46 protein-coding genes (1 of these 46 running past the window's edge) are annotated in these 43594 nt (G+C 30.1%); 21 read left to right on the forward strand and 25 right to left on the reverse strand.

What is annotated here, in order from left to right; translation table 11 throughout:
* The 3 genes from H518_RS0106930 to H518_RS0106940 form a co-directional block, all read left to right on the forward strand.
* On the forward strand, window positions 1-836 hold the 3' portion of the coding sequence (locus H518_RS0106930) for a TolC family protein (RefSeq protein ID WP_051263705.1). 514 nt of this gene lie to the left of the window's left edge; the window shows 836 of its 1350 coding nt (coding positions 515-1350); the start codon falls outside the window, past its left edge; it ends in the stop codon at window positions 834-836.
* Between the two features lie 13 nt (window positions 837-849).
* On the forward strand, window positions 850-2067 hold the full coding sequence (locus H518_RS0106935) for an efflux RND transporter periplasmic adaptor subunit (RefSeq protein WP_028888378.1): 1218 nt from the start codon (window positions 850-852) through the stop codon (window positions 2065-2067).
* Between the two features lie 86 nt (window positions 2068-2153).
* A complete protein-coding gene (locus H518_RS0106940; RefSeq protein ID WP_028888379.1) occupies window positions 2154-5624 on the forward strand; it encodes an efflux RND transporter permease subunit in 3471 nt (1156 codons plus the stop codon).
* Between the two features lie 138 nt (window positions 5625-5762).
* On the opposite strand, the gene H518_RS0106945 is transcribed toward H518_RS0106940, so the two are convergent.
* Entirely contained in the window at window positions 5763-8090 is a 2328-nt protein-coding gene (locus tag H518_RS0106945; RefSeq protein ID WP_028888380.1) for a TonB-dependent receptor domain-containing protein, read from the reverse strand.
* A gap of 209 nt (window positions 8091-8299) precedes the next feature.
* Here H518_RS0106945 and H518_RS0106950 point away from each other — a divergent pair, with 209 nt between their 5' ends.
* From H518_RS0106950 to H518_RS0106960, 3 genes are read left to right on the forward strand one after another with little or no spacing between them, the layout of a single operon-like run.
* Complete coding sequence (locus H518_RS0106950) at window positions 8300-9373, forward strand: sensor histidine kinase (RefSeq protein ID WP_240472500.1); 1074 nt, start codon at window positions 8300-8302, stop codon at window positions 9371-9373.
* Window positions 9373-10092, forward strand: a complete 720-nt coding sequence (locus H518_RS0106955; protein ID WP_240472501.1) for a LytR/AlgR family response regulator transcription factor — start codon at window positions 9373-9375, stop codon at window positions 10090-10092. Before H518_RS0106950 ends, H518_RS0106955 begins: the two co-directional genes overlap by 1 nt.
* Before the next feature lie 18 nt (window positions 10093-10110).
* Window positions 10111-10581, forward strand: a complete 471-nt coding sequence (locus H518_RS0106960; RefSeq protein WP_028888383.1) for a regulatory protein RecX — start codon at window positions 10111-10113, stop codon at window positions 10579-10581.
* On the opposite strand, the gene H518_RS20455 is transcribed toward H518_RS0106960, so the two are convergent.
* Entirely contained in the window at window positions 10568-11092 is a 525-nt protein-coding gene (locus tag H518_RS20455) for a hypothetical protein (protein ID WP_028888384.1), read from the reverse strand. The genes H518_RS0106960 and H518_RS20455 overlap by 14 nt on opposite strands.
* Before the next feature lie 180 nt (window positions 11093-11272).
* On the opposite strand from H518_RS20455, the gene H518_RS0106970 reads away from it, so the two are divergent.
* The 3 genes from H518_RS0106970 to H518_RS0106980 all read left to right on the forward strand — a co-directional run bounded on the left by H518_RS0106970 (window position 11273) and on the right by H518_RS0106980 (window position 13521).
* Complete coding sequence (locus H518_RS0106970) at window positions 11273-12214, forward strand: NAD-dependent epimerase/dehydratase family protein (protein WP_028888385.1); 942 nt, start codon at window positions 11273-11275, stop codon at window positions 12212-12214.
* Between the two features lie 125 nt (window positions 12215-12339).
* Window positions 12340-12930, forward strand: a complete 591-nt coding sequence (locus H518_RS0106975) for a thioredoxin family protein (protein ID WP_028888386.1) — start codon at window positions 12340-12342, stop codon at window positions 12928-12930.
* 90 nt (window positions 12931-13020) lie between these two features.
* Window positions 13021-13521 carry a hypothetical protein gene (locus H518_RS0106980; RefSeq protein WP_028888387.1) on the forward strand — a complete coding sequence of 167 codons (501 nt, stop codon included), beginning with the start codon at window positions 13021-13023 and terminating at the stop codon, window positions 13519-13521.
* Here H518_RS0106980 and H518_RS19470 read toward each other — a convergent pair.
* The 9 genes from H518_RS19470 to H518_RS0107025 form a co-directional block, all read right to left on the reverse strand.
* Entirely contained in the window at window positions 13495-14028 is a 534-nt protein-coding gene (locus H518_RS19470; protein WP_051263706.1) for a hypothetical protein, read from the reverse strand. The genes H518_RS0106980 and H518_RS19470 overlap by 27 nt on opposite strands.
* A 31-nt stretch (window positions 14029-14059) precedes the next feature.
* Entirely contained in the window at window positions 14060-14755 is a 696-nt protein-coding gene (gene truB, locus H518_RS0106990; protein ID WP_028888388.1) for a tRNA pseudouridine(55) synthase TruB, read from the reverse strand.
* Window position 14756: 1 nt separating this feature from the next.
* Window positions 14757-15551 carry an undecaprenyl-diphosphate phosphatase gene (locus tag H518_RS0106995; protein ID WP_028888389.1) on the reverse strand — a complete coding sequence of 265 codons (795 nt, stop codon included), beginning with the start codon at window positions 15549-15551 and terminating at the stop codon, window positions 14757-14759.
* A 2-nt stretch (window positions 15552-15553) separates the two neighbouring features.
* A complete protein-coding gene (locus H518_RS0107000; protein WP_028888390.1) occupies window positions 15554-15796 on the reverse strand; it encodes a DUF3098 domain-containing protein in 243 nt (80 codons plus the stop codon).
* A gap of 7 nt (window positions 15797-15803) precedes the next feature.
* The gene (locus H518_RS0107005) at window positions 15804-16682 is read right to left on the reverse strand and encodes a cell division protein FtsX (RefSeq protein WP_028888391.1); all 879 of its coding nucleotides are present in this window, start codon (window positions 16680-16682) and stop codon (window positions 15804-15806) included.
* A 63-nt stretch (window positions 16683-16745) separates the two neighbouring features.
* Window positions 16746-17147 (reverse strand): methylmalonyl-CoA epimerase, encoded by a 402-nt coding sequence (mce, locus tag H518_RS0107010; RefSeq protein WP_028888392.1) that lies wholly within the window; start codon window positions 17145-17147, stop codon window positions 16746-16748.
* Window positions 17148-17176: 29 nt separating this feature from the next.
* Entirely contained in the window at window positions 17177-17722 is a 546-nt protein-coding gene (locus tag H518_RS0107015) for a hypothetical protein (protein WP_028888393.1), read from the reverse strand.
* 2 nt (window positions 17723-17724) lie between these two features.
* A complete protein-coding gene (locus tag H518_RS0107020; RefSeq protein ID WP_028888394.1) occupies window positions 17725-18462 on the reverse strand; it encodes a hypothetical protein in 738 nt (245 codons plus the stop codon).
* Window positions 18463-18561: 99 nt separating this feature from the next.
* Window positions 18562-19182: a DUF2589 domain-containing protein gene (locus H518_RS0107025; protein WP_028888395.1), complete on the reverse strand. Its 621-nt coding sequence runs from the start codon at window positions 19180-19182 to the stop codon at window positions 18562-18564.
* A gap of 435 nt (window positions 19183-19617) precedes the next feature.
* On the opposite strand from H518_RS0107025, the gene H518_RS0107035 reads away from it, so the two are divergent.
* The 5 genes from H518_RS0107035 to H518_RS0107060 all read left to right on the forward strand — a co-directional run bounded on the left by H518_RS0107035 (window position 19618) and on the right by H518_RS0107060 (window position 23998).
* Entirely contained in the window at window positions 19618-20295 is a 678-nt protein-coding gene (locus H518_RS0107035; RefSeq protein WP_028888396.1) for a hypothetical protein, read from the forward strand.
* Between the two features lie 612 nt (window positions 20296-20907).
* Window positions 20908-21657, forward strand: coding sequence for a sensor histidine kinase (locus H518_RS0107045; protein ID WP_028888398.1), 750 nt, complete (start codon window positions 20908-20910; stop codon window positions 21655-21657).
* Window positions 21658-21693: 36 nt separating this feature from the next.
* Window positions 21694-22338 (forward strand): response regulator transcription factor, encoded by a 645-nt coding sequence (locus tag H518_RS0107050; protein WP_028888399.1) that lies wholly within the window; start codon window positions 21694-21696, stop codon window positions 22336-22338.
* Window positions 22339-22358: 20 nt separating this feature from the next.
* Window positions 22359-22754 carry a 30S ribosome-binding factor RbfA gene (gene rbfA, locus H518_RS0107055; protein WP_028888400.1) on the forward strand — a complete coding sequence of 132 codons (396 nt, stop codon included), beginning with the start codon at window positions 22359-22361 and terminating at the stop codon, window positions 22752-22754.
* Window positions 22755-22795: 41 nt separating this feature from the next.
* Window positions 22796-23998 (forward strand): ABC transporter permease, encoded by a 1203-nt coding sequence (locus H518_RS0107060; RefSeq protein WP_028888401.1) that lies wholly within the window; start codon window positions 22796-22798, stop codon window positions 23996-23998.
* 2 nt (window positions 23999-24000) lie between these two features.
* On the opposite strand, the gene dusB is transcribed toward H518_RS0107060, so the two are convergent.
* Complete coding sequence (gene dusB / locus H518_RS0107065; RefSeq protein ID WP_028888402.1) at window positions 24001-25002, reverse strand: tRNA dihydrouridine synthase DusB; 1002 nt, start codon at window positions 25000-25002, stop codon at window positions 24001-24003.
* A gap of 102 nt (window positions 25003-25104) precedes the next feature.
* Here dusB and lepA point away from each other — a divergent pair, with 102 nt between their 5' ends.
* Window positions 25105-26901 (forward strand): translation elongation factor 4, encoded by a 1797-nt coding sequence (lepA, locus tag H518_RS0107070; protein ID WP_028888403.1) that lies wholly within the window; start codon window positions 25105-25107, stop codon window positions 26899-26901.
* A 77-nt stretch (window positions 26902-26978) separates the two neighbouring features.
* Here lepA and H518_RS0107075 read toward each other — a convergent pair whose 3' ends face one another.
* Both H518_RS0107075 and H518_RS0107080 read right to left on the reverse strand, forming a co-directional pair.
* Complete coding sequence (locus tag H518_RS0107075; protein ID WP_028888404.1) at window positions 26979-27257, reverse strand: hypothetical protein; 279 nt, start codon at window positions 27255-27257, stop codon at window positions 26979-26981.
* Window positions 27258-27595: 338 nt separating this feature from the next.
* Complete coding sequence (locus tag H518_RS0107080) at window positions 27596-28294, reverse strand: zinc metallopeptidase (protein ID WP_028888405.1); 699 nt, start codon at window positions 28292-28294, stop codon at window positions 27596-27598.
* 96 nt (window positions 28295-28390) lie between these two features.
* Here H518_RS0107080 and H518_RS0107085 point away from each other — a divergent pair, with 96 nt between their 5' ends.
* The 6 genes from H518_RS0107085 (at window position 28391) to H518_RS0107110 (ending at window position 32713) form a co-directional block, all read left to right on the forward strand.
* Entirely contained in the window at window positions 28391-29422 is a 1032-nt protein-coding gene (locus tag H518_RS0107085; protein WP_028888406.1) for an asparaginase, read from the forward strand.
* A gap of 241 nt (window positions 29423-29663) precedes the next feature.
* On the forward strand, window positions 29664-30383 hold the full coding sequence (locus tag H518_RS0107090) for a MotA/TolQ/ExbB proton channel family protein (protein ID WP_028888407.1): 720 nt from the start codon (window positions 29664-29666) through the stop codon (window positions 30381-30383).
* An 8-nt stretch (window positions 30384-30391) separates the two neighbouring features.
* Window positions 30392-30829, forward strand: a complete 438-nt coding sequence (locus H518_RS0107095; RefSeq protein ID WP_043706673.1) for a hypothetical protein — start codon at window positions 30392-30394, stop codon at window positions 30827-30829.
* Between the two features lie 6 nt (window positions 30830-30835).
* A complete protein-coding gene (locus H518_RS0107100) occupies window positions 30836-31462 on the forward strand; it encodes an ExbD/TolR family protein (RefSeq protein ID WP_028888409.1) in 627 nt (208 codons plus the stop codon).
* An 18-nt stretch (window positions 31463-31480) separates the two neighbouring features.
* A complete protein-coding gene (locus H518_RS0107105) occupies window positions 31481-31951 on the forward strand; it encodes an ExbD/TolR family protein (protein WP_028888410.1) in 471 nt (156 codons plus the stop codon).
* 93 nt (window positions 31952-32044) lie between these two features.
* On the forward strand, window positions 32045-32713 hold the full coding sequence (locus H518_RS0107110) for a porin family protein (protein WP_028888411.1): 669 nt from the start codon (window positions 32045-32047) through the stop codon (window positions 32711-32713).
* Here H518_RS0107110 and H518_RS0107115 read toward each other — a convergent pair.
* The 11 genes from H518_RS0107115 to H518_RS0107165 all read right to left on the reverse strand — a co-directional run.
* A complete protein-coding gene (locus tag H518_RS0107115; protein ID WP_028888412.1) occupies window positions 32708-33307 on the reverse strand; it encodes a hypothetical protein in 600 nt (199 codons plus the stop codon). The two genes, H518_RS0107110 and H518_RS0107115, sit on opposite strands and share 6 nt — an antisense overlap.
* Entirely contained in the window at window positions 33307-34767 is a 1461-nt protein-coding gene (gene rpoN, locus H518_RS0107120) for an RNA polymerase factor sigma-54 (RefSeq protein ID WP_028888413.1), read from the reverse strand. The genes H518_RS0107115 and rpoN overlap by 1 nt, the downstream gene beginning before the upstream one ends.
* 84 nt (window positions 34768-34851) lie before the next feature.
* Window positions 34852-36285, reverse strand: coding sequence for an asparagine--tRNA ligase (gene asnS / locus H518_RS0107125; RefSeq protein WP_028888414.1), 1434 nt, complete (start codon window positions 36283-36285; stop codon window positions 34852-34854).
* 77 nt (window positions 36286-36362) lie between these two features.
* Window positions 36363-38726, reverse strand: coding sequence for an efflux RND transporter permease subunit (locus tag H518_RS0107130; RefSeq protein WP_028888415.1), 2364 nt, complete (start codon window positions 38724-38726; stop codon window positions 36363-36365).
* A 98-nt stretch (window positions 38727-38824) separates the two neighbouring features.
* Window positions 38825-39379: a ribosome recycling factor gene (gene frr / locus H518_RS0107135; RefSeq protein WP_028888416.1), complete on the reverse strand. Its 555-nt coding sequence runs from the start codon at window positions 39377-39379 to the stop codon at window positions 38825-38827.
* A 47-nt stretch (window positions 39380-39426) separates the two neighbouring features.
* On the reverse strand, window positions 39427-40137 hold the full coding sequence (gene pyrH / locus H518_RS0107140; RefSeq protein ID WP_028888417.1) for a UMP kinase: 711 nt from the start codon (window positions 40135-40137) through the stop codon (window positions 39427-39429).
* 110 nt (window positions 40138-40247) lie between these two features.
* Window positions 40248-41216, reverse strand: coding sequence for a translation elongation factor Ts (tsf, locus tag H518_RS0107145; RefSeq protein ID WP_043706675.1), 969 nt, complete (start codon window positions 41214-41216; stop codon window positions 40248-40250).
* 77 nt (window positions 41217-41293) lie between these two features.
* The gene (gene rpsB / locus H518_RS0107150) at window positions 41294-42052 is read right to left on the reverse strand and encodes a 30S ribosomal protein S2 (protein ID WP_028888419.1); all 759 of its coding nucleotides are present in this window, start codon (window positions 42050-42052) and stop codon (window positions 41294-41296) included.
* A gap of 154 nt (window positions 42053-42206) precedes the next feature.
* Window positions 42207-42593 carry a 30S ribosomal protein S9 gene (gene rpsI / locus H518_RS0107155; protein ID WP_028888420.1) on the reverse strand — a complete coding sequence of 129 codons (387 nt, stop codon included), beginning with the start codon at window positions 42591-42593 and terminating at the stop codon, window positions 42207-42209.
* Entirely contained in the window at window positions 42593-43048 is a 456-nt protein-coding gene (gene rplM / locus H518_RS0107160) for a 50S ribosomal protein L13 (RefSeq protein WP_028888421.1), read from the reverse strand. Before rplM ends, rpsI begins: the two co-directional genes overlap by 1 nt.
* A gap of 233 nt (window positions 43049-43281) precedes the next feature.
* A partial coding sequence (locus tag H518_RS0107165; RefSeq protein WP_028888422.1) for an IS3 family transposase occupies window positions 43282-43594 on the reverse strand: 313 nt, incomplete at its 5' end.

Raw genomic sequence — 43594 nt, forward strand, 5'->3', positions numbered from 1 at the left:
GAAATAAAAAAGTAAATGATGGTCTTTTAAGAGAAACAAAACTTTCTTTTGATAATGGTTTGGCAGAAGAGGAACAAGTTGAGCAGTTTGAGATAACTAAAGGAAATATTGATAATAATATTAGATCTGCGAATCGATTAAAAGTTATTGCTTATAAAATGTTAAACATTACGCTAGGTAATGATATAAGTACAAAATTAACTTTAACTGACGATTTAGATAGTTTAGTACTTTCTAACACTGATTTAAGTTTAGTTTCTCACGATTTCAATTTAAAAAGTCATATAGATTTTAAGATTGCTCAAAACGATAGAGAAAGTAAGCGTTTATTAATGCGATTGGAACAAAGTAAAGCTTTACCAAGTTTAAGCGCTTTTGTAAACTATGGTCAGGTAGCAAATTCAAATACATTTACTTTTTTAGATAGTGAGCAACAGTGGTTTGATTCTTCACTTTTAGGAGTGAGTTTAAATATTCCGATTTTTAGTAGTTTTAAAAGAAGGTCTAAAACCAAACAGGCTAAAATAGCTTTAGAAACGGCAGATATTCGTTTAGAAGAAATAAAATTAAAGCTAAAATTACAGGCTGAGAATGCTAAAAGTGATTATCAATTAAGTATTGATACGTATCAAACAGCAAAAAGAAATCTTAATTTATCTGAAAGAATTGAAAAGAAACAGCAAATAAAATTTAACGAAGGAATTACTACAAGTTTTGATTTGTTGCAAGCACAAAATCAATTGTATACACAACAAAATAATTACATACAATCGATGCTAAATATTATTGCAAGCAAAGCAACATTAGAAAACGCATTAAACATACCAATTAAATAAAAATCAACTAGAAATGAAAAAAATATATACATTATTAACCGTAAGTTTAATTCTTCTTTCCTGCGGAAAAAAAGAAGCTGTTTCTGTAGAAGAATTAGTTTCAGAAGGAACTATTAAAGAATTAAGAACAAGAAAGGCTGAAATTACAACTAATTTAGAAGCTATTAATATTGATTTAAAAGCTGTAAATGATGCAATTTCGAAATTAGATACTGTTAAAAAGTTACCGTTAATAACAACTATAGTTACTAAAGAAGAGGTTTTTAATCATTACTTAGAGCTTCAAGGAAACGTAAAAACAAAACAAAATGTTTTAGTGTATCCAGAAATGCCAGGTATATTAAGAAGAGTATATGTAAAAGAAGGACAGCGTGTTGCTAAAGGACAATTATTGGCTACAATTGATGATGGCGGATTAAGTCAGCAAATAGCACAATTAAAAATACAAGAACAATTATCTAAAACAACATACGAACGTCAAAAACGATTATGGGACCAAAAAATAGGTTCTGAAATTCAATTTTTACAAGCAAAAGCATCGTATGAAGCACAAACAAATGCGGTTAAACAATTAAGACGTCAACAGGGTAAATCGGTAGTTAGAGCACCGTTTTCAGGAGTTATTGATGATGTTATGAAAGAACCAGGTACGGTTTTAGCGCCAGGTCAAGGTTCTGAAATATTTAGAGTTGTAAACCTAAACAACATGTATATTGAAGCAGAGGTTCCAGAAAGTTATATTAAAAATGTAACAAAAGGAAAAAAGGTAGAGGTATTCTTTCCTGTACTAGGAAAAATGGTTGAAGCAAAAATTCGTCAAGTAGGAAATTTTATAAATCCTAGCAATAGAGCTTTTAAAGTTGAAATTTATGTGCCAAATAAATCAGGAGATATTAAACCAAATTTAACAGCACGATTAAAAATTAACGACTATACGAGTGAAAAAGCAATTTTAATACCGCAAAGTATTATTTCTGAAAATGCTGAAGGTGAACAATATGTGTATTTAGTAGGAGATAAAAAAGAAAATAAATACGCAACTGCAAACAAAACAATTATCGAAACGGGTAAAACTCAAGGTGATGTTATAGAGGTTTTAAATACAAAGATAATTACTAAAAAGAACGGTGTATCTGAAGTGTTGTTAAAGCCAATGAACGCAGGTTTTGAAGTTATTAGTGAAGGAGCACGTAGTGTGAATGATGGTCAGAAAGTAGAAATTAAAAATTAGAAAACACTGCTATTATTGTAACAAAGAAATTTCACTCAATAAAAAATATCGTTTTCTGTTTTACGAAAATGAAAAAATAAATAAAAATGACTGACAAACAAAAAAAGCAAGTCGATAAAGAATTTGGAATGTCATCGTGGGCAATTAATAATAAAACGACCATTTATGTAATAATGGTAATGATATTCTTTTTAGGTATTTCAGCCTATTTTAGCATGCCTCGAGAAAATTTTCCAGAAATTAAAGAGACGAAGATTTATATTAGCTCGGTATACCCAGGGAACACAGCCGAAGATATAGAGAAGTTAATTACCGATCCGCTAGAGGATAAATTAAAAACGGTAAGTAATTTGGTAAAGATTACATCAACATCTCAAGAAGATTACTCTATGGTAATTATTGAGTTTGATGAAAATATTACTGTAGAACAAGCAAAGCAAAAAGTAAAAGATGAAGTAGATTCTAAAACATCTGGTGAAGATTGGCCAACATTTAATGGGGCGAAAGTAGAACCAAATATTTTTGAATTAAGTATGTCTGAAGAAGTGCCAATTCTTAATATTAATATTTCTGGAGATTATCCTGTTTATAAGCTAAAAGAATTTGGAGAGTATTTACAAGATGAAATTGAAGATTTAAATGAAATTAAGAAAGTAGATATTCGTGGTGCTCAAGATAAAGAAGTTGAGGTTGCTGTAGATATTTATAAGATGATGGCTGCTCAAGTAAGTTTTAACGACATTACACAGGCAATTCAAAATGGAAATATGACGATGTCTGCAGGTAATTTAATATCAAGCGGACAAAGACGTACGATTAGAATAATTGGTGAAATAAATACACCTTCAGAACTAGGTAATTTTGTTGTAAAAGCAGAAAAAGGTAATTCTATTTACTTGAAAGATGTTGCTGAAGTTTCGTTTAAAGACAAAGATAAAACAACTTATGCAAGAGAGTTTGGGCATGAAGTAGTAATGCTTGATGTTAAGAAACGTGCTGGTAAAAATATGGTAGATGCCGCTAATCAGGCAATTGAAATTGTTAAGAAGGCTAAAGCAGATGTTTTTCCATCAGATTTAAAAGTAACGATTGCAAATGATCAATCTTCAAAGACTATTGGGCAAGTAGATGATTTAGTAAATAATATCATTTTTGGAGTTATTTTAGTTGTGGTTGTCTTAATGTTTTTCCTTGGATTTAAGAATGCAGTATTTGTAGGATTTGCAATTCCAATGTCTATGTTTATGTCTTTAATGATTTTAAACCTATTAGGCTATACATTAAATACCATGATTCTTTTTGGTCTTATTATGGGGCTCGGAATGTTGGTTGATAACGGAATTGTAGTTGTTGAAAACGTTTATCGTTTGATGGATGAAGAGGGAATGACTAGGGTTGAAGCTGCTAAAAAAGGAATTGGTGAAATTGCATTTCCTATTATAATTTCTACAGCAACAACAGTTGCTGCATTTATTCCTTTAGGATTGTGGCCAGGAGTTATGGGGCAGTTTATGATTATTTTACCTATAACATTATCAACAGTATTAGGGTCATCACTATTTGTAGCTATTTTCTTTAATTCGGTTTTAGTATCTCAGTACATGAATACTGAAGATAAAAACATGCCAATGAAGCAAATTATTATAATGACAAGTGTTATGGTCGTTTTAGGATTGTTGGTTGTTATTTTTGGTGGAGCTTATAGCGCTTTAGGAACCTTAATGGTTTTTACAGCAATTATGTTGTGGGCATATAGATTGTTTTTAAGAAATTGGGCTAACTCTTTTCAAAATAAAGTATTACCGCGTTTAGAAGCTTGGTACGAAAGAATGTTAAGAAAAGCGTTGTCAGGTAAGAAGCCATATTTCTTAACACTAGGAACTTTTGCTTTGTTGATTGTAGCTTTTATGGCATTTGGTATGTCATTAGGGTCGCAAAGAACAAAAGTTGAATTTTTCCCAGATAATAAGCCAAATCAGATTATTGTATATATCGAGTATCCTCAAGGAACAGATATTGAGAAAACAAATGCAATTACAAAACAGATAGAGCAAAAAGTGTTTACTGTTTTAAATGAAGATACCTACATGGATAGTACTCATAATTTCTTAGTAGAGAGTACGGTTTCTCAAGTAGGAGCTGGAGCTGGGAATCCACAAACAGATGGAGGTTCATCAGCTGAGTTACCACATAAAGGAAAAATAACAGCCTCTATGCGTGAGTATAAATATCGTAAAGGTGAAGACAGTGAAGAATTAAGACAAAAGGTTCAAAAAGCTTTAGTGGGGATTTACCCAGGGGTTTTAATATCTGTAGAGAAAGATGCTAATGGACCACCAGTAGGATCACCAATTAATATTGAAATTCAAGGAGATGACTATAGAGAGTTAATTGCGACTTCTGAGAGAATGCGAGATTTTATTAATACAAGAAGTATTGCTGGTATTGATGAGTTAAAAATTGATGTAAATCGTGATAAGCCAGGAATGCAAGTAGTGGTTGATCGTAAAAAGGCAGGGGAGTTAATGGTAAGTGCTGGACAAGTAGGGCAGCAATTGCGTAACTCAATCTTTGGAGCGAAAGCGGGAGTTTATAAAGAAAATGGTGAAGATTATGATATTTATGTTCGTTTTAATAAAGAGGATAGGTACAATACAAGTGCTATTTTTAATCAGCGAATTACGTTTAAAGATCAGTCAACTGGTAAAACCAAAGAAGTGCCTGTTTCTGCGATAGCAAAACAAACAAATAGCTCAGGGTTTAGTGCTATTAAGCATAAAGCTGTTAAGCGAGTTGTTACTATATATTCTGCATTAGCACCAGGTTATACTGATGCAGGTGCCATTGTGAATCAGATTAGAAATGAAATGAAAAATTTCAAGAATTTACCTAAAGGTATTAATATTGATTATACAGGGCAGATTGAAGAGCAAAATAAACAAATGAAATTTTTAGTAGGTGCTTTCTTTACTGGACTAGGATTGATATTCTTTATTTTAATTTTCCAGTTTAATTCAATTTCAAAACCAGGAATTATTATGTTGGCAATATTCTTAAGTTTTATAGGGGTATTTGGAGGATTGGTAATTTCAGGAGCATCATTTGTAATTATGATGACCATGATGGGAATTATATCTCTCGCAGGTATTGTGGTGAATAACGGAGTTGTATTGTTGGATTATGCAGAATTGTTAATAGATCGGAAAAAGATAACAGAAGGTGTTGCTGAAAATGATTACTTAAGTAAAGAGCATTTATTTGAAAGCATTGTTAAGGCGGGTAGAGCACGTTTACGTCCTGTTTTATTAACAGCAATAACTACTATTTTAGGGTTAATACCACTAGCAATAGGTTTAAATATTAATTTTTTCACATTGTTTAGTGAGTTGAATCCTCATATTTATTTTGGAGGAGATAACGTAGTGTTCTGGGGCCCATTAGCATGGACTGTAATTTACGGATTGTTAATAGCAACATTCCTAACTTTAATAGTAGTGCCAATATTATTTTACTTAATCACAAGGTTTAAAATGTGGTTACGATTAAAAATGGCTTAATATATAGGATACTTTTTTAAAAAAAATATTTTGTTAACTGAAAAGAGGGTTGAAAGTTTTATGCTTTCAACCCTCTTTTATTTAAATTTATTTCGTCATAGCGAAGCACGAAGTAAATTTTTCATTTATTCAAATTAATTAATCAGGTAAACGATCTCTATCTTTTTTAGTTCTGTTAAATCGATATGTAAAAGTTACTGATGTAAATCTACCAATGGGTCTATTATAGCTATTTATAGTGTAATCATTACCAGTAATTAATTGTTTACGAACCCTTGAATCTAAGATGTTATTCATGTTTAAGGTAATGGTTGCTTTATCATTCAAAATATCTTTACTAATACCTAGATTTACTCTGTATTGAGCTTCGGTGAATATTTGACCACTTTGTCTTTCTCCATTATAATTAAAGCTTGATTGAAGCGTTAGTTTAGAAAATTTCATTCTGGAGTTTAAACGAGTAGACCATGTGCTATCATCAATAATATAAATACCTCTTTGGTTAAAAGAATAATAGTTGAATTCACTTGATAAACGCCACCATTTATAAGGGGAATATCGAATAGCTAGTTCAGTACCAAATCTATTTTCAGTTCCTGAATTAATAGGCTTTGATATTAATGCGCCATCTGTGTTTGATGTTACTAATGTTTCGAATACATTTGTTGTCTTCTGGTAATAAACAGATGGGTTAAAGGTGAATTTACTCCAGCGCTTTAAGAAACCTAACTCGAAAGAATTTGTGTACATTGGATTTAAATCAGGGTTACCAACACGAATATTACGTCGGTCAGAAATACCTCCAAAAGGATTTAAATGCCAAAAGCTAGGTCGTCGAATTCTTCTACTGTAGCTTAATTGCATATTTGTAGCATTATTAAAGTTATAGGTAAAATGTGCTGTAGGAAATAAATCAGTATAACTCTTTGCTGTTTTAAATTTATTCTTTTTGTCGTCACTTCCTGTGTTGGCATATTCAGCACGCAGACCTAATAAATATTGTAATTTGTTCTCTCTATTTCCATATTGAACATAAGCTCCGTAAATACGTTCATTATATTTTAATAAGTTATCTAAACTATCTATTAAAACAGTATTATCCCAAACCTTATAATCACTATTAATATTTCTAATTTCACCTTTTATACCCATTTCTATATGCGATTTTTGGGTGATAGGTAATTTAAAGTCAGATTGAAATAAAAAATCTTTACTACTTTCTATATCTCTACTTTTTAACAAGTTTATTGCTGAGGTTGTTGGGAATTGTTCTTGCTCTTCCACAGATTCATTTTCGTCATCATTCCAAAAGTCATACTGAAAATTAGCTGTAAATTTTTGCCCTTTTTTAGTAAATGTTTTCACATAATTCAGTTCAATTTGATTTGCAACTTGTGGTTCTCTGTACGATTCTTTTGAGGTAAGAATATTGTCTGTTTGTTTTAAGTTATCTAAGAAATCAAAAGTGTAATCAACTGTGTTTTTACTTGTGTTGTTTCTAAGGTAGTAACTTAATGTTAGCGTGTTTTTGTCGTTTATATAGTAATCACTTCCAAAATACAAGTTAAAAGTACGATGACTTCTATTCATGTTTGTTGTTCTGTTTGAAAATGAAGTAATCGTATTACTAACGTAGTTCGTTCTATTTAAGTAACCATTTCCATCAAAAGATCTATAGCGATATGAAACATTAGAAAATAAATTAAACTTCTCTTTTTTGTAATTTATATTGTAGTTTATACTATGATTGTCGGGTATTCCTGTTGTTAGTTGTAAAGAGCTTCCAAAACCACCATTTTTATTTCGTTTTAAAATAATATTGATGATTCCTCCAGTACCTTCAGCATCATATTTTGCAGACGGATTAGTAATTACTTCTACCTTTTCTATACTTTCCGAAGGGATTGATTGTAATCCGTTGTTGGCTGTTAAAACAGAAGGCTTACCGTTAATTAATATACGAACATTAGCGTTTCCTCGTAAGCTTACAGCTCCTTCTATGTCTACGTTAACAGACGGTACACTGTTTAAGATGTCATTAACAGAACCTCCTTTTGAAATTAAATCTTTTCCTACGTTAAAAACACGTTTGTCTAATTTGTATTCGGTAGTAGATTTTTCTGCAATAACCTCTATTTCATCTAATGCTTGAGAGTTTTCTTTTAAAAAGATAGTTTGAAGTGAATGGTTTTTTGTTATTGAAATATTATTTATTAAATGATTTTTGAACCCAATAAACTCAATTTTAATATTATAATTCCCTTTTTTAGCGTTAATAGAAAACTCACCTTTATTATTTGTAGTTTCTCCTATAATGAGCTTACCTGTAATTGGGTTTGTTAAAATTATAGTAGCAAACTCTAGAGGTTGTTTTGTGTTTTCTTCAACAACTTTACCTGTAATATTGATTTGGGCGGATAAAAGAATGGTGTTAAAGAATAAAAGAATGAATAATATGTTTTTCATTTTGTTTGTTTTTTGAATTATGAGGCAAATATGAGTTGGATTATAAAGCAATATTTAGGTAGTAGACGAATGTGAGGATAAAATCGACGTTTGAAGTTTTTGGATTAAAAAGCTAGTTTTATGGGGTGAAAAGTTATAAATAAGGGTAAAGAAAGTCGATTTGTCGATTAGTGATCGATTTTAAGAGAGCTATTTATATATTTACAATCATGATTAAAATAACTACCCTTATTGCGTTTTTTCAAAAGAATAGAGCATTGGAGCATATTTTGTTTTGGTGTGTGTTTTTTGCATTAGATTTCCCGAAAGACTCTCTTAGGTATCAAAATGAATTTGCTTTTTTAGAAACTTTTGTAATGTCTTTGTGTCATATAATTCCGCAAATTATTACATCTTATTTTTTAGCCTATTATGTAATACCTGAGTTTTTATTGCAGAAAAAATATATAAAAGCTGTTGGTTTATTTATAGTGGGAACTTATTTATTGGCAGTATTTAATAGAATATTAGTTGTTCATGTTGGTGAAACTTTAGTTAGAAAAGGAGTGTTTACACAAGAGCCAATTTTAGAGATTTTTAGTGATTGGAAAAAAATATTTTTCTATTATATACCTAACCTTTATTCTATGGCGTTAATTTTTTTATCTGTAAAGTATCTTATGGGTTATAAAAAAATGAAAGAGGAGGGTTTGGTTTTGGGAAAAGAAAAGATGGAAAATGAATTAAAAACATTAAAAGCACAGTTAAATCCACATTTCTTATTCAATACATTAAATAATATTTATTCATTATCGGTTGGTAATTCACCTAAAACGTCAGCATCTATTGGTAAGTTGTCTGAGATTTTAGACCATGTATTGTATCGATGTAATAGTAAGTTTGTGCTACTTTCTAGTGAAATAGCATTGCTTAAAAATTACATTGAGTTAGAAAAGTTGCGTTATGATGATAGGTTACAGGTTTCATTTGTAACAACGATTGAAAATGATACTGAAATTCCGCCGTTAGTTTTATTATCGTTGGTAGAAAATGCTTTTAAACATGGAGCTGGTGAAGATAGTGGTTCTCCGAAAATAGACATTCATATAGTAAATAATCAAAAAGAGCTTATATTTAATATTTCAAATACTATCTCTAAAGATTATCAATCAAGTAATCAAGAAAATATTGGACTCACTAATATTAGAAAACAACTTAATTTAATTTATAAAGAACGTTATAGTTTAGATATAAAATGTTCGAAAAGTGCATTTGAAGTAGTGTTAAAAATAAAACAAATTTAATGATGAAGGTAAAATGTTTGTTGGTAGATGATGAGCCTTTGGCTATTAAATTAATTGAAAACCATATCTCTAAAATAGATGCTTTAGAGGTGGTAGCTACCTGTAATAATGCATTAAAAGCATTTGAAATAATTAACACACAACAGATTGATTTGATGTTTTTAGATATAAAAATGCCGAATATTACAGGGATAGATTTTTTAAAAACATTAAAAAATCCACCAAAAACTATTTTTACAACAGCGTATAGAGATTATGCGATAGAAAGTTATGATTTAGAGGTGGTAGATTATTTATTAAAACCAATAACTTTTGAGCGTTTTTTTAAATCTATAGATCGCTTTTTAAGGGAAAAGAAAGAAGCGTCTGCTAATACTTTTAGTACAGAGAAAAAAAATACAGAAGATTTTTTACTTGTTAAATCTGGAAATAAACATCATAAAATTAAGATTGAAGAAATAATATTTATAGAAAGTTTAAAAGATTATATAAAAATACATACTATAAATGATAAGAGGATTGTAGCTAAATATAAGATAGGGGAAATAGAGGAGGAGTTAATAGATAAAAAATTCTTAAGAATTCATCGATCTTATATTGTTAATACTGTTAAAATTTCAGCATTTACAATGAGTGATATTGAGGTGAATTCAGTTGAAATACCAATTGGAGCCAGTTATAAAGAAAAGGTAATTTCTTTTTTAAGCAAATGGAAGTAGTATTTGTATTTTTGCAGAATGGCAAAAAAGATTTTTACTGTAGATGAAATAAAGAGAAAGATAGAGCACTATTGTGCGTATCAAGATCGTTGTCATAAAGAAGTTGAAAATAAAATAAAAGAATATAGTTTAATTCCAGAAGCCCGAGAAATGATTCTTTTAAGTCTTATGAAAGATAATTTTTTAAATGAAGAGCGGTTTTCTAAAAGTTTTGCAAGAGGGAAATTCCGCATAAAAAAATGGGGTAAACAACGAATTGTAAGAGAATTAAAATTTAGAAATATATCAGCGTACAACATAAAAACTGCTTTAAAAGAAATAAACGAACAGGAGTATATTACTACGCTATATGAACTGGTTGCGAAAAAAGATAAATTAGTAAGAGAAGAAAATGTATTTAAGCGAAAAAAGAAAATAGCTGATTACCTTTTGTATAGAGGTTTTGAAAGTAACTTAGTATATGAGGCAATTAACGCTATTCAAATTTAAAAATACTATCTAGTTTTATTGCTTTGTCGAATCCCTTTTTAATGTAAACCGTATTTATTTTATCATTCATGCCTCCATAAAGATCTAATACTTTAGTTACTTGATTATTTATTTCTTTTGAAGTAATTGAGGGAATGTATGTCATATCTGCCAACCTTAAAACTTCGTTCTCAAAAACATTCATACGAGCTTTAAAAGCAGGTGTTTTAAGTGTTTTTATATTTAAACTATCTTTAAGATGCTTGGTTAGTGTTTTTAGTTCTAGTGCATTGTTTAGCGCTTCAGTAGGAGAAGTGTTTTTAAGCTGCTGTATAAAATCCTTTAATATAAAATACTCTTTCCATTTTATTATTTCCTTAGTAGGGGTTTCATCTAAAGGTGTATTTTTAGAATGTTTAATAGCAGTGTTCATTCCTGTTTTTTTTACAGGAGTGTTTTTTTGAACATCTTTATTCTTGCAAGAAAAAGCTATTAAAATGAAAGAAAATAAAACGAATAAATTGTATCTCATTAGTAGAAAATTAAAGTGATAAAAGTACATATTTTACTTGATTTATAGATAAAATGAAAAGATAAGTTTGTAATCAGTTGTTTATGTGTGTGTTTTGTTAATAATTAAAAAATGAGAAATGTTTTTTACGAATTATGAAATTTTATAACTTCGCAATACTATATTTTTGAACTTTTAAGAATGAATGATACTGTATTAATTTTAGGTGCTTGCGGGCAAATAGGAATAGAACTAACTCAAAAACTACGTATTATATATGGAGCTAATAATGTAATAGCTTCCGATATTAGAGAAGGAGGAGAGGAGATGTTAAATTCTGGGCCTTTTGAAATTATTGATGCTACAAGTAAAGAAAGAATTTTAGAGGTTGTAAAAAAATATAAGGTAACTCAGGTGTATTTAATGGCAGCAATGCTATCAGCTACCGCTGAAAAATACCCGTTAAAAGGATGGGATTTGAATATGACATCTTTATTAGCTGTTTTAGAAATAGCGAGAGAAAAACATATTGAAAAAGTGTATTGGCCAAGTTCTATGGCTTCATTTGGACCAACATCTCCAAAAATTAATACGCCTCAGCAAACAGTTATGGAGCCTTCAACAGTTTATGGAATTAGTAAAGTTGCTGGTGAGCATTGGTGTAATTATTATCATGAAAAATATGGGGTAGATGTACGTAGTATTCGTTATCCTGGTATTATTAGTTGGAAAACTTTACCTGGTGGAGGAACTACAGATTATGCTGTAGATATTTATTTTGATGCTCTAAAAAAAGGGATTTTTGAGTGTTTTTTGTCTGAAAACACCCGTTTACCTATGATGTATATGGATGATGCAATTAACGCTACAATTCAAATTATGCAAGCAGATGCAAGCAAGATAAAAACAAGAACTTCTTATAATTTAGCAGCAATTAGCTTTACACCTAAAGAAATTGCTACAGAGATAAAAAAATATATTCCAGATTTTACAATTACCTACAATCCAGATTTCAGACAAGCTATTGCTGATAGCTGGCCTCAAATTATTGATGATTCTCATGCAAGACAAGATTGGGGATGGCAGCATGAATTTGATTTAACATCTATGACAAAAGATATTATTACTAATTTAAAAAAGTAAGTTATAAAGAGTGTTGTAAGTTTTTAAATATTACTGCGTCTATATTAACTCTTTTTAGATATTGTAACTTAGGTTACTTTAAATGTAAAAGATAAAAAATACATTTGTGTAATAAGATTATTAAGATGAAAGAAATTATTGAAAACAGTTTACAGAAAGCAATTTCATATTCAGAATATAGAATTCTTGTAAAAGAGTTGTTAGATGAAGGTAAATCAACAGGTTTAAATCAATCTGAAGACTTATTAAATTATAGTTTGTTAAATGATAAACGAATGAAACGTTTAGATAAAACTATAAAAGTTTCAGAAGAAACGATAGCAAAACTGAAAGATGTAAAAGAACCTCAAACTTGGTTAGTATTAACTGAGGGCTGGTGTGGAGATGCGGCTCAAAACTTACCTGTAATTAACAAAATTGCAGAAGAAAATTCTAATATAAAGTTAAAATTAGTTCTTAGAGATGAGAATTTAGAACTTATGGATGGGTTTTTAACGAACGGAGGAAGATCAATTCCTAAGTTAATTGCATTAGATAAAGACAATAAAGTCATTAATACTTGGGGGCCAAGGCCTGTTGTAGCTACACAAATGGTTGCAGATTATAAGGCAGAGCATGGTAGTTTAGATGCAGAGTTTAAAAAAGATTTACAAGTTTGGTATAATAAAAATAAAGGGGAAAATGTTCAAGAAAATATTCTCTCGTTATTAAAATAATTACTTGCTTTTTATAAAAACAAAAACCCTTTTTTATTCTTAAAAAAGGGTTTTTGTTTTCTGTATATTTGCCACATAGAAAGAATAATTATGTTAGTAGATTTCAATACATTATCAGAAGAAGCTAAGGTTTGGATTTATCCATCTAGTAGAAAATTTTATCCGCAAGAAATTGAAGGTTTAAAAGAGAAGCTGAAAGCTTTTGTTGAGGTATGGAAACAAGATGATGTAGACTTTAAAGCTTCGGTGGAGCTGCGATACAACCGTTTTATTGTTTTTTCTGGTGAAGGAAATACGGCATTGTTAAATGCTGACGTTGATAAGTTGGTTGGTTTTGTTTTGCAATTGCAAGAAACATATAAAGTTGAGTTATTAGATAGAATGAACGTTTGTTTTAAGCAAGGTGAGTATACTCAGTATAAAGAGTTAAAAGATTTTAAAAAATTGATTAAAAACAAAGCGGTAACAGAAAAAACCATTGTTTTTGATAACTTAGTTGAAACGAAATTAGAGTTAGAAAATCATTGGGAAGTGCCAATTTCTGAAAGTTGGTATAGTCGTTTTTTAAAGAAAAGTAAAACCAATCCCTAACGAGATACTGTTTAGGTTTCCACTTTCAAATTGCGCTATTTTCTTTTGATGAAAATCTAAACGTATCATGCCATTCCATCTATTACTGCTTAAAGAAAGAATTCCTACACCTATTTTGTAGTAATTACCGTTAGAAAATTTATTAGATAAACGAAACATTTGTCCATAACTACTTTCTATAAAATATGCACTGCTACTTTTTTTAATAAAGTTGTATCGTAAACTAGCGTATGTTGGTATTGAGTTAATTGAATAGGTAAAATGATGATCGTAACCAACATTAATACTTGAAGCCCAGCGTTTATTGAATTGATACCCAAAACCTGTTCTTAGTAATATTGACTTAGGTGTTATAAAAGGACCATTTCCATCTTCATCTAGTTTGTAGTTTTGGTTAACACCAAAAGTTGTGTTTATAGACCCTGTAAAATAAGGATGGCTATCATTTTGAGCCTTAACAGTTATACTCGCAATAATGAATAAGGTAAAAAGGAATAAATTTTTCAAAGTAGTAATTTTTGAGGTTTTAAATCAAAAACTATTCCACTTCTAAAGAATTTATAAACGCATCTACACTTTGTGTATTATCAACATGAAAATCACCAATTTTAGTTCTTCTTAAAGCTGATAAATGAGCACCTGAATTTAAAGCAACACCAAAATCGTATGCTAAAGAACGAATGTAAGTTCCTTTGCTGCAAACCACTCTAAAATCAACATTGTTTGCATTAATATTTGTGATTTCAAAAATAGGAATGGTAACTTCTCTCGATTTTATTTCGGTAGTTTCACCTTTTCTAGCTAATTCGTACAATCGCTTTCCTTCTTTTTTAATAGCAGAAAAAATAGGTGGTTTTTGTTGAATTACACCTGTAAACTGTTTTGTAGTTTCGTGAATTAATTCTTCAGTAATATGTGTTGTAGAAAAAGTTTCATTTACCTCGGTTTCTAAATCGTAACTAGGTGTTGTTCCACCTAGGGTAATAGTACCTGTGTATTCTTTTATTTGACCTTGATATGTGTCAATAATCTTAGTTTTTTTACCAGTACAAATAATTAATAAGCCAGTTGCTAAAGGGTCTAAAGTACCTGCATGACCTACTTTTATTTTTTTAATATCAAAACGTTTTCTAATGTGCCAACGTAGTTTGTTAACTACCTGGAAAGAGGTCCATTCTAGTGGTTTATCAATCAATAAAACTTGTCCGTTTTTGTAATCTTCTTCAGTTTTCATATTAATTTAATAAAGAGTATGCGATAGCAATTAAACCTACAATTGCACAGTAAATAGAAAAGTATGATAATTTGCTTTTTTTAACCAAAGCAATCATCCAATTACAAGCAACTAAGCCTGCAAGAAAAGCAGCTATAAATCCTGCTGATATAGGAATGATCTCAGAAGATTGAAAGTTAATATCTCCTCCTAAAAAATCTTTTGCTATTTTTCCGAAAATAAGAGGTACTACCATTAAAAAAGAAAAACGTGCAGCTTTACTACGATCAATACCTAGCAAAACAGAGGTAGAGATAGTTGCCCCAGAACGAGAAATACCAGGGAGCATTGCAATAGCTTGCGAAATACCTATAATTAATGAGTTATTAAAAGATACTTCTTTATTTGTGTTTTTAGATTTATCAGCAAGTAATAATAATACAGCGGTAATTAATAGCATAATACCTACGAATAGTATTTTACCTCCAAAAAAAGATTCTAATTGTTCTTCAAACAATAAACCTATAATTACTGCCGGAACCATCGATATGATAATTTTTAGTGAAAATTTCATTTCTTCATTCCATTTAAACTGAAATAACCCTCTAAAAATTTCAGCAACTTCCTTTCTAAAAACAACTAAGGTGCTTAGTGCTGTTGCAAAATGTAAAACTACTGTAAAAGTTAAACTTTCTTCTGGTACAGAAGTGTCTCCTAAAATAGCTTTAGCTAATTCTAAATGACCACTCGATGATACCGGTAAAAATTCGGTAAGGCCTTGAATAATTCCAAGGATAATAGCTTCTAATAAATCCATGCTTACTTTTTAGGGTTCGCAAAAATAGCATAAATTTCAATACCTAAACCAATAATTACTAAGGTTGGTGCTAAACGAATTCTACGCCAGCTATAAATTTCAGGATTAAATACATTTGGGTCTTCGCTTCCGCCACCTGCCATTAAAATAAAGCCTAGAGCGATAACCGCTAAACCTATTAACATAATGATGTAATTTCGTTTACCAAATAAAAATTCCTGTTTAGATGTAGTGTCTTTTTTCATATAAATTTTAGTAATACAAATCGTTAGTTTGTAGGTTTAAAAAACGTTGTGTAGCAAAAAATGTACTTATCCATGTAATAAAAAAAGCAATAAAAAAAACTCCTCCTGTTACATACGCTAAAGAAATATAATCGGTTAATAGCTCTAAAGCAGGAATGTATTGATTAATGTAATAAATTACAAATGCTAACCCGCATAAAGCAATGGCAGCACCTAAAATCCCTAGCTTAATACTTTGCCAAATAAAAGGCTTTCGAATAAAACTTTTAGTAGCACCAACCATTTGCATGGTTTTAATATTAAATCTTTTTGAGTAAATAGATAATCGAATTGAACTGTTTATTAAAATAATGGCAACTAAGCCAAAAAAACCGCTTAGTATTAATAACCAAAAACTCATTTTCTGAATGTTTTTTGTTAACAATTCAACTAATGGTTTGTCATAATTTACTTCTGCTACAAAGGCATTTTTCTTAAAAGATTTTTCAATTACTACCATTTCTTCAGGAGTAACAAAATCTGCTTTTAAATAAACATCAATTCCGTTTTTAAGAGGATTGTCTCCTAAAAATTTTAAAAAATCTTCACCTAAATCTTTTTTGTAAGCTTTTGCAGCTTCTCCTTTAGTAATGTAAACAACTTTGTTGGTGTATTTCTCCTTTTTTAAAGTTGCTTTAAACGTTTTTATTTGTTTATCGGTTACATCATCTTTTAAAAAGAGGGTCATTACCACTTTTTCTTTAAAGTGATTTGCAACTTTAGTCGATTTTAGTAAAACTAAACCCAAAACTCCCATCATAAAAAGTACCAATGCAATACTTACAACTACAGAGATGTAAGACGATTGTAAGCGTCGCTTTTGAAAAGAATCATAAGAGTTTGTCATTATTTAATACACGTTTGTTAGACTTTGCAAGATACAAATTATTAGGAATTATATATAAGTGATTTACTTGATTTCTTCACACAGTTCAATTAAAACACCATTTGTAGTTTTAGGGTGTAAGAAAGCAACTAATTTGTTGTCAGCACCTTTTTTAGGAATCTCATTTAAAACAGTAAAACCTTCTTTTTGTAAGCGTTTTATTTCTGCTTTTATATCATTAACCGCAAAAGCAATATGGTGTATTCCTTCTCCTTTTTTTTCTATAAATTTAGCAATCGGACTATCAGCTTTTGTAGCTTCTAGTAGCTCTATTTTATTAGGACCCGATTTAAAAAAGGAAGTTTTTACACCTTCGCTAGCTACTTCTTCAACTTTATAATGAGGCTCTCCAAAAAGTGCTGCAAATAATTCATTTGATTTTTCTAAATCTTTAACCGCAATACCAATGTGTTCTATTTTATCCATAGTATAAAAGTATAAAATATTGATTGATATTATAAGCTTTCTAAGTCTATTTTTTCAGCCATTATAATTATAACGTCCGACTTGTTAATTAGTGATAATATTTGAGCGCTAATTCCTCTTAGTTGTTCGTGATTGGTACAAAAGTTCCAAACTCGATTTATATAAACAGTAAAATCTTCCGTTGCATTATATTTAAATTCTTTAGTTTGATATATAACACCTAATAATTGGTTAATTAAGGTTGAAGCATTTTCTAGCTTCTCTGAATATATAATATAAGTTTCCCATAAGTCTTGTTGTGCTTGTGTTAATATCGTAGCTGCAAGATGTATATGTTCTTTTTTTTTATTTCCATTATCACTTGGAATAAATGAAGTTAATTCCCCTCTTTTTACTGCAAATTTTGATGATTCAGGTAAGTTTAAATCTTGTAGTAGTTTTTCTGTTGCTAATAACCAGTCACCAATATTTCGTATGCTTTGTGTGTTTTTCTTTTCTATTTGATTTACTAAAGCATGTATGCCTGAAAATTGGTTTTTTATATCAGAAGTTATTTTTGTTATGGATTTCCTCATGACTATTCAGGTAATAATTTCGATTCGGTATCACCATTTTCATTTTCAGAGGTGTACCATTCCATACTTTCTTCATTTAAAGTCATTTTTATCTGAACAATGTTTTCAGGCTTAATTTCATTTAGTTTATGAGCTTCAACAATAACTTTTGTGTTTTTAGTTATCAATTTTTTATTTTTTATTGAAGAAGTAAGTTCAGAACTTAATTTTTTAACTAAAGTGGTATAATTAAGTTTTTCTTTTGAAATTGCCATAAAATTTTCAGCAACTCGTTCAGAAAATCTTTCTAACGCTATAGTTTGTTCATTTGTAGATTTTATGTTTTTTTCAAGTTCATCTGTTTCCTTTGCAATAACAGATCGTATGCTTATCGATGTTTTTCTGTCAAAAGAAGTTGTTTTTGAAGCATCTTTTAAAATAGAATACGCTTGCGAATTAAATTCAATGTTATCTATGGGTTGGTATTCCTTTTCATAGTTGTTTTCTAGCTCTCCAATGGCAAAAGGAATAGTTAATTCAATATTTTGTGCTTTAAAGCGTGGTATTGAAAAGTGTTTTAATAAGTTATGCTTTGCAAATTTTTCTGCAATTTCTAAAGATTTTAAATCCGACATTAATCTAGCTTCAGCAATGCTAGTAGCTATTCCGCCAAGGTATTCATTTAAATTTACCATAATATAAGTTTTTAAAAAGAGGCTATCTAAAAAATCGTTTTTAACGTCATTACGAGAAGTTTTCATTTCGAAGTAATCTGTAAATTACACATCTTAATTTTATAAGATTACATCATTTCATTCGTAATGACTATTTTTTTAGATAGCCACTTTGATTTATTAGTGTTAAGCAACAGCTGCAATACTATCTTCAAGCATATCTAAAACTCGACTCAAACCTTCAGGTAGTTCGTCATTTACAGCTTTAACTTTTACACCTAAGTTGTATGTTTTATCAACTTTAACACCTTGTGAAGTATTACGTTTGTATGAAGCGGAAGCTTTAAAATTTACAATTTTATAATTGATACCTAGTTCTGCGCTAGCGGCAAATTCAGAAGAAACATTTCTTGTTTCTGTAGAACTTAATCGAGCATTAAAATCAATATTAATTTCATCAATTCGAATTGATGGAATTGTTAACATGGTTAAAAAAGGTACTTTAATTTCTACTTCATTATCTAAAAAGTTATTAGTAGTGTTTGTAGAAGGAGGTAAACCTTCATCCGTTAACTGTTGGGCAGTTTTACCTAGATGTGGATTCGGTACTGATTTTTTATATTTAAAATCTACGTAACGTAATTGATCAACGGTACTCGGATCATTATCATTTTCAAAACCAACTTCTTTAATAAAGTTTACAGTAGCCATTGAGGCAGCTGTTTGTGCTTGAATGGCAGCTTGTAATGGTCCTCCGACATATACGTTGAAATCTAAACTATTTAATTCTGGAACTAAATTTGGCATAATATTTATTTTTTACCTACTCTATTTATTTTTAGGCTTTTCGGTTTTCGCCTTTTAGTATTTCGAAATAACTAGGTGTAAAATTCTATCAATTCTTTAATTTGTAAGTAGTATGATTAACTGAAAAACATAAGTGATAAGCTGTTTAATTTTTAAGGTGTTTTCCTTTTAGAAAACATTTATTAACTAGGTGCTAACAACATAATTTTTATTAATGATGACGCTTTTTTAAGTGTGGAAATATTAAATAGCTGTTTTTTGAATTCACAATAGTGAAAGAAAGGATAGTTAGTAAGGCTATTAGCTTTTCAATCTAAGGTGTTTTTCCTGATTGTTTTATGTAAATGCTTGATTTACTTGAGTTGTTTAAAAAAGGATTTGCTTTTAAAAAGAACAAGGATGTATATTTGACTAGAATTAAAACCAAACTTAATTATGAGTAAAAAAAATATATTTCAAAAAATAATTGAAATATTCAGAAGCATTTTTTGCAAGGAATGTACAACTGAAGAGTGTTTAGAGGATGCAAATAAAAAAGGTATTTTTTGTTACAAAGATGAAGGAAGAACAAAAGAAATGTTAAGCTATTCAGAGATTATTGATATGCTAAAACGCTATGACACTACAAGAATACAACCTTTAGAAGGTGCTTTAGGGTATGAAGATTCTCGAGTTACAACCTTTGATTTTATTCAGTTTAAAAAATATTTAGGACATGTTGAAAACTTGAGTAAAAAAGCAAATATAAAAATGACAGGAATTTCATTTATTACTAGTGCAAAGAAGCATGAGAAAAACGGAAAAGAATATAGTGGTTTAATTTATATGCCATCTACAACTATTAAAGGGGTGGATGTTTTATATGATCCTTTACAAAGTGCCAAGCAAGGAAAGTTAGTAACGTTTAAAGAGATGTTAGAGAAGCATGGTTATAATTGGATTTATGATACCGAAGGAGATTATAAAGAAGGAAAAAGAAAAGATTATAATTATAGTTTAAAGACTGTAAAAAAACAAGAAGCTAATTTGAGAGGTGGAGATGATAATCTAATAATTGAAAACGATGATAGTGGTGGTGGAAACTTGGGTACATACTCTCCTCCATATCTATAATATAAAATAATTGAAGTTAATGCCAGATTTAAGCTTTATAATTTTACAAATATTTTTTCAATTAGTTGCAGCAGTTTTGAGCTTAATCTATTTAAGAAAAAGCAAAGTAACTTTCATTGTATTGTTGTCAATAATATTATTTTCTTCCTTATTGGTTGAGTGCATCGGGTTTTATTATTTAACAATAGGTAAGTCTAGTTTTATATTTCATTATATATATGTATTTATAAATTTTAATTTAATGTCTTTTTTTTATTATAAATTGATTAATGATAACTTTTGGTTTAAAGGAGTAATAATATTAATGATGATTTTTAATATTTCTTGGGTCTATACATTTTTTTATAAAGAATGGTTAACTTATATATTTATTTTGGGAGCTTTAAGTATAGCATTAAGTATTTTTCTATATTTGAGAGAATTACTGTTGTCTGATAGGATTTTGAATTATAAAAAATTACTTTATTTTTGGGTTTCTGTTGGTTTTTTAGTGTTTTATTTACCTTCAATACCTTTTTTTACGTTGCTAAATTACATGAGAACAAGAGGTTTGTTTTTTATATTAAATATATTAATTATTTTAATGAATGTTTTTATTATATACGGTTTACTATGCAGCAAGAAGGAAGAGAGGTATTAATTATTACAACCTTAATAATTATAGTAATTGTAGTATTTCTTGTAATTCTATTTACAGTATTTCAGCGACGTAAAAACAAATTGTTACAAGAAAGAAGTCTTATAAAAAAGCGTTTTGAAAGAGAAATTGCCGAAACACAGATAGAGATAAGAGAAGAAACTTTACGAAATATTAGTTGGGAGTTGCACGATAATATTGGGCAACTCTTAACTTTGGCTAAAATACAGTTACAACATGCAACGCCAGATAATATGCATGGAATAACAGAAATTATAACAAAAAGTTTAACGGAAATAAGAGCTTTGTCAAAGTCTATAAACCCAGATTTTATTAATAATATAAAATTGAAAGAAGCTCTAAGATTAGAAATTGAGCGTTTTAATCGTTTAAATTATATTGAGTCGAATTTAACTATTACAGGAGAAGAAATAGAAATAGACCAAAAACATGGAATTATAATTTTTAGAATGTTGCAAGAGTTTTTTTCTAATACCATAAAGCATTCAAAAGCATCAAAACTCGACGTTTTTTTACATTATAACGAAAATTATATTGATATTATCGCAAAAGATAACGGTGTTGGTTTTATAGTAAAAGAAAATTGTATTAACGGTATTGGTTTACAGAATATTAAAGCCAGAGCAGAACTGATAAATGCAAAAGCTACATTGAAATCAGAACCAGAAAAAGGAACAAGATTAATAATAAATTATTATATTTAAAAAGTATAGGGTATCCCTTATAAAACCTATGTAACTATGAAGTATTCAGTTGTTGTTGTTGATGATCATACACTATTGTCGCAAGCTATTGAAGGAATGGTAAATACTTTTAGTAAATTTAAAGTATTGTATACCTGTAAAAACGGTAAAGAAGTTGTCGATAAATTTACTGAATCACCAAAAAACATTCCAGATATTGTTTTAATGGATGTAAACATGCCAATAATGAATGGTATTGATGCCACCGAATGGGTTGTAGCGCATCATCCAGAAGTACATGTAATGGCATTGTCGGTTGAAGATGCTAATAATACAATTTTACAAATGCTAAAGGCGGGAGCAGTAGGATACTTACTTAAAGATACTCGAAAAGAAGTGCTAGAAAGGGCATTATTAGAAATGATGGACAATGGTTTTTATCATACAAGAAACGTTACCACATTATTATTAGACTCTGTATCTGGAAAAAACAATAAAAACAGCATTTCATTTAAAGAAAATGAATTGGTTTTTATGAAGTTAGCTTGTTCGGAATTAACTTATAAAGAGATAGCAGAGAAGATGTTTTTAAGCCCAAAAACGATTGATGGCTATCGAGATAGTTTGTTTACCAAACTAAATGTTAGAAACAGAGTAGGCTTGGTAATGTATGCAATAAAAAATAAAATTTACACTCCGTAATTTTTCCTTAAATTTGCAGCATGGAAGAAACGAATAGGCAACGAAAAATTGCAGGAGTATTACAAGAAGATTTGGTAGATGTTTTACAACGTGCTGCACAAGATGGAATGAAGGGGGTAATTATATCGGTATCTAAAGTTTCGGTAACTGCCGATTTAGGGGTCGCTAAAGTATATTTAAGTGTTTTTCCTTCTGATAAAAGAGATGAAATTATAAAAGGTGTGGTATCTAATACGTCATCAATTCGTTACGAAATGGCGAAAAGAACAAGGCATCAATTAAGAAGAATGCCTGAGTTGTTGTTTTTTGGTGATGATAGTTTAGATTATATTGAAGATATTGATAACTCTTTAAAAGGAGGTGATGTAGACCCAATTAAAAATCCGGATGTTTTACCACGTCGTCAAAAACGTTAATAAATTTTGTTTACATTGCTAACTAAGATTTATTAATAATTTTGAAATTTTCTTTATACATAGCTAAAAGGTATCTGTTTTCTAAAACAAGCACAAACGCAATAAATATAATTACATTTATTGCCGTTTTTGGTGTTGTTATAGGAGCGTTAGCGTTGTTTGTTATTTTATCTGGATATTCAGGATTAAGAACATTTAGCGATGCTATGCTTAGCGTATCTGACCCTGATATAAAAATAACAACAGTTAAAGGAAAGTCTTTTAAATATTCAGAAGAAGTTCATCAAAAATTAATTAAGGATGCTGAAATAAGTGCAGTTTCAAAAATTATTGAAGAACGTGTTTTTTTAAAGTATAAAGATAAAAGTCAAGTAGCATACATAAAAGGAGTTGATGAAAGTTATAAAAGTGTTATTCCTACAGATTCTCTATTAACTATAGGGACTTGGATTGATCCTGAGTTTAAAAACACTGCTGTTATAGGTTACGGAATTTCATATAAATTATCGTTAAGTGTTTTAAATTTTGGTGAGCCTTTACAAATTTTGGTACCAAAACCAGGAAAGGGTTTTGTAAATGCAAATAATGCTTATAAATCGGTATCTACCCAAATAATTGGCGCCTATTCTGGGACAGAAGAATTTGAAAATAAATATGTTTTTACAGAGTTGTCTTTAGCGCAAGAATTATTGAACTATGAAGAAAATCAAATTTCAGGAATAGCGCTTAAGTTAAAATCAGCGGTCGATTTAGACGATTTTCAAGAGCGATTACAAGATGATTTAGGGAGTGATTTTAACGTGCAAACAAGAGCTCAGTTAAACTCGCTACACTACAAAGTTATTAATACAGAAAGGTTTATTACTTATCTGATTTTTACATTAATACTAGCGATTGCTTTGTTTAACGTAATTGGGTCAATAATTATGATGATTATTGACAAGCGAAAAAACCTTAAGACTTTATATAGCTTAGGAACTAGTATTGACGAGATAAAAAAAATATTTATACTACAAGGTTTTTTATTAACAATTGTAGGTATGGTTATAGGCTTAGTCTTGGGTGTCATCTTGGTTATAATTCAACAGCGTTATGAATTGTTTATGATTACCGAAAGTTTAGCGTATCCTGTTGAGTTTAGATGGATGAATTTAGTAATTATTATTATTACAATATTAATGCTAGGTTACATTGCTGCAAAAATAGCAAGCTCAAGAATATCTAAGAATTTTATTGAAAAATAGAATTACCTAATTTCAGGAATAATCATATTTCCAAACTTAGCTTCCACTTCATCAAAAGCAGCAAAAACATCTTTTGCATCATCAGAAGTTACCATTTTCATTCGGTATTCTTTAAAATGAGGAATTCCTTTAAAATAATTTGTATAATGCCTTCTAGTTTCAAAAACCCCTAAAACTGGGCCTTTCCAGTCAATAGCCATCTGTAAATGTCTACGAGCCATTTCTACACGTTGTGCAATTGTTGGCTTAGCTAAATACTTACCCGTTTTAAAGAAGTGTTTAACTTCGTTAAAAAACCAAGGATAACCAATAGCAGCCCTACCAATCATACAGCCATCTAATCCATATTTGTCTCGCATTTCCATAGCTCTTTCAGGAGAAGTAACATCACCATTACCAAAGACAGGAATATGCATTCTTTGGTTGTTTTTAACCTCAGAAATTAACGACCAATCTGCATCACCTTTATACATTTGTGCACGAGTACGTCCATGAATAGAAATTGCAGCGCAACCAACATCTTGTAGGCGCTCGGCAACTTCAACTATTTGAATAGAATCATGATCCCAGCCTAAACGAGTTTTTACGGTAACTGGTAAATTGGTGTGTTTTACCATGGCCTCAGTAAGAGAAACCATTAAATCGATGTCTTTTAAAATTCCAGCACCAGCACCTTTAGAAACAACTTTTTTTACAGGGCAACCAAAGTTAATATCAATAATATCAGGGTTCGATTTTTCTACAATCTCAACCGTTTTTAACATCGATTCTAAATTAGCACCAAAAATTTGTATTCCAACTGGGCGTTCTTTTTCGTAAATGTCTAACTTCATTACGCTTTTTGCAGCGTCACGAATTAATCCTTCCGAAGAAATAAATTCAGTATAAACCACATCAGCACCGTTCTCTTTGCACAAAGCTCTAAACGGTGGATCACTCACATCTTCCATCGGCGCTAATAATAGCGGAAAATCAGGAAGTTCAATATTTCCAATTTTTACCATAATGCAAAGTTAGTTTTTATTTTTTATTGAATAAATTTTTAATTGTACAACGTTTTACAATAAAGTATCTTTGGCAGTCATAAGAGGTTAGAAATACGACGAATGAAGAAAATTAGAAATTTTTGCATTATTGCACATATTGATCACGGTAAAAGTACACTTGCCGATAGGTTATTAGATTATACTGGAGCTGTAACTGAGAGAGAAAAAAAATCACAGTTGTTAGATAGTATGGATTTAGAGCGTGAACGTGGTATTACCATTAAGTCACACGCTATTCAAATGGATTATACTTATGAAGGTGAAGATTATATTTTAAATTTAATTGATACACCTGGTCACGTAGATTTTTCTTACGAAGTTTCTCGTTCTATTGCAGCCTGTGAAGGAGCATTGCTAATTGTTGATGCTGCGCAAAGTATTCAGGCGCAAACAATTTCTAATTTATATTTAGCTTTAGATAATGACTTGGAAATTATTCCTGTATTAAATAAAGTAGATTTACCATCAGCAAACCCTGAAGAAGTAACTGATGATATTGTTGACTTATTAGGTTGTGAGCCAGAGGATGTAATTCATGCAAGTGGAAAAACAGGTTTTGGTGTTGATAATATTTTAGCTGCAATTATTGCTAAAGTTCCACCACCGCAAGGTAACCCAGATGCACCATTAAAGGCGTTAATTTTTGATTCAGTTTACAATTCTTATAGAGGAATTGAAACTTACTTTAGAGTAATAGATGGTTCTATTAAAAAGAATCAGCGTATTAAGTTTATGTCAACCGATACCGAGTATAAAGCGGATGAAGTTGGTACTTTAAAGTTAGAGCAAGAAGTAAAGCAAGAAGTAAAAACAGGTGATGTAGGTTATTTAATAACAGGTATTAAAGTAGCAAAAGAGGTGAAAGTAGGTGATACGATTACTGATTTTGAAAACCCTACAGAAACTCATATTGATGGTTTTGAAGATGTAAAACCAATGGTTTTTGCGGGTATTTACCCTGTAGATACTGAAGATTACGAAGAACTTCGTAATTCGATGGAAAAATTACAATTAAATGATGCTTCTTTGGTGTTTCAGCCAGAAAGTTCAGCAGCATTAGGTTTTGGTTTTCGATGTGGATTCTTAGGGATGTTACACATGGAAATTATTCAAGAGCGTTTAGAACGTGAATTTAATATGACTGTGATTACCACAGTTCCTAACGTTTCTTATCACGCATATACGAAGAAAAATCCTGAGGAAATCGTATTACTAAATAATCCAACAGATTTACCAGATCCATCAAGATTAGAGAAAGTAGAGGAGCCTTTTATTAAAGCATCAATAATTACGAAATCTGATTTTGTAGGACAAGTTATGTCACTTTGTATTGAGAAAAGAGGAGAAATAGTAAATCAAACATATTTAACAACTGAAAGAGTTGAATTAATTTTTGATATGCCTTTAGCAGAAATCGTATTTGATTTTTATGATAGATTAAAAACAGTTTCAAAAGGGTATGCATCTTTTGATTATTCTCCAATAGGAATGCGAACATCTAAACTAGTTCGTGTAGATATTTTACTAAATGGTGATACTGTTGATGCACTTTCAGCATTATTACATGCAGACAATGCTTATACGATAGGTAAAAAAATTGTAGAAAAATTAAAGGAACTAATACCAAGACAACAGTTTGATATTCCTATTCAGGCTGCAATTGGAGCAAAAATTATTGCAAGAGAAACAACAAAAGCATTACGTAAAGATGTAACAGCAAAATGTTATGGAGGTGATATTTCTAGAAAACGTAAGTTATTAGAGAAGCAGAAAAAAGGTAAGAAAAGAATGCGTCAAGTTGGTAATGTAGAAATTCCACAAGAAGCATTTATGGCTGTTTTAAAGTTGAATGATTAATCTTAAAAAAGATATAAAATTAAAAAGCATCAGAATAATTCTGATGCTTTTTTGATTATTATTGCGAATAAGTAAACTTATTTACATGTCGCTCCAGCTGATTCTTGAGCTGCAGTAATAGAGTCTATTGTTTGTCCTTCTGCGAAATCTAGTGTTTCACTGTTAGATACACCTCCTAAACTTACTTTTATAGTGTAAGTACCATTTCCATTATCACAGTATTCAGTAGTTGTTTTAATGTTGAGTACACTCATTTCACAAGATTTACAAGGAGATTCTTCTACTTGTTTGTCATCAGAACAAGAAATGAAAGCAACAGTAGCTAACATAGCAATTGATAAAATAATTTTTTTCATAGTTTAATAAAATTTAAAAGTTTAAGCTGTAAATCTAATAAAAATAAATTAATATACTTATTATAAGGCCCGTTTATTAATTTTATAGTAGTAAAAGGAGTGCTGATTGACTTTTACCTTTTACTTCTTAAATTTAAAGAAATTAAATTAGTGTGCTAAAAAAGGGCAATATATTGGACATAAACATAAGTTTCTGCCTTTGCAAAGCTGTTTTTGTAATAAATATTTCAAGTAAATCTTGTTTTAATACATGTTGGATTGTTTTAACTTACTATAATTAAAAGTGTTTTAAATGTTATTAAACTATGAAAAAATGAGTTTTTAAATCTCTTTTGACATTAATCTCTACCACCTAAAACTTGTAGTGCCCAATATAAAAGCATTGCTAAAGAACCTAATGCAGCAACTAGATATGTTCTTGCAGCCCATTTTAAAGCATCTTTAGATCCTGCAAGTTCTTCACGCGTTACAATGTGTTTATTTTCTAACCAAGCTAAGGCTCTATTACTAGCATCATATTCAACAGGTAAGGTAATAAAGCTAAATAAAGTACCCATTCCCATAAAAGCTAAACCACCAATGGCAACCATTTGTCCAATTCCTGGTTGTCCAGCTCCAGCACCTAAAATAATACCTCCGATAACCATCCATTGAGAAAAACGAGAAGAAATATTAACAATAGGAACTAATTTAGATCGCATAGTTAACCATTTATAAGCTTTAGCATGTTGTACAGCGTGCCCAACTTCATGAGCAGCAACAGCAGCTGCTGAAGCATTTCTTTGATTGTAAACACCTTCACTTAAATTAACAGTTTTATTTTGTGGGTTGTAATGGTCGGTTAACATTCCTGGAGTAGAAATAACTTTTACATCATAAATGCCGTGATCATCTAGCATCTTTTGAGCTATTTCAGCACCATTCATGCCGTTTCGTAAGTGAACTTGCGAATATTTCTTGAATTTTCTTTTAAGCGTATTACTAACTACCCAACTTATTAAAGAAATAATACCAATTAGAATATAAAAACCTATCATAATTTATTTAGTTTTAAAATTTTGTGTCATTTTTGTACGATAAATTTACAACATAAATTATTCCATAATTAAATTACTTATAATAAAAGTGTCATAATGTCAAATAAACCTAAAATTTTAATAGTATATACAGGAGGAACCATTGGTATGGTTAAGGATTACAAAACAGGAGCATTAAAAGCTTTTGATTTTAGTCAGATATCTAGTAAAATTCCTGAATTGCAACAATTACATTGTGATATTTCTACAATTTCATTTGACGAGCCAATAGATTCATCAAATATGAATGTTAATTATTATATTGATATTGCTGAAATTATTTCTGACAATTACGATAAATTTGATGGTTTTGTGGTTCTTACAGGTTCAGATACGATGTCTTATACTTCATCTGCAATTAGCTTTATGTTTGAAAACCTACAGAAACCTGTAATTTTCACAGGGTCTCAATTACCAATAGGTGATTTGCGAACAGATGCTAAAGAGAATTTAATAACCTCGATACAGGTTGCGTCAACTTATGAAAACGGAAAGCCAGTAATTCAAGAAGTTGGACTGTATTTTGAGTATAAATTATATAGAGCGAATCGAACAACAAAGATAAACGCAGAACAATTTGAAGCTTTTGCGTCAATGAATTACCCACCTTTAGCTGAAAGTGGTGTTCATTTAAATTTTAATTATCCAATTTTATTTAAACCAGTTAAAGAAGAAAATAAACTTGTTTTTAGAAAAAAATTAGATAATAATGTTGCTGTTTTAAAGCTTTTTCCAGGGATAACAGCTTCTGTTGTAGCTAGTTTTATAAATATACCTAATTTAAAAGGTATAATACTAGAAACTTATGGCTCTGGAAATGCACCTACAGAAAAATGGTTTATAGAGTTGTTAGAACAAGCTATAGGGAAAGGTATTTATATCGTTAATGTAACTCAGTGTGCAGGAGGGAGTGTTATACTCGGACACTATGAAACAAGCTCTGATTTAAAACGTATCGGAATTGTTGATGGAAAAAATATTACAACAGAAACAGCTATAGCAAAAATGATGTATTTATTGGGAGAAAAGTTCTCTAGAGAAGAATTTAAGCAGTATTTTGAAACATCATTAAGAGGAGAAATCAATTAAATTGATTTCTTTAAGACAATTTTAACGACTATAACTACTTGAAATTGTATATAAAATGAAAAAAATGTTATAAATATCATCGTTTTTTTTAATGTCCCAACATTTTTTTGTTACTTGGCACTCTGAAAATAAAAAGTGCATTAACTACAAGCAAAGAATGACTTATTTATAAAAAATTAAGTTTTTTGTAGTAAAATTTGTATTTTTAACCCGTTAACTATTTAAAATTAATTATAACAAAATGAAAAAAGTAGTAAATTTCCTAACTGTTGCAGGATTTATGTTTTTAGGAGCTATTCAGTCAACATTTGCACAAGATGCTGTAATTGAGAAAACTTTTCACCAAGAGTTAAAACAACGTTTTATTGAAGGGGACCCTCAGTTTATGGGAATCGTATTGGTAGCTTTAATTTTAGGTTTAGCAATTGCAATTGAAAGAATTATTTATTTAAACATGGCAACAACTAATACTAAGAAATTAGTAGCTAGTGTAGATGAGGCTTTAAGTTCAGGTGGTGTAGAAGCTGCTAAAGAAGTTTGTAGAAATACAAAAGGGCCTGTTGCTTCTATCTTTTATCAAGGATTAGAAAGAGCAGACGAAGGTTTAGAGGCTGCTGAAAAAGCTGTAGTAGGTTATGGTGGAGTACAAATGGGATTATTAGAGAAAAATGTTTCTTGGTTATCTTTATTTATTGCTTTAGCACCGATGTTAGGGTTCATGGGAACTGTAATTGGTATGATTGAGGCTTTTGATAAAATTGCAGTAGCAAATGATATTTCTCCAGCAGTAGTAGCAGGTGGTATTAAAATTGCACTTTTAACAACTGTATTTGGTCTTGTTGCAGCAATTATATTACAGATTTTTTATAATTATATCGTTTCTAAAATTGATAGTATTGTAAATAACATGGAAAATGCTTCAATTTCTTTAATCGACTTATTAGCTAAGTATAAAAAATAATCAATCGTATGAATAATAAAATATTAACATTACTTGTAGCAGCAATATCATTAATTGGTATCGCGCTATTCGTAAACGTTGTAAGAATAGATGCCGAAGATACGCAAGCGCTATCTGATGCTGTTTCTCCTTTAGTAAGTTATTCATATTATTTGCTAATTGTAATTGTAATTGTAGCTGTGGTAATTTCATTATTAAGCATGTTTAAAAACCCAGCCGCATTAAAGAAAACTTTACTAGGTATAGTAGCCTTAGGTGTTGTTTTTGTAGTGTCTTATTTTATGGCTTCAGATAGTGAAGTGTTAGGAGCAGACGGAGGTCAGTTAGTAGCTGCAGGAAGTATTTCTAAATGGGTAGGATCTGGAATTAGGTTTACCATAGTTTTAGGTGCTATTGCAGGAGCTTTCTTCGTAGTAGATTTATTAAAAGGAATAGTTAAATCGTAAGTTATTATGGCAAGAAGAGAAAACCCAGAAATTAATGCAGGTTCGATGGCAGATATTGCATTCTTGCTACTTATCTTTTTCCTTGTAACAACTACAATGGATGTTGATTCAGGTATCCCTAAAAAGTTAGCTGAAAGAACAGATGCTATACCTCCTATTGTAAAAGAGAAAAACATCTTTCAGATAAGTATTAACAGAAATAACCAATTATTCGTTGAGAATGAAGGTATGGAGTTAAAAGATTTAAAAGATGCTGCTATAAAGTTTATAGACAATGGTGGAGGTAAAGGTAACCCTATGCCAGGAAAAGATGTAGGAGCAGCTTGTAACTATTGTAAAGGTGCCAAAGACCCTAGCTCATCAGATCACCCTAACAAAGCAATTATTGCAGTTGAAAGTGATAGAGGTACTGAGTTTGGTACATATGTAGCAGTTCAAAACGAATTGTTAAAAGCATATGCTGAGTTGCGTAATAAATTATGCCAAGATAAATATGGTATTAGTTTTACTGAATTAGACAAGGCTTTTAAAGCAGGTGCAAGAAAAGATAAAGCGTTAAGGAAAAAAGTTGAAGATATTAAGAGTAGTTATCCTCAAATTATATCTGATTCTGAACCAACGAATGTTCAATAGTATTAAAACAATTTAAGTATGTCTAAATTTAATAAGAAGAAAAAAGAGATGCCAGCAGTGAATACATCTTCACTACCTGATATTGTTTTTATGTTATTGTTTTTCTTCATGGTTACAACGGTAATGAGAGAAAGTGATTTAGCAATAGAGGCTCCTCGTTTACCTAGTGCAAGTGAAGTAAAAAAACTTGAACGTAAAAGTTTAGTAAGTACAATTTACGTAGGTAAAGCAAAAGATGCTAAATATGGTACAAGTTATAATAGAATTCAGTTAAATGATAAGATTGCTACACCAGATGATGTACCTTCTTTTATTTTCTTAGAAAGAGATAAATTAGCAGAGTCTGATGTTCCTTTCATGACAACTTCTATTAAGGCAGATAAAGAATCGAGTGTTGGTACTTTAGCTGATATTCGTGAGAAATTAAGAGACGTAAATGCTCTTAAGTTAAGTTTGTCTACTCACAAAGCAAGTGATATTAAAAAGTAATTACTTTTTAAAAACAAATAAATAAAAAAGAGCAATCATTTGATTGCTCTTTTTTTATACAATATAAACTTCTTTTAACGTTAGTTAATTAATATGAAAAACATAATAACTTTATTTTTAGTTTTTATCTCTGTATACAGCTATGCTCAAAAGGATTCCTTAAACTTAGGAGACAAGTACTGGGAAGATCAATTGTATATAAATATTTCTTATAATATTTTAAAAAATCAACCAAAAGGAATAGGAAAGAGTGGTTTTTCTTATGGTTTTTCAGGGGGTTATATAAAAGATATTCCTCTTGTTAAAAATGGTCGAAAAGCGATTGGTATTGGTATTGGTTATGGTTTTGATTCTTTTAATCATAGTTTAAAAGTAGTAGAAGGAGCTCCTAATGTTTTTCAAATAGATAACACAATTACAGCAAATAAATTAAAAATTCATAATATTGAAGTTCCTATTGAGTTTAGGTGGAGATCTTCAACTGTTAATAGTTATTCTTTTTGGAGATTCTATACAGGAATTAAATTAAGTTATAATTTTAATAATAGTTTCAGTTATAATGATTCTGGAGTAAACTTCAGCTTTTCAAATTTAAAAGAATTTAATAAATTTCAAACAGGTTTAATCCTTTCAGCAGGATATGGAACATTCAATTTTCATGTATATTATGGGCTCTCTCCCTTATTAAAGAATACTTCTTTAAATGGGTATAGTATTAATTCAAATATTATAAGATTTGGACTAAGCTTTTATTTATTATAATATATATAAAGCTAAAAAGGGACTAAATAAGCCAATGAAAAACCCAATATAAACTTCTTTAGCACTATGTGCTTTTAAATGAAGTCTTGAGCTTGCTAGGAGACCAGAAAGCAATAAAAAGGCTATAACTATTGGTAAAGTGTATACGTTATGTATTTGCTGAAAAATTAAAAAATAACCAGTGGCCGCTCCCATAGATAATAAATGTAAGCTAGCTTTAGTTTTTGTCATAAAAAGTATATAAACTAAGCCTAAGCCAAATACAACACCAAAAAACAAATAACTAAGATCTTTAATAGCATTAGTTTCTAGAAAAAACTTACCTAACATATAAAACAAAGTCATCATGAAAAACATTGGAATTTTACGTTCTTTAATACCATGTACCTGATATGATTTTATAGATCCAATATTTTTTAATAAAATTAAGAGAAATATTGGAATAATGTAGGTGGTTATAAAAACTACAGCCAATATTGTATATTGTTGATGACGACTTAAATTAATAGGGGTTAAAATAAAGTAAAGAATTATGCCAATAGTAGGTATTACAATTGGGTGTAAAAGGGTAGATATAAATTTTTGCCAGCGCATTATATTTCTTTTCTTAATCTAGCTACAGGTATATCTAATTGTTCACGATACTTTGCAACTGTTCTTCTTGCAATAGGGTATCCTTTTTCTTTTAATATTTTAGATAGTTTTTCATCTGTAAGAGGTTTTCGCTTTTCTTCTTCTTGAATAACTGTTTCTAATATTTTCTTTATTTCTCGGGTAGAAACATCTTCTCCTTGATCATTTTTCATTGATTCAGAGAAAAATACTTTAATTAATTTTGTACCATATGGTGTAGATACATATTTACTATTAGCAACCCTAGAAACAGTAGATACATCCATTTGTATCTCATCAGCAATATCTTTTAAAATCATCGGCTTTAACTTGCGCTCATCACCAGTTAAAAAATATGCTTCTTGACGATGCATAATTGCGTTCATTGTAACTAATAGTGTTTGTTGACGTTGTTTGATTGCATCAATAAACCATTTAGCAGCATCAAGTTTTTGCTTAATGAACATTACGGCATCTTTTTGAGTTTTGCTTTTCTTTTTAGAATCACTATAACCTTTTAACATGTTGTTATATTCACGAGAAACATGCAGCTCTGGTGCATTACGAGAGTTTAGCGTAAGTTCTAAAACACCATCAACAATTAGTATTGAAAAGTCAGGAACAATTTGTTCTGCTATTTTATTATTACCAGCGTAAGAACTCCCTGGTTTAGGGTTTAACTTACTAATTTCAGCTATAATTTCTTTTAATTGATCTTCGTTTATATTGAATTTTTCAAGAAGTTTCTTATAATGTTTCTTAACAAAATGATCGAATGCATTCTCAAGAATATCAATAGCTAATACTCTAGTTTGTTTTTCAGATTTTGATTTTAATTGAATAATTAAGCATTCTTTTAAATCTTGTGCACCAATACCTATAGGGTCTAATCTTTGAACAACGTTAATTAAAACACTTCTTACTTTTTCTTCAGTTGTAAAAACATTTTGGGTAAAAGCTAAATCATCAACTAAATCAATAATAGCTCTACGAATATATCCACTATCATCAATACTCCCGACTAGAAATTCTGCAATAGAACGTTCTTCTTCGTTAATTCTAAAAGTATTTAATTGGTTTTTTAAAGATTGATGAAAGGTTGTACCTGAAGCGTATGGAATTTGTTTATCTTCATCATCAGCCGAATAATTATTCGCCTGTGTTTTATAACTAGGGTATTCATCATCACTTAAATACTCATCAATATTTATATCATCAGTGTCAATTTTATCGCTACCATCATCATAGTCATCAGCATTTGTTAGCGTATCTTCAAAGTTTTCAGGCTCTTCTTTACCTGTGTCTAAAGCAGGATTCTCTTCAATCTCTTGTTTCAAACGTTCTTCAAAAGCTTGCGTAGGTAATTGAATTAACTTCATCAACTGAATTTGCTGAGGAGATAATTTTTGAAGTAACTTATAATGTAAACTTTGTTTTAGCATATTTACAAATATATGAAATAGGATAAAAAGAAATCGTCATTCTGTGAGGAATGACGATTGTTATATGTAAGTTTTATTTTTTTTTTAAAACTCTGCGTTCTGTGGTGTTCTTGGAAAAGGAATTACATCACGAATATTACCCATTCCTGTTGTAAATAAAACCAAACGTTCAAAACCTAAACCGAAACCTGAATGCACCGCTGTACCAAATTTACGAGTGTCTAAGTACCACCATAATTCTTCTTCGTCAATATTTAATTCAGCCATTTTAGATTTTAAAACATCTAAACGCTCTTCCCTTTGAGATCCACCAACCATTTCTCCAATACCAGGGAATAAAACATCCATAGCCCTAACAGTTTTTCCATCATCATTTAAACGCATATAAAATGCCTTAATTGTTGCTGGGTAATCAAATAAGATTACTGGACACTTAAAGTGTTTTTCAACTAAATAACGTTCGTGTTCTGATTGTAAATCAACACCCCATTCATAAATAGGAAATTGAAATTTCTTTTTCTTATTTGGCTTACAGTTGCGTAAAATATCAAAAGCTTCAGTATAACTAACTCTTTTAAAGTTATTATTTACAACAAAGTTTAATTTATCAATTAAACTCATTTCGCTACGTTCTGCTTGAGGTTTTGTTTTTTCTTCTTGAGTTAAACGATTTTCTAAAAAGGTTAAATCGTCTTTGCAGTTTTCCAATACATAACCTAAAACAGATTTAATAAAGTCTTCAGATAAATCCATGTTAGCATCTAAATCATTAAATGCTACTTCAGGTTCAATCATCCAAAACTCTGCTAAGTGACGTGTTGTATTAGAATTTTCAGCTCTAAAAGTAGGACCAAAAGTATATACTTTTCCTAAAGCCATTGCATAGGTTTCAGCTTCTAATTGACCAGAAACAGTTAAATTTGTTTCTTTACCAAAGAAATCTTGAGAATAATCAATGTTTCCTTCTTCGTTCAATGGAGCTTTGTTAGCTTCAAAATTAGTTACATGAAACATTTCTCCAGCACCTTCAGCATCTGATCCAGTAATAATTGGAGTATTCACATAGTTAAATCCGTTTTCTTGAAAATACTTATGAACAGCAAATGATAATGCAGAACGAACTCTCATTACAGCACTAAATGTATTTGTTCTAATGCGTAAATGTGCATTTTCACGTAAAAATTCTAAGCTGTGCTTTTTTGGTTGAATAGGGTATTCGTCAGGATTTGAATCTCCTAATATCTCTAGTTTTGTAACTTTAACTTCAACAGTTTGTCCTTTACCTTCGCTTTCAACTAACGTACCTGTAATACTTACAGCAGCACTTGTTGTAATTCTTTTTAAAAGTTCTTCATCCGTATTTTCGAAGTCGACAACACATTGAATATTATTAATGGTAGAACCATCATTTAGAGCAATAAAACGATTGCTTCTAAAGGTTCTAACCCATCCTTTTACATGTACTTCTTGTAAAAATTTATCAGAATGTAATAATTCTTTAACGCTACTTCTTTTCATCTTTTAAAAATTGAGAAGCAAATATACTTTATTACTAAGAATTGAGCAATCTAGATATTTAAAATGCGAATAAACTTTTAGTTATCTTCTTTTGGAGGTAGTATTTTAAAATTAGTTTCTTTTAAAACCTTTTCATTCGCTATTTTTTTTTCAAAAGAAAGTAGGAGAGAAGGTAATAATAATAAATTAGATACCATGGCAAGTAATAATGTTACGGATACTAGTCCACCTAGTGCAATTGTTCCACCAAAACTTGAAAGCGTAAAAACTAAAAAACCAAAAAATAATACTATTGAAGTATAAAACATACTTACCCCTGTTTCTTGTAATGCAGAATATACAGCAGGTTTTACTTTCCAATTGTTAGCTAGGAGTTCTTGTCTGTACTTGGCTAAAAAATGAATGGTGTCATCTACAGATATACCAAAAGCGATACTAAATACTAAGATAGTAGATGGTTTTATTGGAATTCCAAAGAAACCCATTAATCCAGCAGTAATTAATAGCGGAAGCATGTTTGGTATTAACGAGATAAAAATCATTTTATACGAACGGAACATCCATGCCATAAAAATTGAGATTAATAAAATGGCAAGTGATAAAGAAATAACTAGGTTTTTAATAAGGTAATTAGTTCCTTTTAAGAAAACTAATGCTTTCCCTGTCATAGAAACTGTGAATTTTTCTTCAGGAAATTGTTTTTTTATAACTGCATCTAGACGTTCTTGAATAATATCCATCTTATCGGTACCAATATCTTTCATAAAAGTTGTGATACGTGCATAACGACCAGTACTGTCTACAAAGTTTTTTAACATACCAGAATTGCTATCAGAATTCTTAGTAAAAGCAAAAATATGAGCTTTTTCTTGGCTAGTTGGTAGCTGGTAATATTTCGGATTACCTTTATAGTATGCTTGTTTTGAATATTTAACTAAGTTGGTAACCGAAATAGGTTTAGATAGCTCAGGAAAACTTTCAATAGTTTCATTCAACTTTTCCATTTTCTTTAACGTAGAAAGTCTCATGACACCTTTATCTCTTTTTGTGTCAATTAAAATTTCTAAAGGCATAATTCCACCAAATTCTGTCTCAAAGAATTTAATATCCTTATAAAATTGCATTCCTTTAGGCATGTCTTCAATTAAACTACCAGAAACGCGAATTTGAAATAAGCCGATCATGCTTAATATAATAACAACAACTGTTGTAATATATATAGTAATTCTTCGTTGTTTTACCATTCGTTCCATCCAAGAAACTACATTACCCATCCACTTTTTTTCTAAGTGACCTAAGTGTTTTTTTTCAGGACGTGGCATGAAACTATATATAATTGGAACAATTAATAGAGCAAGAATAAAAATGCTTATAATGTTTACTGAAGCTAATATTCCGAATTCTCTTAATAATTGACTTTTTACAAAAACAAAGGTTGCAAAACCAGATGCTGTTGTAATATTAGTCATTAAAGTAGCATTACCAATTTTAGAAATTACACGTTGTAAGGACTTTGCCTGATTACCATGTTTTTTTATTTCTTGTTGATATTTATTTATAAGAAATACTGCGTTTGGTACACCAATTACAATAATTAATGGAGGTATTAAGGCAGATAAAACAGTGATTTCATATCTAAATAAACCAATAAAACCAAAAGCCCAAATTACACCGATACCAACAACTAATAGTGTAATAAAGGTAGCTCTGAAAGAGCGGAAAAAGAAAAAGAATATTAAAGCGGTAATTCCTAATGCACCCAATACAAAAAGTTGCATCTCATCAATAATATTCTGTGAATTTATTGTTCGTATGTAAGGCATCCCCGACATCCTAACATCTATATTGTGTTTCTTTTCAAAACTTTCAACAGTAGGTATTAATATATCAGCAATAAAGTTACGACGTGCAGGTGTGTTTACAATATCTTTGTTTATATAAATAGCTGTTTGTAAAGTACCTTGACCGTTATATAATAAATTATCGTAAAAAGGAAGATTTTCAAATAATTGCTTTTTAATTTTATTAACCTCCTCATTTGTAGTAGGTGCTTTGTTAAATAAAGGTTCTAAAATAAATTTCCTTTTTACTCTATCTGCTTTTAATTGTTTAACATCAGCGATTGAAACAGTGAAGTCAACTTGTTTCACACTATCTAAATCTTTAACAAGTTTATTCCATGCGTTAAATTTAGCAGGCGTAAAAACAGTTGAATCTTTTACACCTAGTATAACTAAATTACCTTCTTCACCAAAAATTTCTAAAAATTTATCGTATTGAATGTTTGCTTCATGATCTTTAGGGAGTAAGTTTGCTTCTGTGTATGAGAAGCGCATATACTTCATTTGAGTAACTAAAAGCCCTGTTATAATAGCTACAGCTAATAATACAAGATATCTGTTACGTAATATAAACCCTGCGATTTTAGTCCAAAAAGTCATTCAATAATTTTTAACAATGTTATGGTAAATGATGCAATCTAAATAAAAAAAAAGAGTGTCTTAAAAAGCACTCTTTCTTTTTATGTTTTTAAAAAGGACTAAACAGTCATTATTTCTTTTTCCTTTACAGAAAACTTTTCGTCAATTTCTTTTGTATAACTATCAGTAAGTTTTTGAACACTTTCTTCTGCTCCTTTCTTTAAATCATCAGAAATGTCAGTTTTTTTAATGTCGTTATTAGCATCTTTACGAGCATTACGAATTCCTACTTTAGCGTGTTCAGCTTCTGCTTTAGCTTGTTTAGCTAATTCTTTACGTCTTTCTTCCGTTAATGCTGGTACATTAATAATAATAATATCACCATTATTCATAGGGTTAAAACCTAAATTAGCAACCATAATTGCTTTTTCAACCTCTTGTAACATGTTTTTTTCCCAAGGTTGAATAGTAATTGTTCTTGCATCAGATGTACTTACGTTTGCTATTTGACTTAAAGGGGTTGCTGCTCCGTAATAATTAACCTGTACATTGGCTAACATTGATGGAGATGCTTTACCTGCTCTAATTGTACGTAATTCTTTTACTAAGTGTTCTATAGCATTATTCATTGCCTCTTTGGCAGAATCTAAAATAAAATCAATTTCTTCGTTCATCTTACTTGTATTTATAAACCTCTAAAAATAGAAGAGATTATTTCAATTTATTTGTTGTCAACTATTGTTCCAATTTGTTCTCCAGAAACTAATTTTAGTAAATTTCCTTTTTTATTCATATCAAAAACAATAATTGGTAGATCATTTTCTTCACTTAAAGTAAAGGCAGTCATATCCATTACCTTTAATCCTTTTTCCATTACTTCTTTAAAAGTAACGTTGTTATATTTTACCGCATTTTTATCCTTTTCAGGATCTGCATTATAAATACCGTCTACTCTAGTTCCTTTTAAAATAGCATCAGCATTAACTTCAATAGCTCTTAATACCGCAGCTGTATCAGTAGTAAAATAAGGATTTCCTGTACCTCCTCCAAATATTACAACACGTCCTTTTTCTAAATGACGATTTGCACGACGTTTAATATAAGGTTCTGCTATTTCTTTAATCTCTATCGCAGTTTGTAGTCGAGTATGAATTCCTTCATCTTCTAAAGCACTTTGTAAAGCTAAACCGTTAATACATGTTGCTAACATTCCCATATGATCACCTTGTACGCGATCCATACCTTGACTAGCACCTGCTACACCTCTAAAAATATTCCCGCCGCCTATAACTATAGCAATTTCAATATTTTTTTCTAGCACTTGTTTAATTTCTTGTGCATATTCTTTAAGTCTCTTAGGATCAATACCGTATTGACGGTCGCCCATTAATGATTCGCCACTTAATTTTAAAAGGATTCTCTTGTATTGCATAGTTTTATTGAAAGTTATGCAAAACTACGTATTTTTTTTGAGTTTGAATTTTTTATAAAATAAAAAACCACCCTTTTTAGGGTGGTTTTTACTATAAAATTAATTGAGAATTATCCTAAAGTAACTCTTACGAAGTTTTTAACTTCTACGTTACCAAAAGAAGAAACATATTCTTCAACAGTTTTCTTTTCGTCTTTAATAAACTTTTGATCTAATAAACATTGTTCTTGATCTAAAGTTGTATTGTCAGAAATAAATCTTTCCATCTTTCCTGGTAAGATTTTATCCCAAATTTTCTCTGGTTTACCTTCTGATTTTAATTGCTCTTTCGCAGCTTCTTCAGCTTTAGCTAAAGCATCATCAGTTAATTGTAATCTAGATACATATTGAGGAACGTTCTTTAAAGTTTTACCTAAACGAACTAATTCTTCATTGTCTTTTACGATAGCAGCAATTCTTGCTTCAGTTTCAGACTCTACATAAGAAGCTTCAAAACCTTTATAAGATAAAGAAATTGCTCCCATTGATGCAGCTTGCATTGCTAAGTCTTTAGTTAAAGTTGCAGCGTTATCTACAGAGGTAGTTAAGCCAACCATAGCAGCAATTTTACCAACGTGTGTATAAGAACCAACATATGGCGCTTCTAATTTTTCAAAAGAAGTAATATCGATTTTTTCACCGATAACACCTGTTTGCTCAATTAATTTTTCAGCAACAGTAACTCCTCCGAAATCAGCAGCTAAAAATTCTTCTTTAGTGTTTACAGTAAAAGCGATATCAACAAATTGCGAAGCTAAATCTTTAAAAGAATCGTTTTTAGATACGAAATCTGTTTCACATGCTAATACAATAGCTACACCATAAGTGTTGTCATCACTAATTTTAGTAATAGCTACACCTTCAGTAGACTCTCTATCTGCTCTTTTAGCAGCGATTTTTTGTCCTTTTTTACGTAAAACTTCAACAGCTTTATCAAAGTTTCCTTCAGCTTCTACTAATGCATTTTTACAATCCATCATACCAGCTCCGGTACTTTCTCTTAATTTCTTTACGTCTGCAGCGCTAATTTTTACTGACATTTCTATTGTTATTTAAGTTGTAAATATATTTTTATAAAAATAAAGGCTTCAAATTAATTTGAAGCCTTTAAAATAATTTATTTTGCTTCTTCTTTAGCAGGAGCTTCAGTTTTAGCTTCAGCTTTAGGAGCAGGTTTAGCTTTTTCTTTCTCAGCTTTTCTGTCTGATAAACCTTCAGCGATAGCATCAGTTACATAAGATAAAACTTTGTCGATAGATTTAGAAGCATCATCGTTTGCAGGAATTACAAAATCAACTGGTCTTGGATCAGAGTTTGTATCAACTAAAGCAAAAATTGGAATGTTTAATTTTTGAGCTTCAGCAACTGCAATATGTTCTTTCTTTACATCAATTACAAATATAGCGGCAGGTAAACGAGTCATATCAGAAATAGAACCTAAATTCTTTTCTAATTTAGCTCTCTGACGGTTAATTTGTAATTTCTCTCTTTTTGATAAAGCATCAAAAGAACCATCTAACTTCATTCTATCAATAGTAGCCATTTTCTTAACAGCTTTACGAATAGTAACAAAGTTTGTTAACATACCACCTGGCCAACGCTCAGTAATGAAAGGCATGTTTATGTTCTTAGCTCTTTCAGCAACGATATCTTTTGCTTGCTTCTTAGTCGCAACGAATAAGATTTTACGTCCAGAGTTTGCTATTTTTTGTAAAGCTGTTGCAGCTTCATCAATTTTAGCAGATGTCTTATACAAGTCAATGATGTGAACACCATTACGTTCTGTATAAATGTATGGAGCCATGTTTGGGTTCCATTTTCTAGTTAAGTGACCAAAGTGCACTCCACTTTCTAATAATTCTTGAATGTTTGCCATTTTAATAAAATGTGTTTACGTTCTGTTTTCACAATATTTCAGTAGTTATAATAAGTCTGAAATATTTAGATACTAAACTGTTAATTAATAAATATATAATAACAGTCTCTTTTGAAAATAAATAAACAAAGCTTTTTGCAAAGCAATGATACTATTAACGCTTAGAGAACTGGAATTTCTTACGTGCTTTCTTCTGACCGAATTTCTTACGTTCAACCATTCTAGGATCACGAGTTAATAAACCTTCTGGTTTTAACACTGCTCTGTGCTCTTCGTTAATAGCTACTAATGCTCTAGTAATTGCTAAACGAATTGCTTCAGCTTGACCTGTAATACCTCCACCATATACATTCACTTTAATGTCATAAGACTCTAAGTTCTCAGTTAACATTAAAGGTTGTTGGATTTTGTATTGTAAAGTACCTGTTGTAAAGTAGTTTTTATACTCTTTTTTATTTACAGTAATGTTTCCTTTACCTTCTGAAAGATAAATACGAGCAACTGCTGTTTTTCTTCTACCTATTTTGTGTACAGTTTCCATTATTTAAGATCGTTAAGGTTAATAGCTTTAGGGTTTTGAGCAGTTTGTTGGTGCTCAGTACCTGCATAAGCATACAAGTTTTTGTATAATGCACTACCTAATTTGTTTTTAGGTAACATTCCTTTTACTGCTTTTTCGATTAATCTTGTAGGATCTTTTTCGAACATTTCTGTAGCAGTTAATGATCTTTGTCCTCCTGGGTATCCTGTGTGACGGATGTAAGACTTATCAGTCCATTTCTTTCCAGTTAAAACAATTTTTTCTGCGTTGATAACAACCACGTTATCTCCACAATCTACGTGAGGAGTATAATTTGGTTTGTACTTACCTCTAATTAGCATTGCTATTTTAGAAGCTAGACGACCCAACGTTTGCCCGTCCGCATCAACTAAAACCCACTCTTTGTTAACAGTGTTTTTGTTTGCTGATACTGTTTTGTAACTTAATGTGTTCATAATTACACGATTAGTTTTTGTTTATTAATATATAATTTTATCCTTTAAAAAGGTTTGCAAATGTACGATTAATTATTTGGTTAACAAATAGCTAGTTAGTTTAATTTGTTGTTTTTAATTTCTAATTTTAAATAACTCAAAAGGAGGTAGGCTGCGTGTTTCTCTTATTTAATTAGTATTAAACAAAAAAACCGCAAATTAGAGTGCACCCAAAAGTTTAGACAAATTTATAATTAATTTTGATAATGATGAGTTCGATATTTTATCGGACTCATTTTGTTTAAATTAGATTTTATTCTTTCGTTATTATAATAGATTATATACTCACTAATTTCTTTTTTTAACTGTTCAATTGACTTGTATTTTTTCAAATAGAATAATTCTGATTTTAGTATTCCAAAGAAATTTTCAATAATTGCATTATCTAAACAATTTCCTTTTCTTGACATACTTTGTTTAATTCCTTTTTCTTTTAATAAATATTGATACTGTTTCATTTGATATTGCCAACCTTGATCAGTGTGTAATATTAAGTTCGTATTATCA

Source organism: Tenacibaculum ovolyticum DSM 18103 (genome assembly GCF_000430545.1).
Lineage (GTDB): Bacteria > Bacteroidota > Bacteroidia > Flavobacteriales > Flavobacteriaceae > Polaribacter > Polaribacter ovolyticus.

Coding starts and splice junctions, on each gene's coding strand:
- H518_RS0107000 (WP_028888390.1), bottom strand. CDS start 15,796: ATGAAAAAAGACACTACATCTAAACAGGAATTTTTATTTGGTAAACGA.
- H518_RS0106955 (WP_240472501.1), top strand. CDS start 9,373: ATGATGAAGGTAAAATGTTTGTTGGTAGATGATGAGCCTTTGGCTATT.
- H518_RS0106935 (WP_028888378.1), top strand. CDS start 850: ATGAAAAAAATATATACATTATTAACCGTAAGTTTAATTCTTCTTTCC.
- H518_RS0107105 (WP_028888410.1), top strand. CDS start 31,481: ATGTCTAAATTTAATAAGAAGAAAAAAGAGATGCCAGCAGTGAATACA.
- dusB (WP_028888402.1), bottom strand. CDS start 25,002: ATGGTAAAAATTGGAAATATTGAACTTCCTGATTTTCCGCTATTATTA.
- H518_RS0107115 (WP_028888412.1), bottom strand. CDS start 33,307: ATGCGCTGGCAAAAATTTATATCTACCCTTTTACACCCAATTGTAATA.
- H518_RS0107095 (WP_043706673.1), top strand. CDS start 30,392: ATGAATAATAAAATATTAACATTACTTGTAGCAGCAATATCATTAATT.
- H518_RS0107015 (WP_028888393.1), bottom strand. CDS start 17,722: ATGAGGAAATCCATAACAAAAATAACTTCTGATATAAAAAACCAATTT.
- H518_RS0107100 (WP_028888409.1), top strand. CDS start 30,836: ATGGCAAGAAGAGAAAACCCAGAAATTAATGCAGGTTCGATGGCAGAT.
- H518_RS0107090 (WP_028888407.1), top strand. CDS start 29,664: ATGAAAAAAGTAGTAAATTTCCTAACTGTTGCAGGATTTATGTTTTTA.
- H518_RS0106975 (WP_028888386.1), top strand. CDS start 12,340: ATGAAAGAAATTATTGAAAACAGTTTACAGAAAGCAATTTCATATTCA.
- H518_RS0106950 (WP_240472500.1), top strand. CDS start 8,300: ATGATTAAAATAACTACCCTTATTGCGTTTTTTCAAAAGAATAGAGCA.
- H518_RS0107075 (WP_028888404.1), bottom strand. CDS start 27,257: ATGAAAAAAATTATTTTATCAATTGCTATGTTAGCTACTGTTGCTTTC.
- asnS (WP_028888414.1), bottom strand. CDS start 36,285: ATGAAAAGAAGTAGCGTTAAAGAATTATTACATTCTGATAAATTTTTA.
- H518_RS0107085 (WP_028888406.1), top strand. CDS start 28,391: ATGTCAAATAAACCTAAAATTTTAATAGTATATACAGGAGGAACCATT.
- H518_RS0106960 (WP_028888383.1), top strand. CDS start 10,111: ATGGCAAAAAAGATTTTTACTGTAGATGAAATAAAGAGAAAGATAGAG.
- pyrH (WP_028888417.1), bottom strand. CDS start 40,137: ATGCAATACAAGAGAATCCTTTTAAAATTAAGTGGCGAATCATTAATG.
- H518_RS0107020 (WP_028888394.1), bottom strand. CDS start 18,462: ATGAAAACTTCTCGTAATGACGTTAAAAACGATTTTTTAGATAGCCTC.
- H518_RS0106940 (WP_028888379.1), top strand. CDS start 2,154: ATGACTGACAAACAAAAAAAGCAAGTCGATAAAGAATTTGGAATGTCA.
- rpsB (WP_028888419.1), bottom strand. CDS start 42,052: ATGGCAAACATTCAAGAATTATTAGAAAGTGGAGTGCACTTTGGTCAC.
- rpsI (WP_028888420.1), bottom strand. CDS start 42,593: ATGGAAACTGTACACAAAATAGGTAGAAGAAAAACAGCAGTTGCTCGT.
- tsf (WP_043706675.1), bottom strand. CDS start 41,216: ATGTCAGTAAAAATTAGCGCTGCAGACGTAAAGAAATTAAGAGAAAGT.
- mce (WP_028888392.1), bottom strand. CDS start 17,147: ATGGATAAAATAGAACACATTGGTATTGCGGTTAAAGATTTAGAAAAA.
- H518_RS0107110 (WP_028888411.1), top strand. CDS start 32,045: ATGAAAAACATAATAACTTTATTTTTAGTTTTTATCTCTGTATACAGC.
- rbfA (WP_028888400.1), top strand. CDS start 22,359: ATGGAAGAAACGAATAGGCAACGAAAAATTGCAGGAGTATTACAAGAA.
- lepA (WP_028888403.1), top strand. CDS start 25,105: ATGAAGAAAATTAGAAATTTTTGCATTATTGCACATATTGATCACGGT.
- H518_RS0107050 (WP_028888399.1), top strand. CDS start 21,694: ATGAAGTATTCAGTTGTTGTTGTTGATGATCATACACTATTGTCGCAA.
- H518_RS0107045 (WP_028888398.1), top strand. CDS start 20,908: ATGCAGCAAGAAGGAAGAGAGGTATTAATTATTACAACCTTAATAATT.
- H518_RS0107035 (WP_028888396.1), top strand. CDS start 19,618: ATGAGTAAAAAAAATATATTTCAAAAAATAATTGAAATATTCAGAAGC.
- H518_RS0107080 (WP_028888405.1), bottom strand. CDS start 28,294: ATGATAGGTTTTTATATTCTAATTGGTATTATTTCTTTAATAAGTTGG.
- H518_RS0107130 (WP_028888415.1), bottom strand. CDS start 38,726: ATGACTTTTTGGACTAAAATCGCAGGGTTTATATTACGTAACAGATAT.
- truB (WP_028888388.1), bottom strand. CDS start 14,755: ATGAAAACTGAAGAAGATTACAAAAACGGACAAGTTTTATTGATTGAT.
- H518_RS0106970 (WP_028888385.1), top strand. CDS start 11,273: ATGAATGATACTGTATTAATTTTAGGTGCTTGCGGGCAAATAGGAATA.
- H518_RS0106945 (WP_028888380.1), bottom strand. CDS start 8,090: ATGAAAAACATATTATTCATTCTTTTATTCTTTAACACCATTCTTTTA.
- H518_RS0107025 (WP_028888395.1), bottom strand. CDS start 19,182: ATGCCAAATTTAGTTCCAGAATTAAATAGTTTAGATTTCAACGTATAT.
- rpoN (WP_028888413.1), bottom strand. CDS start 34,767: ATGCTAAAACAAAGTTTACATTATAAGTTACTTCAAAAATTATCTCCT.
- H518_RS0106995 (WP_028888389.1), bottom strand. CDS start 15,551: ATGGATTTATTAGAAGCTATTATCCTTGGAATTATTCAAGGCCTTACC.
- frr (WP_028888416.1), bottom strand. CDS start 39,379: ATGAACGAAGAAATTGATTTTATTTTAGATTCTGCCAAAGAGGCAATG.
- rplM (WP_028888421.1), bottom strand. CDS start 43,048: ATGAACACATTAAGTTACAAAACAGTATCAGCAAACAAAAACACTGTT.
- H518_RS0106980 (WP_028888387.1), top strand. CDS start 13,021: ATGTTAGTAGATTTCAATACATTATCAGAAGAAGCTAAGGTTTGGATT.
- H518_RS0107005 (WP_028888391.1), bottom strand. CDS start 16,682: ATGACAAACTCTTATGATTCTTTTCAAAAGCGACGCTTACAATCGTCT.
- H518_RS20455 (WP_028888384.1), bottom strand. CDS start 11,092: ATGAGATACAATTTATTCGTTTTATTTTCTTTCATTTTAATAGCTTTT.